This is a genomic window from Pantoea coffeiphila (assembly GCF_016909495.1).
GTDB classification, from domain to species: domain Bacteria; phylum Pseudomonadota; class Gammaproteobacteria; order Enterobacterales; family Enterobacteriaceae; genus Erwinia; species Erwinia coffeiphila.
This window is the reverse complement of sequence record NZ_JAFBFW010000003.1, coordinates 230,687-287,986: the sequence shown is the minus strand read 5'-3', so window position 1 is coordinate 287,986 and position 57,300 is coordinate 230,687. Positions and strand designations below refer to the sequence as shown.

Annotated in this window: 51 protein-coding genes and 1 tRNA gene (1 of these 52 running past the window's edge); 23 read left to right on the top strand and 29 right to left on the bottom strand. The window is 55.7% G+C overall.

Annotation, left to right across the window (positions count from 1 at the left end):
- Positions 1 to 46: 46 nt before the first annotated feature.
- Positions 47 to 391, bottom strand: coding sequence for a DUF4156 domain-containing protein (locus JOE09_RS11040; RefSeq protein WP_105592107.1), 345 nt, complete (start codon positions 389 to 391; stop codon positions 47 to 49).
- Positions 392 to 805: 414 nt separating this feature from the next.
- Here JOE09_RS11040 and JOE09_RS11035 point away from each other — a divergent pair, with 414 nt between their 5' ends.
- The 4 genes from JOE09_RS11035 (at position 806) to JOE09_RS11020 (ending at position 5,512) form a co-directional block, all read left to right on the top strand.
- Positions 806 to 1,456, top strand: a complete 651-nt coding sequence (locus JOE09_RS11035; RefSeq protein ID WP_205065816.1) for a DUF1120 domain-containing protein — start codon at positions 806 to 808, stop codon at positions 1,454 to 1,456.
- A 163-nt stretch (positions 1,457 to 1,619) separates the two neighbouring features.
- The gene (locus JOE09_RS11030) at positions 1,620 to 2,276 is read left to right on the top strand and encodes a DUF1120 domain-containing protein (protein ID WP_205065815.1); all 657 of its coding nucleotides are present in this window, start codon (positions 1,620 to 1,622) and stop codon (positions 2,274 to 2,276) included.
- 63 nt (positions 2,277 to 2,339) lie between these two features.
- Positions 2,340 to 3,041, top strand: coding sequence for a fimbria/pilus chaperone family protein (locus JOE09_RS11025; protein WP_205065814.1), 702 nt, complete (start codon positions 2,340 to 2,342; stop codon positions 3,039 to 3,041).
- An 8-nt stretch (positions 3,042 to 3,049) separates the two neighbouring features.
- Positions 3,050 to 5,512: a fimbria/pilus outer membrane usher protein gene (locus JOE09_RS11020; protein WP_205065813.1), complete on the top strand. Its 2,463-nt coding sequence runs from the start codon at positions 3,050 to 3,052 to the stop codon at positions 5,510 to 5,512.
- A gap of 97 nt (positions 5,513 to 5,609) precedes the next feature.
- Here the strand turns inward: JOE09_RS11020 and groL are convergent, their stop codons facing one another.
- From groL to JOE09_RS11005, 3 genes are all read right to left on the bottom strand, one after another.
- Complete coding sequence (gene groL, locus JOE09_RS11015) at positions 5,610 to 7,256, bottom strand: chaperonin GroEL (RefSeq protein WP_205065812.1); 1,647 nt, start codon at positions 7,254 to 7,256, stop codon at positions 5,610 to 5,612.
- A 47-nt stretch (positions 7,257 to 7,303) separates the two neighbouring features.
- A complete protein-coding gene (locus tag JOE09_RS11010; RefSeq protein ID WP_105592113.1) occupies positions 7,304 to 7,597 on the bottom strand; it encodes a co-chaperone GroES in 294 nt (97 codons plus the stop codon).
- 227 nt (positions 7,598 to 7,824) lie between these two features.
- Positions 7,825 to 8,286 carry an FxsA family protein gene (locus JOE09_RS11005; protein ID WP_105592114.1) on the bottom strand — a complete coding sequence of 154 codons (462 nt, stop codon included), beginning with the start codon at positions 8,284 to 8,286 and terminating at the stop codon, positions 7,825 to 7,827.
- Positions 8,287 to 8,744: 458 nt separating this feature from the next.
- On the opposite strand from JOE09_RS11005, the gene aspA reads away from it, so the two are divergent.
- The 5 genes from aspA (at position 8,745) to JOE09_RS10980 (ending at position 14,476) form a co-directional block, all read left to right on the top strand.
- On the top strand, positions 8,745 to 10,175 hold the full coding sequence (gene aspA / locus JOE09_RS11000) for an aspartate ammonia-lyase (protein WP_105592115.1): 1,431 nt from the start codon (positions 8,745 to 8,747) through the stop codon (positions 10,173 to 10,175).
- A gap of 123 nt (positions 10,176 to 10,298) precedes the next feature.
- Positions 10,299 to 11,600, top strand: a complete 1,302-nt coding sequence (locus JOE09_RS10995; RefSeq protein ID WP_105592116.1) for an anaerobic C4-dicarboxylate transporter — start codon at positions 10,299 to 10,301, stop codon at positions 11,598 to 11,600.
- 178 nt (positions 11,601 to 11,778) lie between these two features.
- Positions 11,779 to 13,647, top strand: a complete 1,869-nt coding sequence (locus tag JOE09_RS10990; protein ID WP_205065811.1) for a protein-disulfide reductase DsbD — start codon at positions 11,779 to 11,781, stop codon at positions 13,645 to 13,647.
- A gap of 64 nt (positions 13,648 to 13,711) precedes the next feature.
- Positions 13,712 to 14,290 (top strand): division control transcriptional repressor DicD, encoded by a 579-nt coding sequence (gene dicD / locus JOE09_RS10985; protein ID WP_205065810.1) that lies wholly within the window; start codon positions 13,712 to 13,714, stop codon positions 14,288 to 14,290.
- Between the two features lie 110 nt (positions 14,291 to 14,400).
- Positions 14,401 to 14,476 (top strand) — tRNA-Phe (locus tag JOE09_RS10980).
- 343 nt (positions 14,477 to 14,819) lie between these two features.
- Here the strand turns inward: JOE09_RS10980 and JOE09_RS10975 are convergent.
- From JOE09_RS10975 to JOE09_RS10950, 6 genes are all read right to left on the bottom strand, one after another.
- Positions 14,820 to 15,635, bottom strand: a complete 816-nt coding sequence (locus tag JOE09_RS10975; protein ID WP_205065809.1) for a TonB family protein — start codon at positions 15,633 to 15,635, stop codon at positions 14,820 to 14,822.
- Between the two features lie 211 nt (positions 15,636 to 15,846).
- Entirely contained in the window at positions 15,847 to 16,755 is a 909-nt protein-coding gene (locus JOE09_RS10970) for a DUF4880 domain-containing protein (RefSeq protein ID WP_205065808.1), read from the bottom strand.
- A 20-nt stretch (positions 16,756 to 16,775) separates the two neighbouring features.
- A complete protein-coding gene (locus tag JOE09_RS10965) occupies positions 16,776 to 17,288 on the bottom strand; it encodes a sigma-70 family RNA polymerase sigma factor (protein ID WP_205065807.1) in 513 nt (170 codons plus the stop codon).
- A gap of 160 nt (positions 17,289 to 17,448) precedes the next feature.
- The gene (locus JOE09_RS10960; protein WP_205065806.1) at positions 17,449 to 19,956 is read right to left on the bottom strand and encodes a TonB-dependent receptor; all 2,508 of its coding nucleotides are present in this window, start codon (positions 19,954 to 19,956) and stop codon (positions 17,449 to 17,451) included.
- 182 nt (positions 19,957 to 20,138) lie between these two features.
- Positions 20,139 to 20,633, bottom strand: coding sequence for a GNAT family N-acetyltransferase (locus JOE09_RS10955; RefSeq protein ID WP_205065805.1), 495 nt, complete (start codon positions 20,631 to 20,633; stop codon positions 20,139 to 20,141).
- The gene (locus JOE09_RS10950; protein WP_105592126.1) at positions 20,630 to 20,923 is read right to left on the bottom strand and encodes a type II toxin-antitoxin system TacA family antitoxin; all 294 of its coding nucleotides are present in this window, start codon (positions 20,921 to 20,923) and stop codon (positions 20,630 to 20,632) included. Before JOE09_RS10950 ends, JOE09_RS10955 begins: the two co-directional genes overlap by 4 nt.
- Before the next feature lie 55 nt (positions 20,924 to 20,978).
- On the opposite strand from JOE09_RS10950, the gene JOE09_RS10945 reads away from it, so the two are divergent.
- The 3 genes from JOE09_RS10945 (at position 20,979) to JOE09_RS10935 (ending at position 23,456) form a co-directional block, all read left to right on the top strand.
- Positions 20,979 to 21,368 carry an EthD domain-containing protein gene (locus JOE09_RS10945; protein WP_205065804.1) on the top strand — a complete coding sequence of 130 codons (390 nt, stop codon included), beginning with the start codon at positions 20,979 to 20,981 and terminating at the stop codon, positions 21,366 to 21,368.
- Between the two features lie 565 nt (positions 21,369 to 21,933).
- Complete coding sequence (locus JOE09_RS10940; RefSeq protein ID WP_205065803.1) at positions 21,934 to 22,644, top strand: flagellar brake protein; 711 nt, start codon at positions 21,934 to 21,936, stop codon at positions 22,642 to 22,644.
- Between the two features lie 98 nt (positions 22,645 to 22,742).
- Positions 22,743 to 23,456: an EAL domain-containing protein gene (locus JOE09_RS10935; RefSeq protein WP_205065802.1), complete on the top strand. Its 714-nt coding sequence runs from the start codon at positions 22,743 to 22,745 to the stop codon at positions 23,454 to 23,456.
- Positions 23,457 to 23,492: 36 nt separating this feature from the next.
- Here the strand turns inward: JOE09_RS10935 and JOE09_RS10930 are convergent, their stop codons facing one another.
- The 8 genes from JOE09_RS10930 to JOE09_RS10895 form a co-directional block, all read right to left on the bottom strand.
- Entirely contained in the window at positions 23,493 to 24,143 is a 651-nt protein-coding gene (locus JOE09_RS10930; RefSeq protein ID WP_239553036.1) for a fimbrial protein, read from the bottom strand.
- A gap of 14 nt (positions 24,144 to 24,157) precedes the next feature.
- Positions 24,158 to 25,153, bottom strand: a complete 996-nt coding sequence (locus tag JOE09_RS10925) for a fimbrial protein (protein ID WP_200560562.1) — start codon at positions 25,151 to 25,153, stop codon at positions 24,158 to 24,160.
- The gene (locus tag JOE09_RS10920; RefSeq protein ID WP_205065801.1) at positions 25,144 to 27,630 is read right to left on the bottom strand and encodes a fimbria/pilus outer membrane usher protein; all 2,487 of its coding nucleotides are present in this window, start codon (positions 27,628 to 27,630) and stop codon (positions 25,144 to 25,146) included. The genes JOE09_RS10925 and JOE09_RS10920 overlap by 10 nt, the downstream gene beginning before the upstream one ends.
- An 11-nt stretch (positions 27,631 to 27,641) precedes the next feature.
- Positions 27,642 to 28,343 carry a fimbrial biogenesis chaperone gene (locus JOE09_RS10915; RefSeq protein WP_205065800.1) on the bottom strand — a complete coding sequence of 234 codons (702 nt, stop codon included), beginning with the start codon at positions 28,341 to 28,343 and terminating at the stop codon, positions 27,642 to 27,644.
- A gap of 92 nt (positions 28,344 to 28,435) precedes the next feature.
- On the bottom strand, positions 28,436 to 29,044 hold the full coding sequence (locus JOE09_RS10910; RefSeq protein WP_205065799.1) for a fimbrial protein: 609 nt from the start codon (positions 29,042 to 29,044) through the stop codon (positions 28,436 to 28,438).
- A gap of 362 nt (positions 29,045 to 29,406) precedes the next feature.
- Positions 29,407 to 29,736: a helix-turn-helix domain-containing protein gene (locus tag JOE09_RS10905; protein ID WP_205065798.1), complete on the bottom strand. Its 330-nt coding sequence runs from the start codon at positions 29,734 to 29,736 to the stop codon at positions 29,407 to 29,409.
- A gap of 74 nt (positions 29,737 to 29,810) precedes the next feature.
- Entirely contained in the window at positions 29,811 to 32,924 is a 3,114-nt protein-coding gene (locus JOE09_RS10900) for an efflux RND transporter permease subunit (RefSeq protein WP_205065797.1), read from the bottom strand.
- A gap of 30 nt (positions 32,925 to 32,954) precedes the next feature.
- Positions 32,955 to 34,085, bottom strand: a complete 1,131-nt coding sequence (locus JOE09_RS10895) for an efflux RND transporter periplasmic adaptor subunit (protein WP_205065796.1) — start codon at positions 34,083 to 34,085, stop codon at positions 32,955 to 32,957.
- Between the two features lie 154 nt (positions 34,086 to 34,239).
- Here JOE09_RS10895 and JOE09_RS10890 point away from each other — a divergent pair, with 154 nt between their 5' ends.
- The gene (locus JOE09_RS10890) at positions 34,240 to 34,944 is read left to right on the top strand and encodes a response regulator (protein WP_205065795.1); all 705 of its coding nucleotides are present in this window, start codon (positions 34,240 to 34,242) and stop codon (positions 34,942 to 34,944) included.
- Between the two features lies 1 nt (position 34,945).
- Complete coding sequence (locus tag JOE09_RS10885; protein ID WP_205065794.1) at positions 34,946 to 35,998, top strand: ATP-binding protein; 1,053 nt, start codon at positions 34,946 to 34,948, stop codon at positions 35,996 to 35,998.
- Between the two features lie 18 nt (positions 35,999 to 36,016).
- On the opposite strand, the gene JOE09_RS10880 is transcribed toward JOE09_RS10885, so the two are convergent.
- Positions 36,017 to 36,625, bottom strand: coding sequence for a TetR/AcrR family transcriptional regulator (locus tag JOE09_RS10880; protein ID WP_205065793.1), 609 nt, complete (start codon positions 36,623 to 36,625; stop codon positions 36,017 to 36,019).
- Positions 36,626 to 36,781: 156 nt separating this feature from the next.
- Here JOE09_RS10880 and JOE09_RS10875 point away from each other — a divergent pair, with 156 nt between their 5' ends.
- A complete protein-coding gene (locus tag JOE09_RS10875; RefSeq protein ID WP_205065792.1) occupies positions 36,782 to 38,308 on the top strand; it encodes an MFS transporter in 1,527 nt (508 codons plus the stop codon).
- A 98-nt stretch (positions 38,309 to 38,406) separates the two neighbouring features.
- Here the strand turns inward: JOE09_RS10875 and JOE09_RS10870 are convergent, their stop codons facing one another.
- A complete protein-coding gene (locus JOE09_RS10870; RefSeq protein WP_205065791.1) occupies positions 38,407 to 39,342 on the bottom strand; it encodes a LysR family transcriptional regulator in 936 nt (311 codons plus the stop codon).
- A gap of 104 nt (positions 39,343 to 39,446) precedes the next feature.
- Here JOE09_RS10870 and JOE09_RS10865 point away from each other — a divergent pair, with 104 nt between their 5' ends.
- On the top strand, positions 39,447 to 40,676 hold the full coding sequence (locus JOE09_RS10865; RefSeq protein WP_205065790.1) for an MFS transporter: 1,230 nt from the start codon (positions 39,447 to 39,449) through the stop codon (positions 40,674 to 40,676).
- Between the two features lie 210 nt (positions 40,677 to 40,886).
- Here JOE09_RS10865 and fsa read toward each other — a convergent pair whose 3' ends face one another.
- Both fsa and JOE09_RS10855 read right to left on the bottom strand, forming a co-directional pair.
- The gene (fsa, locus tag JOE09_RS10860) at positions 40,887 to 41,552 is read right to left on the bottom strand and encodes a fructose-6-phosphate aldolase (RefSeq protein WP_200543267.1); all 666 of its coding nucleotides are present in this window, start codon (positions 41,550 to 41,552) and stop codon (positions 40,887 to 40,889) included.
- A gap of 389 nt (positions 41,553 to 41,941) precedes the next feature.
- A complete protein-coding gene (locus JOE09_RS10855) occupies positions 41,942 to 42,679 on the bottom strand; it encodes a DeoR/GlpR family DNA-binding transcription regulator (protein WP_200543254.1) in 738 nt (245 codons plus the stop codon).
- A gap of 229 nt (positions 42,680 to 42,908) precedes the next feature.
- On the opposite strand from JOE09_RS10855, the gene JOE09_RS10850 reads away from it, so the two are divergent.
- The gene (locus JOE09_RS10850) at positions 42,909 to 43,718 is read left to right on the top strand and encodes a Cof-type HAD-IIB family hydrolase (RefSeq protein WP_205066137.1); all 810 of its coding nucleotides are present in this window, start codon (positions 42,909 to 42,911) and stop codon (positions 43,716 to 43,718) included.
- Here JOE09_RS10850 and hglS read toward each other — a convergent pair.
- Positions 43,715 to 45,046, bottom strand: coding sequence for a 2-oxoadipate dioxygenase/decarboxylase HglS (gene hglS / locus JOE09_RS10845; RefSeq protein ID WP_205065789.1), 1,332 nt, complete (start codon positions 45,044 to 45,046; stop codon positions 43,715 to 43,717). The genes JOE09_RS10850 and hglS overlap by 4 nt on opposite strands.
- A 156-nt stretch (positions 45,047 to 45,202) precedes the next feature.
- Between hglS and JOE09_RS10840 the strand changes: the two genes are divergently transcribed.
- Positions 45,203 to 45,625: a nucleotide triphosphate diphosphatase NUDT15 gene (locus JOE09_RS10840; protein WP_205065788.1), complete on the top strand. Its 423-nt coding sequence runs from the start codon at positions 45,203 to 45,205 to the stop codon at positions 45,623 to 45,625.
- Positions 45,626 to 45,734: 109 nt separating this feature from the next.
- Positions 45,735 to 46,514 carry a HalD/BesD family halogenase gene (locus tag JOE09_RS10835; RefSeq protein WP_205065787.1) on the top strand — a complete coding sequence of 260 codons (780 nt, stop codon included), beginning with the start codon at positions 45,735 to 45,737 and terminating at the stop codon, positions 46,512 to 46,514.
- Positions 46,515 to 46,536: 22 nt separating this feature from the next.
- On the opposite strand, the gene JOE09_RS10830 is transcribed toward JOE09_RS10835, so the two are convergent.
- The 3 genes from JOE09_RS10830 to treF form a co-directional block, all read right to left on the bottom strand.
- The gene (locus tag JOE09_RS10830) at positions 46,537 to 47,637 is read right to left on the bottom strand and encodes a DUF2817 domain-containing protein (RefSeq protein WP_205065786.1); all 1,101 of its coding nucleotides are present in this window, start codon (positions 47,635 to 47,637) and stop codon (positions 46,537 to 46,539) included.
- Positions 47,638 to 47,640: 3 nt separating this feature from the next.
- The gene (locus JOE09_RS10825; RefSeq protein ID WP_205065785.1) at positions 47,641 to 48,420 is read right to left on the bottom strand and encodes an ABC transporter substrate-binding protein; all 780 of its coding nucleotides are present in this window, start codon (positions 48,418 to 48,420) and stop codon (positions 47,641 to 47,643) included.
- Between the two features lie 112 nt (positions 48,421 to 48,532).
- Positions 48,533 to 50,203: an alpha,alpha-trehalase TreF gene (treF, locus tag JOE09_RS10820; RefSeq protein WP_338049333.1), complete on the bottom strand. Its 1,671-nt coding sequence runs from the start codon at positions 50,201 to 50,203 to the stop codon at positions 48,533 to 48,535.
- A 426-nt stretch (positions 50,204 to 50,629) separates the two neighbouring features.
- Between treF and JOE09_RS10815 the strand changes: the two genes are divergently transcribed.
- Entirely contained in the window at positions 50,630 to 52,048 is a 1,419-nt protein-coding gene (locus JOE09_RS10815; RefSeq protein WP_205065783.1) for an MFS transporter, read from the top strand.
- Positions 52,049 to 52,190: 142 nt separating this feature from the next.
- Positions 52,191 to 52,817, top strand: coding sequence for a LysE family translocator (locus JOE09_RS10810; RefSeq protein WP_123331769.1), 627 nt, complete (start codon positions 52,191 to 52,193; stop codon positions 52,815 to 52,817).
- A 48-nt stretch (positions 52,818 to 52,865) separates the two neighbouring features.
- On the opposite strand, the gene JOE09_RS10805 is transcribed toward JOE09_RS10810, so the two are convergent.
- Positions 52,866 to 53,411: a LeuD/DmdB family oxidoreductase small subunit gene (locus JOE09_RS10805; RefSeq protein WP_205065782.1), complete on the bottom strand. Its 546-nt coding sequence runs from the start codon at positions 53,409 to 53,411 to the stop codon at positions 52,866 to 52,868.
- Entirely contained in the window at positions 53,408 to 54,718 is a 1,311-nt protein-coding gene (locus tag JOE09_RS10800) for a 3-isopropylmalate dehydratase large subunit (RefSeq protein ID WP_205065781.1), read from the bottom strand. Before JOE09_RS10800 ends, JOE09_RS10805 begins: the two co-directional genes overlap by 4 nt.
- A 138-nt stretch (positions 54,719 to 54,856) precedes the next feature.
- On the opposite strand from JOE09_RS10800, the gene JOE09_RS10795 reads away from it, so the two are divergent.
- A complete protein-coding gene (locus JOE09_RS10795) occupies positions 54,857 to 55,753 on the top strand; it encodes a LysR family transcriptional regulator (RefSeq protein ID WP_105592157.1) in 897 nt (298 codons plus the stop codon).
- A gap of 162 nt (positions 55,754 to 55,915) precedes the next feature.
- Here the strand turns inward: JOE09_RS10795 and JOE09_RS10790 are convergent, their stop codons facing one another.
- Positions 55,916 to 56,695, bottom strand: coding sequence for an L-threonylcarbamoyladenylate synthase (locus tag JOE09_RS10790; protein WP_200543595.1), 780 nt, complete (start codon positions 56,693 to 56,695; stop codon positions 55,916 to 55,918).
- Between the two features lie 365 nt (positions 56,696 to 57,060).
- Between JOE09_RS10790 and JOE09_RS10785 the strand changes: the two genes are divergently transcribed.
- Positions 57,061 to 57,300, top strand: partial view of an MFS transporter gene (locus tag JOE09_RS10785; protein WP_205065780.1) — the beginning only. The gene runs 1,098 nt beyond the window's last position; only the first 240 of its 1,338 coding nucleotides appear in the window; it begins with the start codon at positions 57,061 to 57,063; its stop codon lies off the right edge, out of view.

The following is a 57,300-nucleotide window of genomic DNA, read 5'->3' as shown; positions in this document are numbered from 1 at the left end:
TCAATGGCCACCCTTTTTCAATGCAGATCGCAATGTATCAATGCGCTTACGGGCACTTGTACACCTGGCCGCTCATCTTGCTGTCGAGAGGTGCGAAGCTTGACCAGATATTCTGCGTTGGGCTGGTTGCACCGTAAATCACGTTACCGCCCATTTCAGCCGCACGGTTGCGCAGGTCGTTTGCCGCACCGCGCAGTGAACTGCCTTCTCCGCCAGAGCCGGAGAACCAGTTACTTTGTGAGCCGGTAACGTTCCCCAGAAGCTGGCAGCTGCTGGCCGGCTGCTGGTCGGTAAAAGTCACACGCTCACCCGCAGAACTCAGAGTATTAGAAGAGCTACAGCCCGCCAGCAGCAGTGCCGCTACGGAGAGTCCCAACAAGTTAATCCGCATTATAATCCCCATTTATTATCATCAGAGTCAGGCAGACGTAAGGTGAGCCTTCGGCATCCTTTACCTGCGAAAACAGCATCATTCAGGCTACGATGTGCGCACCTACTTATACCCTTTTCGCGGGCAAAAAAAAACATCCGTGGCGACTGGAAGACACGGCTGAGGGGTGTCGTTATTCTGGCAGAATTTTCTTATACAAAAGCATCAATCAAATAAATTATAAGCAACATAAAAAAAACATTAAGAATATAATATCGCAAGAACAGAATGTAAAAAAACGAATAACCGATAAAGAACAAATGGAAATAGTAAATTATCACCAACGATGCATATAACGCATATTATGTTTTGACAAATAGATTCAATTTATGATTCCATATGCGAATTAGCTTCAACATATGTAATGGATTACTTATGAATCTCAGGAAATCGATACTATTTTACAGCATAACTATTGCTGTATTTCTATTCAGCGCCTTCAGCAGCGCTTCATCGCGGGCATCGCTTAAAATCACAGGGGAAGTTTTACCCGGAGCTTGCGATTTAGGTATCGATAACGGAGGAGCGTTACAGCTCGGTAAGCCGCACTCTACACCCTCATCTGATGGCGGAAAAAAAACATTACCGAAAAGAAATGTTAATATTATCATTCAATGTCCATCCCCTACATCATTTGGTATTCGGGCTATTGATATCGCATCAAATGCGGGTAACGTTAAAAGCCATGGAGCAGCAACAGATACCGTATTTAGCCTGGGTCAAACATCAAAAGGGGATGCAATTGGTGGATATTTTGCCACTATAGACAAGTCTCATTCATGGGTTGATGGAAAACCTTTAAGTAATTTAATTGTTTCTAAGGATCAAGGGCATAGCTGGCAACCAATGCTGGATAACTTAACCACTAATGGAAAAAATATCTATTCCTGGGGTGATCAGTTACAGCCGCTGAGTGCTCGTTTAGTTAAAATTGGATTAATTATCAGCCCATTTATTTACAAATATAACCACAGTGACACCGTAAAAATAGATGGAATCACTAGTTTCGAACTAGTCTACTTGTGATAGCATTCTCCACTGTCACCGCAGAGGAATTGTTTTTTTAAAAGAAACAACAAATAATCGATAGCTTTATTGATTTAACTTTTCAACACATGGAACATATATCATCTGGAGATGATATAGCTGCGTTCAATTTAATTAATCAAACCAGTAAAGGACTATATAAATGAAAAAGAAATTATTACTTGTCTCGGTATTAAGCGGCCTGGCGATTTCAGGTGCAGCTTCAGCTGCAACATCACAGGTCACGATGAAACTTGAGGGAAGCATCGTTCCTGCAACGTGTAATATCAACATCAATGGCGGCACCTCTTCCACTCTGTCACTGGGAAAAATTAGTGCAGCTCAGTTGAAGCCAGGTCAAATGTTCGAGCTGGAAGATAAAGCAATTAGTCTCAACATCAACTGTCCAAGCCCAACCATGGTTGGTTTCCAGGTCATGGATCTGGGCCAAAAAGCGGGTCAGGTTGACATGAACGGTACCAAAGGTCCAAGCCTGTTCAGCCTGGGTACAACTAAAAGTGGTGCAATCGCTGGTGGATATGTTGTACACCTTGAAAGAGGCACAATCGATGCACAAAATGTTTATAATTTCATTAGCTCAGAAACCGGCGAGACCTGGCAAGTATCAAATGGTACTCTTAACTCCGTTAAGAAAGATATTATCTCCTGGGGTGCAACTTCAACGCTGTCACCGTCTATTGGTCTGTCCCATAAGATTGATATGAGTGTTCATTCTTACATTAACCCGATCGCTGAAAAAGACATCTCAGACAAAATTGATCTGCGTGGCGAAGCGACTTACGATCTTGTCTACCTGTAAGTATTAAATTATTTTAATTTCGTAGGGAGCCTTAACGGGCTCCCATTTTATTATAGAGGTAACATGTTTCTCCGTACTGCCATAAAAAAAACGTTATTGCTGCTATTAAGTATATCAATCACTCCGGCTTTTTCTATTATGAAACCCGAATCATCAATGTTATTCATCAATGAAGAAGACGGCGGTGGAAGCATTAATGTACAGAATGTAGACCCAGAAGAGGCTCTACTATATGTTAAAATAATAGACTTGCCGGACGATCCACAGCCTAAACTGCTAGTCACACAACCCGTTATGCGAGTCGGTGCAGAAAAAACTCAGCGAGTTCGGTTCATCCTTAAAAACGATCGGCCTTTAGAGCATGAGCATTTAAAGAGAGTCACGTTTGAAGGAATCCGGCCTAAAAACAACCAAGAAAGCAATGAGATATCAATTAATATACGCCATAACATCCCAATAATTATCCATCCAAAAGGGCTTCCCATTCTTTCCGAACCATGGAAAGAACTATCCTGGGAGCAAAATGGCAGCGAGATAAAAGTGATTAACCCAGGAAAATATGTCGTCAGACTTTCACAAAACGTTAAGTTACTACCGTCAGGCAGGTCCGCAACATTGGATAAAAGTTACATACTGCCTGGTCAGACCTTAAATATTAAAGCAGACCAAAATAAGACTGGTGAAAAAGTACAAAAAGTAAGTATCCAAACCCTGTCTAAGTATGGTTATGAAACCGGAACTGTAGAGATGCCTGTAGCGCACTGAGGATCACGGTGAAAAGGAATTTTACCGTCTGCAATGACAAAACCAGATTAAAGACACCACGTTTTTTGGCGGGTGGAATAATGCTTCTGGCGACATTCAGCAATGCAAAATCTGCTGAAACTTCACCCCAAAATCCATCATCCGCCATAAATACCTGGGATATGGACGCGCTAAAACGTCGCGGCATCATATCTGAGCAGGTAGAAAATCTGGACAAACTTAGTGAGCTTCCTGAAGGAACTAACTTCGTAGACGTTAATTTAAATGGCGATTTTAAAGGTTCTTACCAGATTCAAGTTAACAATCAGGGTATACCTTGTTTCACATCAGAATTCTTTGATTTTTTAGGCATTGTGCCACCCGCTAAAAATAAAAAAAATGATTGCTATAGCTGGCTGAGTGAACAGCCTGGGACCAGCGTTGCGTGGCAAAGTGAATCACAAATTCTCAGCATTGTTGTTCCAGTTTCTATGCTAAAGCAGGATAACATCGGGGAATATGGCGGTATAGGAGGCCATATAAATTATGATTACTACTCCAGTATCAATAAGACTGAATACCAAAAAGAGCATTATAGCTGGGTATCCCTGAATAACGGAATAAACATTTCAAACTGGATGTTCCGCAGTCAACAGAACATTCAGGATTTTGGTGGTGAAGTTAACACAACGTTTAATTCAGCCTATGTCGAGCGTTTTTTCACTGGAATAAATAAAATTTTCCAGGCGGGTGAAATCAGCACACGTAATACACTATTTGCATTAGGCAGAATACGGGGAGTTCAGTTTTATCCTGATGATGCATTTTCAAGAACCAGCGATAGTGGTGTTGTCATTGATGGCATGGCAAATACCCCACAGGCGCGGGTTGAGGTACGCCAATACGATCAGCTGATTTACAGTACGCTTGTCGCCGCAGGTCCGTTTCACCTGGTTAACATTCCGGTACAAAATTTAAATGCTGAACTGCATGTTAGCGTTGTGGAAACGAGTGGTGAAACGCAGCAATTCATTGTTCCCGTCACGCAACTGATGGGGTCTTACATGCCTGTCAATCGAGGGTTGAGTGTAGCTTTTGGCAAGTTAAAAAATAAATCCAACGATGCGAAGATACCGGCAATACTTACGCTTGATAAAGACTGGCAGCCTGTGGAAGGAATATCGTTACGTACAGGCACACTGTTAAGCGGTAAATATCAGTCTATCGCAGCAGCGATGAGTGGTCGGCTGGCAGCAATGCCCGGCCAGTCATTTTCATTACAGGCTCTGCTGGTGAAAGATCATTTCCAGAATAAAAACAGTGGACAGATCCGGTTCTATAGCAATCACGCTGTGACAAAAAATATCTCTTTCTCTCTGGGCGCAAGTAAAAATTCGCCTGGGTATGCGAACATAGAAGAAGCCAGTTTCCGAGCAAGGCAAAAAAGAAAAAGCAGTGGTGAATATAACACTGATGATTCTGAATTAAGCCTGGGACTTAGCTGGGATGGTGCAGAACTGGGGGCATTTTCATTCACCCATAGCCTGTCTACAAACTACCCCGACAATGAACATTGGCGATATTTTATCCTTAACTGGACTCGACGATTTAATAATGGCGTACAAATTTCGACGAGTGCTTCCCATGCAAAAGGTGGAAATAGAAGCAATAAAAATATCAATATTAACTTTAGCTGGCCGCTGGGCGAGAAGCGCTTCCATCATTACTACCGTTCATATAATAAGCGAAATGTCGTGGGCAGCGATGTTAACATGCCTTTAGGTTCTGGTAGCGATATGCAGCTCGCGGTTGAAGAAACAACCAACGATCATAATCGTTCGATACAAACCTCACTCAGCAATAATTTGCACTACACCAATTTGAATATGAATGTGCAGTGGGATAACCAGCATCAGCGCAACTATTCAATTAGCGGTAATGGTTCCGTGGTGGCCCATAAAAAAGGGATTACCTTCAGCGATAGTCAAATTGGGGATACCTATGGCGTGTTAAGCCTTAGCCAACCAATGGCAGGGGTACCGGTGCTAACACCAGCAGGAACCTCCTGGACAGACTGGAGGGGAATGACGGTTCTTCCATCATTGTCTCCCTGGAGTGAGAACTTTATTGATGTTGACGTTGATAAACTACCTAAAAATATCGATATCACTAATGGGCATCGTACTCTCCGCCCAGCTCGTGGCTCGGTGAAATTCGTGCAAGTGGCAATGTTAAGTGGAAACCGTTTACTGATGACCATTAACCTTGCTGACGGCAAGCCATTGCCTAAGGGAAGCACTCTTTGGGACGGGAAAAAACTTGTTGCAGAAGCGGTTGATGAAGGGTTGGTCTTTATGACTAATGCGGAAACCGAAGGAAGCTTCCGAGTTAAAATCGCTCAATCAACTAATGAATGCGATATTAACTATAAGTTAGACCAGGCTCACGATGAAGATAGCCTGTATCAGCAGCTCACGCTCGTCTGCAAATAACGCACCACGAAGCGTACAAAGTAAAACGCCCGGCAAGGCGAAAACCTTACCGGGCGCGGCTACTTTCCCGCACTCAGGCGGTTAAGTGGCGGAGGAATTACATCATTCCGCCCATACCACCCATGCCGCCCATGCCACCAGCACCGCCTAAATCAGGCGCGTCGCCTTTTGGCAGGTCGGTCACCATGCACTCGGTGGTGATCATCAGACCAGCAACAGATGCCGCGTACTGCAGAGCAGAACGGGTTACTTTGGTTGGGTCCAGGATACCGAAGTCGATCATGTCGCCGTATTCTTCAGTCTGTGCGTTGTAACCGTAGTTACCTTCGCCTGCTTTCACCGCGTTGGTGACAACAGATGGCTCTTCACCGGCGTTGGAAACGATCTGACGCAGTGGAGCTTCCATTGCGCGCAGCGCAACTTTAATACCCACGTTCTGGTCTTCGTTCTGGCCACGCAGTTCCAGCAGCTTAGAAGCCACACGAACCAGCGCCACACCACCACCAGCAACCACGCCTTCTTCAACCGCAGCACGGGTAGCGTGCAGGGCATCTTCAACGCGAGCTTTCTTCTCTTTCATTTCAACTTCAGTTGCTGCGCCCACTTTCAGAACGGCAACGCCGCCTGCCAGTTTCGCTACGCGCTCCTGCAGTTTTTCACGATCGTAGTCTGAAGTCGCTTCTTCGATCTGCTGACGGATCTGAGCAACACGGCCAGAGATCGCCGCTTCGTCACCGGTACCGTCGATGATGGTGCTGGTGTCTTTGTTGATCACAACGCGCTTAGCCTGACCCAGATCTTCCAGGGTAGCTTTTTCCAGCTCCATACCGATCTCTTCAGAGATCACGGTACCGCCGGTCAGCACAGCGATATCCTGCAGCATCGCTTTACGACGGTCGCCGAAGCCAGGTGCTTTAACCGCAGCCACTTTCACGATGCCACGCATGGTGTTAACAACCAGAGTTGCCAGCGCTTCGCCTTCAACATCTTCAGCAACGATCAGCAGTGGTTTACCCGCTTTCGCTACCGCTTCCAGTACTGGCAGCAGTTCACGGATGTTAGAGATTTTTTTGTCAGCCAGCAGGATGAATGGAGATTCCAGCTCGATAGCGCCAGTTTCTGGCTTGTTGATGAAGTAAGGGGACAGGTAGCCACGATCGAACTGCATACCTTCAACCACGTCCAGCTCGTCCTGCAGGCCGGTGCCTTCTTCAACAGTGATAACGCCTTCTTTGCCCACTTTTTCCATCGCCTGAGCAATCAGTTCGCCCACGGTTTCATCGGAGTTAGCAGAGATGGTACCAACCTGAGCGATAGCTTTAGAGTCGGAGCAAGGTACGGACAGTTTTTTCAGCTCTTCAACGGCTGCAACAACGGCTTTATCGATACCGCGCTTCAGATCCATTGGGTTCATGCCAGCGGCAACGGCTTTCAGGCCTTCGTTAACGATAGACTGAGCCAGTACGGTCGCAGTGGTGGTACCGTCGCCCGCTGCATCGTTAGCTTTAGAAGCCACTTCTTTCACCATCTGAGCGCCCATGTTCTCGAACTTGTCTTCCAGTTCGATTTCACGCGCTACGGACACGCCGTCTTTGGTGATGGTCGGTGCACCAAAAGATTTATCCAGAACCACGTTACGGCCTTTCGGGCCCAAGGTAACTTTTACTGCATCTGCCAGTACGTTCACACCGCGCAGCATTTTTACGCGAGCGTCATTACCGAATTTTACGTCTTTAGCTGCCATTTTCTAATTTCCCTTAAATTCGTTAGGTTCAGTGAGTTACGCGTAAATTACGCTTCAACAATCGCCAGGATGTCGTTTTCAGAGATGATCAGAACTTCTTCGTTGTCGATCTTCTCGGTTTTTGCGCCGTAGCCTTCGTTGAAAATCACTACGTCACCAACTTTCACATCCAGCGGCTTCACTTCGCCACTTTCCAGGATACGACCGTTACCTACAGCCAGCACTTCGCCACGGGTGGATTTACCCGCTGCGGAACCGGTCAGCACGATGCCGCCTGCAGATTTAGATTCAACTTCTTTACGCTTAACAATCACACGGTCGTGCAGTGGACGAATTTTCATTGATAGCTCTCCTTTGAGAAGTCCAATCAGTCTTTTGGGATGAATGCCGGGCTTCGCTCGAAGCTGGCCTCGTGACGGAAGAGATAAGGACGGAACAACCCGCTTTCAAGGGCTGGAAATTATTTTTTTTGCTTATGTCGCCGTTCGCGTGGTTTTTGAGCAGTTGACGATAAAAAAAACGGCGCGACCATCAGGTCCACGCCGCCGGGGATGACGATACAACAGGCTTAACGCCGGTCGTCGCGATCGTCATGTTCGATCAGATTATTCTCTTTACGCTCATATTCACCGTCAACGGTAAACCCGCTGCTGCCGTTAGCCCCGCCGCCGCCCCAAACGCGCAGATGCGGCATTAGTTTCAGCGTCAGGTGCTTCTGCACCGGCGGCAGCAGTAACAGCAGCCCCAGGAAGTCAGTGAAAAATCCGGGGATCAGCAGCAGGAAGCCCGCCAGGATCAGCGAAACGCTTTTGACCATTTCAGCAGCCGGGCTTTCACCCGCATTAAGCTTCTGCTGCATTAACATAAAGTTTTTCATCCCCTGGTTTTTGACCAGCGAGATACCGATGCAGGAGGTAAAAATCACCAGCAGCATGGTGAGTAAGACCCCAAGGACGTGGGCAACCTGAATAAAGAGTGAAATCTCAATCCAGACCAGCACGAAGATGACTAAGAACGGTAACCAACGCACCGTATTCTCCTCTGTAAGTGGCCACCCCGCTAAAGGCAGAGCGGCAGAAAATGGCGATCCTGAAGACCGATATTATAGAAGATGGGAGCGGCCCACCCCGTTTTCAACCGTAAATGTGGAAATTCATCCATCCGCATCTTTTGCCGGGACGATCACATATTATTGAAGATGTTTGAAATGGCACACGCTTTAAGTGATCTGGATTCAGTCTTTTAACTGGCAACAGAATATGATCGTGCCTGAGCGGTCACGAACGGATAAAATACGGCTCAGGGCGTTTAACGCCACGATAATCCCCGGTGACCTGATTCCGAGCTGGTTATTGTTGCTGACTTACGTTGTACACGGACCGTACGCAGGATCGATTCCGTGCTGACGAAACGTTCAGTACCTGTTGCCAGAGAAGGCAGGCGCTTAAATTGTGTAGATTTCCCGGCAGTTCTAACAAGAAGGTTCTCATGGCTAATAACATTCGTATCGAAGAAGATCTGTTAGGTATACGTGAAGTTCCGGCGGATGCTTACTACGGTGTTCATACTCTGCGTGCGATTGAAAACTTCTACATCAGTAACAGTAAAATCAGCGATATACCTGAATTTGTTCGCGGCATGGTGATGGTTAAAAAAGCCGCCGCGCTGGCAAATAAAGAGCTGCAAACCATTCCTCGCAACGTCGCCAATGCGATTGTCAGCGCCTGTGATGAAGTGCTGAACAACGGCAAATGCATGGATCAGTTCCCCATCGACGTGTATCAGGGCGGCGCGGGCACCTCGGTGAACATGAACACCAATGAGGTGCTGGCCAACATCGGCCTTGAGCTGATGGGCCACCAGAAAGGTGAGTATCAGTACCTCAATCCAAACGATCACGTTAACAAATGCCAGTCCACCAACGACGCCTATCCAACAGGCTTCCGCATTGCGGTGTACAGCTCAATCCTCAAACTGCTTGATGCGATTGCCCAGCTTAGTGAAGGTTTTCAACGCAAAGCGGTGGAATTCCAAACCATCCTGAAAATGGGCCGTACCCAGCTACAGGATGCGGTGCCAATGACCCTCGGCCAGGAATTCCATGCCTTTAACGTGCTGCTGAATGAAGAGATTAAAAGCATTCTGCGCACCGCCGAACTGCTGCTGGAAGTGAACCTGGGCGCAACGGCGATCGGCACCCGGCTGAATACGCCGGACGGCTATCAGCAGCTGGCGGTGCAAAAACTGGCCGAGGTCAGCGGGCTGCCGTGCGTACCGGCGGAAGATCTGATTGAAGCAACCTCCGACTGCGGTGCCTACGTGATGGTCCACAGCTCGCTGAAGCGCCTGGCAGTGAAGCTGTCGAAAATCTGTAACGACCTGCGCCTGCTCTCTTCCGGACCGCGTGCCGGCCTGAATGAAATCAACCTGCCGGAGCTGCAGGCGGGTTCTTCCATCATGCCAGCCAAGGTTAACCCGGTGGTGCCGGAAGTGGTTAATCAGGTCTGCTTCAAGGTGATTGGCAACGATATTACCGTGACCATGGCGTCCGAAGCGGGCCAGCTGCAGCTGAACGTGATGGAGCCGGTCATTGGTCAGGCACTGTTTGAATCGGTGCATATCCTGACCAACGCCTGTTACAACCTGCTGGAAAAATGCGTCGACGGCATCACCGCCAACAAAGCAGTGTGCGAAGCCTACGTGTTTAACTCCATCGGAATCGTCACCTACCTCAACCCGTATATCGGCCACCACAACGGCGATATCGTCGGTAAGATCTGTGCCGAAACAGGCAAGAGCGTTCGTGAAGTTGTGCTGGAGCGCGGTCTGCTAACCGAAAGCGAACTGGATGATATTTTCTCTACCCAGAACCTGATGTTCCCGGTTTACAAAGCAAAACGCTACACCGATGAAAACTAACAATAAGCGATTTACCCGATAGCCCTTTTAAGGCACGTCAGTTCAGCGAACGACGTGCCTTTTTACTTTCCACGGTCTACAAATCATTAACAATTTATTATCAGTAATTTAAGGAGCACATAGATGTTGCTACCCGAGCTTGTCGTTGTCCTGCTGGCTATCTACCTGGGTGCCCGGCTGGGAGGGATCGGTATTGGTTTTGCCGGTGGTTTAGGCGTACTGGTACTCACCCTGGGGTTTCAGATAAAACCCGGTGCCATCCCCTTTGACGTGATTGAAATTATCATGGGGGTGATTGCCGCTATTGCCGCCATGCAGATCGCCGGAGGGATGGATTACCTGGTCAACCTGGCCGAGCGTCTGCTGCGTAAGCACCCGCGCTACATCACCTTTCTGGCACCGCTGGTCACCTACGGCATGACGCTGCTGGCGGGTACAGGCCACACGGCGTTTTCCACCCTGCCGGTGATTGCCGAGGTAGCGAAAGAGCAGGGTGTGCGCCCTTCCCGTCCGCTGTCGATTGCCGTGGTCGCCTCACAGATCGCCATTACCGCCTCCCCTATTTCCGCCGCCGTGGTGTTTCTGGCCGCGCTGCTGGAGCCGAAAGGCGTCAGCTATCTCGGGCTGCTGGCGGTGGCGATTCCCTCAACGATGGCGGCTATTTTTGTCGCCGCGCTGGTGACCAATTTCCTGGGTAAAGAGCTGAAAGACGATCCGGTTTACCAGGCACGACTGGCGAAGGGCGAAGTCACGCTGCGCGGTGCCAGTCAGTTTGAAGAAAAGCCCGGCGCGAAGCTCTCCGTCCTGCTGTTTTTAGTCGGCATCGTGGCGGTGGTGTTCTACGCCACGGCCATCAGCGACGCCGTTGGCCTGATCCAGAATCCGGTCCTGCCGCGCAACGAAGCTATCGTGGTGTTTATGCTGACCGTTGCCACGCTGATCTGCCTGACCTGCAAGGTCGATACCGGCGAGATCCTCAGCGCCAGCACCTTTAAATCCGGTATGAGCGCCTGCGTCTGCGTCATGGGCGTTGCCTGGCTGGGGGATACGTTTGTTAAAGCGCACATCGGCGAGATCCAGAGCGTTGCCGGTGAGCTGCTGGACAGCTATCCGTGGATGCTGGCTATCGTGCTGTTCTTCGCCTCCACGCTGCTCTACTCCCAGGCGGCCACCACCAAGGCGCTGATGCCCGCTGCGCTGATGCTCGGCGTATCCCCGGTCACTGCGGTCGCCTCCTTCGCGGCGGTATCTGCACTGTTCGTGCTACCGACCTACCCGACGCTGCTTGCCGCCGTTGAGATGGACGATACCGGCTCCACGCGCATTGGCCGCTTTGTCTTCAACCACTCCTTCCTGATCCCCGGGACCCTGGCGATCATCCTCTCCGTGGTCTTCGGCTTCCTGATTGGGCATTTAGTGCTGTAGCCAGACCAGCAGCGGGCCGCACGCCATCGTCTGCGGCCCGCTATCACGCCCTCAACTTCATCCTGAAAAGCCATCCCCGACTTGCCATGCTATTATCTGCGCTTGCCGTACAAGGAATAGCCGACAGCACCGATTTCCGGTCTGTTTCAGCCCCAAATGGAGAGAGCCAACGCCCGTTATGATCCCACGACTTTTGACTTCTTTTTTACTGCTGCTGTGTACCCTGTTCAGCGTCAGTGCCAGTGCATCGCTTTTCGGCCAGGGCAGTAACAGCCAGTTTGTGCCGGTTAACCAGGCTTTTGCTTTTGACTTCAGCCAGCAGGAAAACCAGCTTACTCTCCGCTGGCAGATCAAACCCGGCTACTACCTCTATCGTCAGCAGATGCATATCAGCGTGCAGAACGCCACGCTGGCGCAGTGGAAACTGCCTGCCGGCAAACCACATGAGGATGAGTTCTACGGTAAAACCGAAATCTACCCGGAAAACCTGACGCTGCCGTTCACCATCCAGCAGGCGGGTAGCGGAGCGCAGCTCACCGTCACCTATCAGGGCTGCGCCGCCGTCGGATTCTGCTATCCGCCAGAAACCCGCAGCGTGCCGCTTAGCGCCGTCTTCGGGCAGGAACCCGCGTCCGCACCGGGCGCATCAGTCACAGCGCCACCAGTGGAAGACTCACCTGCCGTAGTCAGCAACCCGCCGCCTGCTGAAGCTTCACCTTTCGCAGCCAGCAACTCGTCCACTGTTGAAGCATCGCCGGTTGCAGCCGATAACCAGTCAGCGGTCGCCGCCAGCAACGCGCCACCTGCCGCCACACCTGCGGAAGAATCATCCTCGCTGCCGTTCTCACCGCTGTGGGCGTTGCTGATTGGCATCGGCGTGGCCTTTACGCCCTGCGTATTGCCGATGTACCCGCTGATTTCCGGCATCATTCTCGGCGGCAATCGTAAATTCAGCCTGGGCCGCCTGTTTATGCTGGCGATGATCTACGTTCAGGGCATGGCGCTGACCTATACGGTGATGGGTATTGTCGTTGCCGCCGCCGGGCTCCGTTTCCAGGCGGCGCTTCAGGCCCCGGCCGTGCTGATTGGCCTGTCTGTGCTGTTTATCGTGCTCGCCCTGTCGATGTTCGGCCTGTTCACACTGCAGCTGCCTTCCGCGCTGCAAACCCGGCTGACTCTGTGGAGCAATCGCCAACAGGGCGGATCGCTACCCGGCGTGTTCCTGATGGGCGCGCTGGCCGGGCTAATCTGTTCCCCCTGCACCACCGCGCCGCTGAGCGCGATCCTGCTGTATATCGCCCAGAGCGGCAATATGCTGGCGGGAGCCGGTACGCTCTACCTCTATGCGCTGGGTATGGGCCTGCCGCTGATCGCCATTACGCTGTTTGGCAACCGCCTGCTGCCGAAGAGTGGCCCGTGGATGCAAACGGTTAAAGAGGGCTTTGGCTTCGTGATCCTTGCCCTGCCGGTGTTCCTGCTGGAACGCGTGATCGGCGACGCCTGGGGACTGCGGCTGTGGAGCCTGCTTGGCGTCGCCTTCTTCGGATGGGCATTTATCAGCAGCCTGAAGAGCAGCCGCGGCTGGCAGCGTGTGATTCAGGTGATCCTGCTGGCGGCGATGCTGATTGCCGCACGCCCGCTGCAGGACTGGGCATTTGGCCAGCAGGCCAGCACGGCGTCCGCAGCACACCTTAACTTCCAGCGCATCAGCAGCGCGGCACAGCTCGACCAGCAGCTACAGGCCAGCGGTGGCAAAGTCACCATGCTCGATCTGTACGCGGACTGGTGCGTGGCGTGCAAAGAGTTTGAGAAATATACCTTTAGCGATAAGCAGGTGCAGTCAGCACTGAGCAACGTGCAGCTGCTGCAGGCCGATGTCACCACGAACAGCAGTACGGACAGCGCGCTACTGCAACATTTGCAGGTGCTGGGACTGCCGACCATCCTGTTCTTCGATGCCAATGGTCACGAGATCCCAGGTTCACGTGTCACCGGCTTTATGAAACCGGATGATTTCCGCCAGCATTTGCAGAAAGTGACACCATAAACAACACTAAGGTCTTATTGCGCATCCGTGGCGATGCCAGACCGGAACAGAAAAGGAGAGCCAATTGCAGCGTGAACAGGTACTCGAGCATGCCCTGAATATCCTCGAGAAATACGGATTGGCGGCAACAACCTCTCTTACCATGCTGGTTGGAGAGCTGGATTGCTCGGAAGAAGAGATCAAACGCTTCTGGCCCGATCGCGAAGCGTTGCTGTATGACGCCTTGCGCTATCACGGCGAGCAGATCGATATCTGGCGGCGCAAGCTGCTGCTGGATGATGAGCTCAGCGCCGGTCAAAAGCTGCTGGCGCGCTATCAGGTGCTGACCGATGCTGTGAATAACCAGCGCTATCCCGGCTGCCTGTTTATTGCCGCCTGTAGCTTCTATCCGCAGGCCGACCATCCGATCCATCAGCTTGCCGAACAGCAAAAGAAAGCCTCCTGGCAGTATACCCACGAGCTGCTCGATACGCTGGGCGCGGATAACCCCACGCTGGTTGCACATCAGATGGAGTTAATTCTGGAAGGCTGCCTGTCGCGCCTGCTGGTGAAACGTCAGGTGCAGGACGTTGAAACCGCCCGCAGACTGGCCGAGGATGTCCTCGCTATTTCGATGTGCCGTAAGAACGGTGCGCTTTCCTGAGCAGCTTTTGCGCCATCAGAGCAAAAAGCAGGCAGTCAGCGGGGATTTAGGTATTTTTTATGACAAAGCCGTTGACGCCGAACGGCCATTACGGTTTAATGCGCCCCGTTGCCCGAATAGCTCAGTCGGTAGAGCAGGGGATTGAAAATCCCCGTGTCCCTGGTTCGATTCCGGGTTCGGGCACCACATTCAAAGAACCCGCCTAACGGCGGGTTTTTGCTTTTCAGCGTTCCGGTAGATTTTCGGTCGTCTTAGCCACATATGCGCTACTCTGCCCTTTCCATCCAGCCTGAGCATTTTTCTCGAGCAGTTACCCGCCTTTCGGGTGGCAGTGACGTTTCCTGCTAAACCTCACATTGCCCATACGCACTATTCCCACCCTATTTCATGGCCTGCCAGGCAACCATTCTGAAAGTACTTTGACGTCTTTCTGCACTTAGAGAAATCGATGAACTCACAGCCAAAAGCGGACGCAGCTACGGTGGAGTGAGTCTGCTGCGCCGACGGGCTACGTCGTCGGCGCTTTAAGTTATTTGCGCGCTTCGCTCAGGTCGAAGCGCACCGGGAGGCTGATGCTGATCTCGGCCATGCCGACGACCATCTCCGGCGGCGGCGGCGGCACCGGCGATGCACGCAGCGGTAGCTCGGTAGTTTCCCGATCCAGCGAGCTGACGCCGCTCGAGCGCAGCAGCTTCACCGCCAGCACCCTGCCCTGGCGATCGAGGGTAATGCTTATCTGCGCTACGCCCTGCCGCTGCTGGCGCAGCGCGATCGCCGGGTAGCGCTTGTAGCGGCTGAGATGCGCCAGCAGTTCCCCGCTCCACGCCGACGCGTTGCGGCTGGGCTGGGCTGCGGCCTGGTTACGCGGGGCAGCAACGATCTTGCCCGCCATCGGCGGCGGCGCGCTGGTATCCGGCGCGGCCGCCGCGCGGGAAGGCGGGTTCGGCAGCGCCTTTTCCACCGGACGCTTCGGGGGTTTCTGCTTCTCGACCAGGGTTTTGTCAGGCTGTGCGGCGGCGGTCGGGCGATGAATAAGGGCGTCGGGCGCCTCCGTCAGCTGCGGGGCGGCCTGCCGGGTTGGCTCGGCCTGCGCGGCGATCGCCTGCACCTGGCGCACGCCGGTCGGCCTTTTCTCGCTGTCCGGCACCGACTCGGCCTGCTCGGCGACCGCCAGCAGCAGCATCGGCTGTGCGGCGGGCAGCGGCGGCGGCGGAGCAGCTCGGTAGCTCAACCACAGCAGCAACGTGCCGTGCAGCGCCAGCGTAAGCAGCCCGGCCGCGGCCCGGCGGCGCTGCCGCTGCGGTGCGGGAAACGGGCTGGAGGGAAGGACGGAGTGAGCGATCATAAGCAGCGGTACCCGGATTGGCCGTAAAAGGTGCCCGATGTGCCTGAAAACAATCGGGGGATTACCCTGAGGTCACCCGAGCGGAGAGAAACGGGCAGAACTGCGATGAATTATGGGGTTATTTATCTTAAATCGTCTTTACTGTAGTTTTATATTCTACTGCGAATATTAACATCACTCTTTTTAAGCGTATTCATCTATTAATAGCCGACTATGAGATGCTGATGAAGTATTTCGATAGTGAGCTGACCTGAACCGGCAGCGTGCCGGGCAGCGAGGCAATAATCCGATCGGTGTCAGCGAGCGGGAAGGCACCCGACAGCCGCAGGCCTGCGACCTGCTGACCGCAGCGGATTACGCCGCGCCGGTAGCGCGCCAGCTCGGCGAGAAAGTCATCCAGTCGCATATTGTCGGCGTACAGCATTCCCTGCTGCCAGCCGGGTTCCCCGCTGACTCTGCCCACTTTGTGGAACCCGCTGAGATTCAACCGACCGCCGTAGCCCGCGTTGAGGGTGGTGCGCTGGCCATCCAGAGGCGTGATGCTGAGCTGGCCGTGATAGACCGCAAGCTCGCTATAGTCGTCATGCAGCCGCAGGCTGAAGCGGCTGTTGTGCGACTGCACGCTGCCCTGCGGCAGCAACAGTTGCAGCGGCATGCCGCTGCGCGGCGCGGCGACCAGCATTTCGCCCTGCAGCAGGCTGAGCTGCGGCAGGCTGACGTTCACCGCGGTCTGCGTGTTCAGCAGCAGATCGGTGCCGTCGCTTAGCGTGACCCGCTGCTGCTCGCCGATTGCCGTGCGGTAGTCCGCCTGCCACGATCGCCAGGGCAGCACCCCTGCGCCGACCGCGCCGATCAGACCAACGCCGGCCGCGCAGCGCAGCAGCCGACGGCGCTGCGGGTTGGCGACCGTCGACAGGCTGCGGTGCGCCGCCTCGCCGTTCAGCTGCGAGAACTGCGAGGAGAAGCGGCTGATATGCTGCCAGGCCCGCACGTTTTCCGGGCTGGCCGCCAGCCAGCGCTGCCAGCCGTCCTTATCCTCGCCGTTCGCCTCTTCCGACATCAGCTGCGTCAGCCACGCCACCGCCTCACGTGCGCTCTTCGGGTCAATCTCTTCGGCCATCGCGCGCCCCTCCGCCATCATTACGCCGACAGCGCAAAGAAGCAGTGCAGGTTGGCACGCTGTAGGTACTGTTTCACCGAGCTGGTTGAGACACGCAAGCGTTCTGCAATGTCGCTGTAGCGCATGCCCTGCAGGTGCGCCAGCAGGAACGCTTCGCGCACGTGCGGCGGCAGCCCGTCCAGCGCCCGGTCAAGCTGCTCCAGCATTTCAATCGCCTGCTGGCGCACTTCCGGCGAGGGGATCGCCTCTTCCGGCAGCTCGGCGAGCGCCTGCAGGTAGTGCTCTTCAATCTTTTTACGGCGGTAGAAGTTGGCGACCAGGCGGCGTGCCACCGTAGCCAGGAACGGGCGCGGCTCGCGGATCGTTAACAGCTGCGGGCTGAGCAGGATACCCAAAAAGGTATCCTGTGCCAGATCTTCCGCATGGGACGCGCAGCTGACCCTGTTGCGCAGCCAGCTGCACAGCCAGCTGTGATGCTCAAGGTAGAGCTGTTCGGCAAAACCGTGGGACGCTGCGCTCTGTTTCCTCGCCATGCAAAACACCCGATAGTAATGATAGTGAAAATAACAATCATTATTATTTAGATAATGTAAATGGCGTGTCAAGTTATTGCTGAATTTTAACGCGCTTTACCGCGTTATGCGGCCACACGTGCGGTGCGGGGGCCACTGCGGCCCCCGCCGGGAGGAAGGATTAGAAACGCTGGCTGACGCTGAACTTGAAGTTGCGCCCGACGCCGGAAACCGACTCGCCAAGGTACGGATAGTAGTTGTGGTTCAGCAGGTTATCGACGGTGACCCGCGCCTCAAGACCGCGCCAGAAGTTTGGCTCCCACGAAGCGAACAGGCCGTACAGCGCGTAACCCGAGGTTTTCGGCAGCGCCCATACCGCCGCCTGAGGATCGCCATCCACCGGCGAGCGATCCTGCTTACGTACGAAGTCGCCGGTTACGCCGAAGGCCAGATTGGCACGCGGCACTTTCAGGCCGAGCATCGCATGCGCGGTCGTCGGCGGGATTTCGGCGATCCATGTTTCATTGCCCCACGGGTCACGCGGTGAGCCATCGCGCTTACCGCGAATCGACGACAGCGACAGGCTGCCGAACACGCTTTCGCTGTCGTAGAACGACTCAACCTCAAACCCTTCAATGGTGTAGCCCGGCAGGTTGCGGTAGTTGGAGAGCGGCTGGCCGCAGCTGCCCTCTTCGCACAGCACGCCGCGGCGGTAGAAGATCTCGTTCTTTCCACGGTTACGGAACAGGGTGGTGCGGATCTGCAGGCTGTCCTTGTCCAGCAGCAGGTCGTTGAAGTCAAGCACCGCGCCCAGCCGGATGCCGGTAATGCGCTCCACCTGCAGATTGCGGCTGGTGCCCGGCACGCTGGAAGCGGCGGACTGCACTTCGTACTGCTCGTCGATCACCGGCGCGCGCCAGGTGCGGCTGACGTCGGCAAACAGCGAGACGTTACGCGTCGCCTTCCAGATGGTGCCGAGGTGCGGCGACCAGCCGGTGTAGGTCACGCTGCTGTAGTCGTGGCCGGCCAGCGGATCGCTGTCGTTATAGCGCGGCGCGAGGTTCGGCCGCCCGGTGTTGGTGACGTGGTCGTAGCGCAGGCCCGGGGTGATCGTCAGGTCGCCGTAGCTCACCGCATCCTGTAGATAGACGCTACGCGTCTCCTGTTTACCCGCCGGCATATAGTAAGGCTGGAAGTAACCGTAGTTGTAGCTGGCGTTGGTCGCGCCGGACGGATAGTACATCAGCGTATCGCGGTCGTGCTTGTGCAGCTGCGTGCCGATCAGCAGCTTGTGCTCCAGCGGCCCACTGCTGAACTCGCTCACGTTGCTGACGTCCAGCTGGCGGTCGGTATAGCTGACCCAGCTCTCGTTGCCCAGCGTGCCGAGATAGCTGGACTGCGAGGCGGAGTCAGGACGCCGGTCGTGCTGCTCGGTTTTCGAATAGGCCAGCGCCACGGTCAGATTGACCAGCGGCTGTGACTCCGGGGCGAGGTTCCACTTCGCCGAGTAGTTGCTGTCCTTCTGATCGCGGTAGACCAGAATGCGGCGCCAGGCCTCCTCATAGCCGTAGCGGTCGATGTTCGCCTGGCTCGGCGCGGCGATGTCATCGCGTTTGGCGGCAAACGGCTGCCAGCCGTCGGATTCGGAACGCATCGCCGAGAGGGTCAGGGTCTGCGAATCGGTCAGATAGAGGTTAGTTTTCAGCAGGTAAGAGGTCTGGTCGTTCTCAGAATAGGCGAAGCGCGTGCCGTCCGGGCGCTTGATATTGCCGCCGTCGCGGCGGCTGGCGTACAGCAGGCCGTCGGCAAATCCCTCCTCGCTGCGGCCGTACAGCGCGCCGCTGTAAGTGCCCTGGCGATCGTTGGTGTGGTAGCTGTATTTCAACATACCGCCGAGATCTTCTCCCGGACGCAGCATATCACCGGCGTCTTTGGTTTCCATCGTGATGGTACCGCCGAAGCCGCCGTTGGCGTTCTGAATATTATGCGGGCCCTTGTCGACGCTCACGCGCTTCAGCAGCTCCGGCTCAATAAAGACCGAACCCTGGCGATACTTTTCGAAGCCCTTCGGCGCGCCGTCCAGTACCACCTTAACGTCTTCCATGTCGCCCATGCCCCAGATATTCAGGCTCTGCCCACCCGGACGCGGCGAACCGGCCATCGACACACCCGGCAGCTTGTCGAGCAGGCTGGCAACGTTGTCGGCCTGGATGCGGTCGATATCCTGTTGGTCAAGCGTGGAGCGCCCGGCGGCGGTACTGTCGGACAGCCCGGCGACCACCGACAGCTCTGGAATAGCAAGAGCCTGTTCTGCCGCGCTATCAACCAGCCGGTAGCCGCTGTCGGTCTGTTCAGCGCGCAGGCCGCTCCCTGCCAGCAGGATATCCAGCGCCTGCTCAACGCCGTAGCTGCCGCGCACGCCGGCGCTACTTTTCCCGCGGGTCTGCTCCGGGGTGAAAATCAGAATGACGCCCGCCTGGCCAGCGGCGCTGCGCAGCGCCCCCGCCAGATCCCCGGCAGGAATCGAGAAGGTCCGCGCTGCTGGCTGCTGCAGCGTAGCGGACTGTGCCAGCGCGCCAGCGGGCACGACGGCGGTGGCGGCCAGCAGGCCGGTGATGGCGATAGCAAGGCGACTACGGGCAGAGGCGGCCCCCGCGCGCGTCGGGCGGACTGTATTTTTTATGGTCATTAAGCGGTTCCCTGAAGGTATTGAATCGAAAGCTCATCAAAGAGGTCACGCGAGGAAAGAAATCGGGCAGAAAAAAAAGAAAATTAGTCGGGGAACGGGCTGCGCTATCTATTCTCTTTCATTCTGAGGAGAGAGATATGCCAAAAAGAGAATCACAATGCGTAAAAATCGGAGCCTGTAATTTAAATCGATAAACTCCCTGTCAAATCACCCAGCGTCACCATCAGCATCATTGGGTCTATTGGTGAAGGCTCAAATCCTAATCTCAGGTAAAATTCCCGCGCGTCATCAGACAGCGCATGTACCATCATTCCTCTGATGCCGATGGTATCTGCTACCTGAATGACCCGTAGCCCGGCATCTCGCACCAATGCCCTGCCAACACCCTGACCGTGTAGTGATTTATCCACCGCCAAACGGCCCAGCACAACGACAGGGATGGGGTCGGGCATATTACAGCGAAAACGTCCGGGAGCGGCATTCGTCATTACGGCACTGGGGGCCAATGAATAATACGCCAGCACGTTTAAGCCATCACAGCTGACGAAAGTACGTGATGCGCCAGTGACCTGATTTTTCATCGCCCGCTGTTTTAGCCAGTTATCCATGGACCCCACGCCACAACAAAATGCAGACAGCAGATGTTCGGCGTGGAGCGGCTCGGGTGCAGATATCATTCTTTCTTTTCCCACGGGGCCAGGGTTTGCATCGTTTTTCGCAGTGCGTCATTCGCCGCAGGAGCCTGATCCAATCGGGTAAGAAAAGCCTGATAAGCGTCTGGATCTGCCATGATGATCCGCCTATCGATTAACGCTTCCTCTGCGGCGGCACGAGCAGCCTCAAGAACAAAATCGGTGCGATTTTTTCCCTTGGCTTTTGCCGCACGATCGATGAGATCCCGCTCGGCGGGCTTGATGCGCAAATTCAATGTTTCGCGTTTGACAGAAGCGCTGTTCGTTAAGGGCATAATGTTATCTCCGCCATACTTACTGGACATTAATCATACAGAAATCGTAACGCAGATGTCATTACGAGCTATCGTAACCACAGGGAGACGGGCGGACTTAACGGCGGAAGAATTCGATCGATACTGGCGTGAAAACCATGCCCGGCTGGTGACTAAACACGCTGAAATTCTTGGGATTCGTCGCTATATCCAGACCGTCCCTTATGCTGATGCCCCCGCACAAGAGGCACTACGGCAAACCCGAAATGCCCCGCAGGTGGATTACGATGGCTGCGCTGAGCTGTGGTGGGACGACATGGAGTCACATCTGGCGGCGCGAAAAACCGAAGAGGGATTACTGGCACTGCGGGAGCTGATTGCCGATGAACGACAGTTTGTCGATTTAACGCAGTCACAGCTCTGGTACGGTGAGGAAAGGACGATCGTTTCTGAATCAGAAAAATAACGTCGCGGCTCGAAACCTTATTTTCAGCTATTCTTCCTGAAGACTGACTTCAGGGGGAAACAGACACCGGGTAATATGTAAAAGAATTGATCTGCAAAATAAAATACATTCTCCACCTGCGGCCTGTAGGTTCGATGTTCGTCATCACGGCTATTTTCAGCCAGAAACCCTCCACCTCAGAATACGATAAACATCACCCGACCCATCTGGCTGAAAATTTTAATTTCAGGTAACCCCCTGCCATCCAGAACTCTCTATTAGTCTAAAATAAAATATAGAATAGCCTTCCCACTCATTCTTCACTGTGACAAACCTGCCACCAAAAGTACGTTTACCATTCGTTTAAAAAACCAGTAAATAACCACATAATAAATAAGCGTTATTTAAATTCACCCTACCCAGGAGAATACTTAGCAAAACTGTCAAGTACCTGTTAATTGTCTTCATCTATTATTTAAACATTAACGATAGACGACCCTCACAATCTCTTGCACTAAGTGGTGATTTTTTCCTATAGGATAAAGACCAAAATGGTACTAAAAAAAATAGCATGAGAGGATATGGAATGTCAGTGGGGATCTTAAAAGAGTCTAAATATGAAATATTGGCAATCTTGAGAGAAGAGTGCAGAGTTAAATCTGAAATAGACATTTATCATAAAGGAGAATTGTGGGCAGCAAATATCAAAAAGGTTGATTTCTCATGTTTTTATATTAATCCTGATGATTCGGATTTTCCATCAATTACTGACAGCGCTGGGTTTTCTTTTGTATTACACAGCCAGTTAGGAAAAATTGAGTTCAGTGCTGCATTAAGCACCGAAAGTGACCGTCAAAACACCGCCAATGCCATTGCTTTTTTTTTGCCTGATAGCATTAACATTTTGCAACGTCGCTTAACACAACGCGTACGCGTTAAAAACGATTCGGGTTTCTTCTGTTCGGGTCGACACAAGAGCGGTGAAAGCTATAGATGTACTATCAATGACCTTTCTGAGGGAGGATGTTCTTTTATATCTGAATCCTTCAAAAAAAAGTTTATGGATAAAGGAATGGCATTAGACAATGTGGAGATTTCACTTGCGGAATACGGTATTATTGTTACCAGTCTGAAAGTGGTTAACGTCACGCCGGTGTATCAGGATCGTTCTCATGAACGAAATGCATTTCGCATCTCCTGTAAATTCAACTATAAAAACCCCGACACTAAGAAATACATCGAGGACACCGTATTAAAGATAACCGTCGATCAGAAACTTAAGTCAAGACGATTTTAGTTCCAAATTATATTTAAATTTGAATAACATATTGTGTATTCTGGTTGTCATTGCCGCCGGTGATGACACATCAAATAAAAACTGACACCTGAAAAATAATGAGCAATACGATGCTTATCGATACGTTATCTCGTGGTGATATAGCCATTCGCTATGTTTATCAGAAAATGTTCTCACCTGAAGGAAAACTGGTTGCCGTTGAATGCCTGAGCCGCTTTGACCGAATCACCGTCTCCCCCGATGTTTTTTTTCGCAATGTAAACAATTCATTACGTGAAGATATTTTTATCGAGCAGCTGGCACAGGCAGAACAGCACAGAGACTGGTTCCTGGATAACGCCGTGTTTCTTACTATCAATATCGACGATCATATCCTCTCGCTTCTGCAACGTCATGATATTGCGGAAAGAATTGAACGGCTGGAACATGTGCATTTTGAGGTGGCTGAATACTCAGTCAGCTTACTGGGCCACGCGCCGGTAAACCGTTTATTGCCGCTGAACGTTTCGCTCTGGCTGGATGACTTTGGTTCTGGTTACGCCGGGATCGGTGCTATTCGTGGCTATCATTTTAATTACGTAAAAATTGACAAGGAATTCTTCTGGCATTTAATAGAAAAAGAACACGGACGCCAGCTCATGCAGGCGTTAATTACATTCCTGTCAAAAAATAACCACCGGGTGATTATCGAAGGTGTTGAGAACGAAGAACATCAACGCTGGCTAAGCGGCATGGAATGGTTTGCAATGCAGGGGTTTTACTGGCAGGAAGTCAGTATTGAACAACTGGTGCAGGAAGAGGTTGTTATTTAATATGCCGGAGCAACCCGGCATCACTCTTTGATATTATTAATTATAAACCAGCTCCAGCGTTGCCAGGCTACTAATCGGCCCGCTGGTCACCTGCTGCGGCGAGGTGGTTACATAGCCTATATAATAGGTTAATACGCCACTGCTTGGCGATTGATCCTGCATCTGAACCTGATTCTGCTGCGGATCGGCCGGAACAATTTTATTTTCCGCCGCCAGCGTGCTGCCGTCATTGGTCGCCAGAGCCAGGTAAATATGGCGTGCACCGTCGGGTAAAATATTGTCCAGGTACTCTGCACTGTCGTTATTCACCGCACTTATACCCACACCACTAATCCAGCGCACGCTGACTACCGGAAGCGGTATTTGCAGATCTTCCGTACCCGGTGAATTTAGCTGACATTTTGACAGCTCCAGCGTGAAAGCCTGGGGATTCATAAACGCCCCCGCCCCACGCTGGTGAACTTCAGTAAGACTGACCGGCGCCAGCCAGATATTACCGCTACCGGCATTATTACTGCCATTTAGCGCCACGCTGCATGACGTATCGCTAACTCGCCCACGAAAATCGATCCGCCCATCATCATAGAAAGGCATCTTCCCCAGGGCTGAAAAGGCGGTTAAACCGCAGCCCAGCAGAATCATCTGAACGATCTTTTTAAGGGTTAAATACGATAACAATTCGCTCATATCCACCTCCCGGGTTAATCGTACGTCAGGTTAAAGACCATATGAGATTCCACTTCACCGGTCGAGGTGGTCGGCAGGTACTGATAGAAACGGGCGCGGTACGGTAAGGTGATATAGCGCGTTTCCTGGCTCTGTAGCGTACCGATGTTGTATTTTTTATTAAACTCGATTGGCGTTCCGTCTTTCAGCACCTGAATACCGATCCCTTTTGCCGCCGAATTGCCGGTTTTTTCGTTAATCAGTGCCCCTTTGGTCGCGGTGGTATTGGTGGCCAGATTCCCCGAGAACGTCGTATTGATGTTAGCAAACCCGGAAGCGCTTAAGCCGCCACTGCACTGCAGCTGAATATTAAAATCTCTTCCGCCCGCAGTCGTACCGACTCCGTTTAAATCGGAACGTTTAATTGCGCCCACATCAACATTCATATTAGTACCACTCAATACCGTACAGGAAGGCGAAACAATGGTGATCGCATTGGCACTCAGATAGGTGTCCAGAATGGGATTATTACCGTTCTCCCAGTCGTAGGTCGTATATTTTCCTGCCGCCAGCGTACCGCTTCCGGTGGTGGTGGCGGTTTTAATAATCTCCAGGGTGAAGCGCGACCCCTCCAGAGAATAGGTCGTGGTTCGGGTTATCGATGAGGAATAGGTATCCGGGTAGATAATATTCACCGTGGCCCCGCCGCGGCTGAAGCGCATGCCGATTCCCGGCACGTTGGTAGAAAACACCTTATTACCCAGATTGGTACTGCCCGCCAGCGCCATCTTCGCCACAAAGCGGTTGGTGCCGGAGGTACAGGTGTAGCTTGCACCGCCCGGCGCATTCATCGTCCAGTTTCGGGTGGCAATCACCGAACCCACCGGCAGATCGGGCGGCACCACCACCCTGCCCACCACCATATCCAGCTGTACCGTTGGCTGAGAGAGTCGGGTACAGGCTGCCCAGGCGGAGGTTGTCCCCATCATCATCAGCCCCATCAAGATAACCAGCTGCTTACTCAGCGACATACCCTTTCCTTATTGTTTTCCTGGCCCAGCTCAACGGAACACTCTCCGCCGCTCCACTTCACCACCGCGCGCCGTGCGCTGGCATCGCTGATAAACAGCATGCTGCCCTGGCCTACGACGCCAATCGCCTTGCCGTCCGCATCGTAAACGGAGGCGGCAAACGGCAGCGGCGCACGGTTTGCCTGGCGAGCCAGCAGTGTGATGTTGTTCTGAATTGACGTATTGAAGGCCACTTTCACCACGCTGTCTTCCCACGGCACCACCTGAGCCACCGTTCGCTCGAACGCGACATCGTCACTGCTGCCTTTCGGGTCAATTTCAACCGCATTGATGCGGTAGGGGCGCAGGTACGGCAGAACCGCATAGCCGTTTTTATCCACGCGCGTCCCCGGTGAACCCGGCAGTTCAGCACCTGCCGCATCTTTCGCTTCGATCAATGCCATGGTCGTGCCGGTCTCCGGCGACAGCACAATGCCGCCACCGTGGGCAATCAGCGTCCCGCTGCCGCCCAGCCCGCTCTGGCGATAGCCCGCGCCCTGGCTGTAGCTGCCGTTCAGCGTGGCCAGCGGCGTACGATAGCTGCCGTTCAGCGCCACATCATGCTCGCCGCCGCTGGAGGTGGTGGTGGAAATGCCGTAATTCAGGTTATTGCTGCTATCCAGCGAGCCGTTCACGCCAATCTGCGAGCTGCCGAAGTGCGAGTTATTAAATGAGGTATTCGAGGTCAGATTTGCGGTACGCCCCTCGCCGAACCACAGCGGATAGCTGAAGTTAAGCGACACGCGGTCGTCGCGGCTGTGGCCGGAGCTGTCCGGGGTATAAACGCGCTGAGCGCCCACCGACCATGACAGGCGGCCAAACATATTGTTGTAGCTGAGCTGATACTGCTTCTCGGTGCCGGAGCGGTTCCAGTAATCGGAGATGCGGCCGCTCAGATAAAAACCACCCCAGCCGTCCGGCAGGCTCTGGTTGACGGTAAAGGTCAGGCCGTTTTTCTGCCGCCACTGGGTGTAATTGCTGTCGTAGTATTTCTCCTGATCGACCGCAAACAGCGCGTCGTTCAGGTTGTAATAACCTTTGGTGGAGTAGCGATACGCCGCCAGCACGATGCTGGTCTGGGTTTCGGTGAACATCCGGTTAAAGGTGGCGCGGTAGCTCTGGCCGTTTTCATTCAGCGTATCGCTTCTCAGCCGTGACTGGGTGATATCGAAGGAGAGCGCACCGAAACCGGTATTCATCCCGGTGCCGAGCAGGAAGGCCTGATAATCATTAAAGCCGGTAGCGCCGACATAGCCGGTAAACAGGTTATTCAGACCGTGCTGCCAGGTCGCCTGATACAGCACGGGCCGGTTTCGCAGCGAACTGTCATCAACCTTACCGGCGGAGAGCGCATAGCGCGTCATCCCCGGACGCAGCAGCTGCGCCACCGAGGCGTAGGGCACATTAAACACTTCTGTGCTGCCATCGGATTCTTTCACCGACACTTCCAAATCGCTGCCGTAGCCGGAAGGATAGACATCTTTTAATACAAACGGCCCCGGCGGCACGGTCGTCTGATAAATCATATTCGCGCCCTGACGGACCGTTACCAGCGCGTTACTCTGCGCCACGCCGCGGATCTCCGGCGCGTAAGAACGCATTCCGTCAGGCAGCATATTGTCGTCGGTCGCCAGATTCACACCACGCACGCCAATGGTGTCGAAGAACTCACCGTTGGTGAAGATTTGCCCCGCGCTGACGATGGAATCGACCTGCGGCAGCGGCCGCTGTACGTAGGTCTGGTTACTGCTCCAGCGCGCCTTGCCCTGCTGCTGCTGCCAGTTCAGATTCCCCACGTGCTTCAGCAGCCAGCCGTCCCAGGAAAATCCCGCATTGATGCCCAGATAGGCACTGCTGTTATCCGAACTTTCACCGGCCGAAGCGTGGCTGGTCCAGGTGTTCGCCATCCAGCCCAGGTTCAGCGCGGTAATGCCTTTATCCCAGAATTCCGGGCTGACGAAGTTTTTAAAGCGCTGATCTTCATAGATTTGCGGTACGGAGATTTCCAGCCGCAGAGAGGACTGAATCAGGTTATCTTTAATCGTGTCTTCGCTGTGCCACTCCGGCAAACGGCCGCAGAAGCCTTCCTGCTGGCTGAGCGTGGGGTTGAGCTTCTCGGCGGCAATACCAAACTGCGCCAGCATGGCCCGGGTGTAACAGATCCCCATTTTCCCGTCTTGATCGCGGGTGACATTGAGATCGTAGCGCCCTTTCCACTCGCCGTTGGTGTACACGTCAAGTGAGTAGGTTCCCTCGGTGATGGCGCTGGTAGAGAATCGTGACAGATCGACTTTTTCACGGCTGCCGACGATAAAACCGTCGTTAAAGGTGTAGGTCGCCCCTGGGTTTTCCTGTCCGCTGGAAACTAACGGCAAGCCGCAGAGCGCAATTGCCATCGCCGTGCGTAAACTTCCCGGGCAGAATAACTTCTGCTTCATTATTTTCACCCTTATTGAACGGCGACTTTCACAGCAACATCGGCACCATAGTCATTGATATTGTTAACAGTCAGCGTCTCGCCTTTGCTCACCGACGCGTTCAGTGCAATCACCTGGCTTGACTGCGGGGCAAGCATCACCGTTTTGCCATTGAGCGGCCTGACGCCGTCGCGCGAAATGCGGCTGACGGTGATATAAAACGGCGTGGGGTTCGATACTGATAAGCGATTACCGCTGGCGGAGAGTGCGAGTTTTTCCGCCGCCGCATCGCGGTTGCCGAGGCCTGCCGGGCGATAAATAAATTTAAACCGTGAGCGAATCGCCAGCTGCAGGACGTTTTGCCCTTCATTTTTGCCGTTAGCGACCACTGGCGGGATTTCCAGCAGGTTCAGCCACCACAGCGTCTCTTTATCTTTGGCTAAGCCGGCATCGCTGCCGAGTTTGATACGCAGCGTCTGGCCGCTTTTGGCATCCACGCGGGAAATTGGCGGAGTAATAATAAACGGCGTGGTGATGGTATCCGGCGTGGCGTCGGGATTACCGTTATCCAGCCAAGTTTGCGCCAGCGCCGGGCGGTCGGCGGTGTTGGAAAGCTGCACCGTTATTTCTTTTTCATTTCCCGGATAAATAAAGCGGGTGCCGTTGACAATAATATTGTTGGCGCTGGCCGCAACACTAAAAATGGAAAAGAAAAAAAGGGCAATCGACTTCATGCTGACCTCAAAATAAAAAATAAGCGGCAGCACGTGCCGCTTTATCACTGTTTAAATCGGCTGATAAAGGCCGTTTTAATTTCAGGCAGTAATTACTGGTAGGTAATTTCGTAAGTCGCGTAGCTGTTCACCACACCGGTGGTGACAGCAGACGGGGTGCCGGTCGCGTAGCCCACGATATACGTGAAGCGTGCACCGTCCTGTACGGCCGCAGCGTCGCCGGTTACTTTCGGCTGGGTGCTGTCGCCAGGGATGATTTTGTTGGTCAGTGCGGTGGCACTGTCTGTTGCCAGAACCAGCTGAATGTTTTTAGCACCGGCGGCTTCGGTGTTCGCCAGGTAGCCCTGCTGTTTGCCGGTAGCGCCAGCCAGCAGGTTACCACCGGTCCAGTTCACGCCCAGCTTGGTCAGATCGTCCTGCGCGGTGCCGTCAGCGGCCTGGCAGTTAGACACGTCGATGGTGAAAGATTTTGGTTTCAGCAGTGTATCAGCCGCTGCGCCTTTCACTTCCGTTAAGGTCACTGGAGACAGATAAACATTGGCATCGCTGCCCTGGCCATTAACGGAAACAGTACAAGAAACATCGGTCACTTTACCGAAGAAATTAACCTGACCACCACCCACATTCTGGTCAGCCGCATTCGCTGCAGACAGGCCTAAAAACGCAGTCGCCATCGCGGCGGAAAGAATTACCTTTTTCATTGCTTATCCTTGTCGGAGAGAGTTATTTATCAATTAGCCAACAGCGGTCCTGCACAAAGTCGTCGACTTTTCGCCATACGTATTTGTGCAATGGTGAATAGAAACTTCAACTGACCGGAAGCCGCAAGATTAAGGCGTCAGATAGCGAGTCTCGTTAAGGAGAGTTCGTTAATACTGTCGGCGTCAAAGAATGCTATTTCGCCGACAAATATACATTTGTTCACATCTGTCTGGAGACTGCTTTAAGAGTGGGTGACTATTAATTTTTAATAAACAATCGCTAAAATTAATAACAAAAGTTATAAATGGACGATTTTTTAGCCAAAAAATAAGCGTATTAATGACTTTTAAGGCGAAAAACGTTAGCGCTGCGTCCGCCGCCATCGGGCGGGCGGCGCCTTAAAGTAGCGGGTGAACAGGCGGGTGAACGATTGTTGGCTTTCAAAACCGTAACGCAGCGCAATATCCAGAACGGTCAGTTCGGTCAGCGCCAAATCCTGCGAGGCATAATACAGTCGGCGATCGCGAATATAACTTCCCAGGGTCTGATTCATTCGCTGACGGAAAAGGCGCTGAAAATACCATTTTGAATAACCCGAGCGGGCGGCAACATCCTGAATGTGCAGCGGCAGTCCGATATGTTCATCAATCCATGGCAGAATGTCGTCGACGGTTTCTTGCTGGATATCCATGCTGTCCTCCTGAGTTAAAATCAGCCTGAACTCAGAGCAGGCAGCGCCCTTAAGCTGCCTGCTGTGTTGTTTTATTACCGATTTGATTTGCTGGTGAGGGCACGCAGTTTATCGGCCGCAGCCATCACGAACAGGAAGAACGCAGGCACAAAGAACACCGCCAGAATTGTCCCGGTAATCATCCCACCGAATACCCCGGTGCCGATGGCGTGCTGAGTCGTAGCGCTCGCCCCGGTTGCCAGCATCAGCGGCACTACGCCGAGGGTAAAGGCCAGCGAGGTCATCAGGATCGGCCGCAGGCGCATACGGGCGGCGCGCAGCGTGGCGCTGACGATATTGCCCTCTTCACGATAGAGCTGGCGGGCAAACTCAACGATTAAAATCGCATTCTTCGCCGACAGACCGATGATGGTGATCATCCCCACCTTGAAGAACACATCGTTGGACATATCGCGCAGCAGCACCGCCCCCACGGTGCCCAACAGCCCCAGCGGCACCACCAGCATCACCGAAAGCGGGATGGTCCAGCTTTCATACAGTGCCGCCAGCACCAGGAATACCACCAGCATCGACAGCATCATCAGCATCGGTGCCTGCGAAGCCGACTGGAGTTCCTGCTGCGACTGCCCGGTCCACTCAACGGCAAACCCTGACGGCAGCTCTCCGGCAAGCCTCTCCATTTCGGCCATCGCATCCCCGCTTGAATAGCCCGGCGCGGCGCTACCGGCCAGACGGAAGGCAGGATAGCCCTGATAGCGAATCAGCTGTAGCGGCGAGGTTTGCCAGTCGGCCTGAACAAACTCGGACAGCGGCACCATACCGCCGCTTTTGTTGCGCACGTAGAGCGAAAGCACGTCCTTCAGATGCATACGGTACGGCGCGTCGGCCTGCACAATCACCTGCTGAATACGCCCACCGTTAGGGAAATCGTTGACGTAAGACGACCCCATCGCACCGGAGAGCGTCTGGCTGATATCGCTAAAAGTCACGCCCATCGCTTCGGCTTTCTGGCGATCGATGCGCAGGTTAATACTGGTGCCATCAGGCAGGCCATCGGGATACACATCCTGCACGACGGCACTGCCAGCCGCCGCGCCAAGCAGCATATGCAGCGCCGCCATCTGCGTTTTGTAATCGTGCCCGGCGCGATCCTCCAGCCGCAGCGTGAAGCCGGTGGAGTTACCCAGCTCGGCAATCGGCGGCGGCAGCAGGCTCATCACCGTGGCGTCAGGAACGGAGGACATCGCCTCCTGCACCCAGGCCGCTTCGCCCTGTGCCGTTGCGCCGGAACGCTCGCCCCAGTCTTTCATCATGGTAAAGGCCAGCGCAGAGTTGGAGCCCGATCCGGCAAAGCTGAAACCGAGGATCGACAGGTTACGATCGACGCCCGGACGTTCGGCGATCAGCGCCTCCAGCTTTTGCACCACGTCGCTGGTGCGCTCGGTGGTCGCATCGGAAGGCAGCTGGAGAGACGTAATAAAGTAGCCCTGATCCTCTTCCGGCAGGAAAGAGGACGGCAGGACTTTAAAGCCGAAGGCCAGCACCGCGCACAGTGCCGCATACAGCAGCATCATGCGGCCGGTTTTTTTCAGCAGGCGGCCCAGCCACGACGCATAGCCGGAAGACAGCCGATCGAAGCCGCGGTTAAAGGCACTGAAAAAACGCCCTTTATGGTGTGATTCCGGGGTAATCGGCTTCAACAGGGTGGCGCAGAGCGCCGGGGTCAACGTTAACGCCAGGAACGCTGAGAACAGGATCGACACCGCCATCGACAGGGTAAACTGCCGGTAGATAATCCCTACCGAACCGCTGGCCAGCCCCATCGGGATAAATACGGCAGTCAGCACCAGCGTAATACCGATTACCGCACCGGTGATTTCACGCATTGCCTTTTCCGTCGCTTCGCGCGGTGACAGCCCCTCTTCCGCCATCAGGCGTTCAACGTTTTCCACCACCACAATCGCATCGTCGACGATAATGCCGATCGCCAGCACCATGCCAAACATCGTCAGCACGTTGATAGAGAAGCCGCTCAGCATCATCACGGTGAAGGTGCCCAGCAGCGCGATGGGCGCAACGATGGCTGGAATAAAGGTATAGCGGACGTTTTGCAGGAACAGAAACATGACCAGGAAGACCAGCACCATCGCCTCGATAAAGGTATGGATCACCTTTTCGATGGAGATTTTAACGAACGGCGCGGTATCAAACGGCACGGAATAGCTCATCCCCTCCGGCATGGTATTGGCCAGTTCGGCCAGCCTTGCCTGCACCGCCGCCGAGGTTTTCACCGCGTTGGCACCGGGCGACAGCTGGATCGCCGCCGCCGTAGACGGCACGCCGTTGTCACGGATGGAGAAAGAGTAAGTTTGTAATCCCAGCTCTACGCGCGCCACGTCGCCCAGCGTCACCCGTGAACCGTCGGTATTGGCCTTCAGCACGATCTGACGGAACTCCTCCGGCGTACCGAGCTGGCCGCTAACGGTCAGCGGATAGGACGAACGCTGACCGTCAACCGACGGCGAATCACCGATACGGCCCGGTGCAATCTGCGCATTTTGCAGGCTGATGGCGTTGGTAATGTCGCTAATCGTCAGGGAATAGGAAATCAGCCGTGCGGGATCGACCCACACCCGCATCGCCTTCTCCGCGCCGAACGCCTGCACTTTCCCCACGCCCTCCACCCGGCGCAGCTCTTCCGTCAGGTTACGGGCAAAATAGTCGCTCAGATCGGCTTCGCTAAAGCGGCCCGGTGCCGAGTTCAGCCCGACGATCATCAGAAAGTTCGAGGACGCCGCCTCAACCGTCAGCCCGTTTTGCCTGACCGTCTGCGGCAGCCGCGGCTCCACCACCTTAATCTGGTTCTGCACGTCGACCTGGGCCAGCTTGATATCGGTGCCCGGCTTAAAGGTCACCGTGATCGTGCCCATTCCCGACGTATCGCTGGAGGATTCGAAGTAAAGCAGATCGTCCACGCCGGACAGTTCCCGTTCAATCAGGGAAATCACCGATTCGTTCATGGTCTGCGGCGTGGCACCGGGGTAGTTTACGGTAATCGACACGCTGGGCGGTGCCACCGACGGATACTGTGCCACCGGCAGCTGCGGAATGGCGATCAGCCCGAACAGTACGATAAACAGGGCAATAACCCAGGCAAAAATCGGGCGATTGATAAAGAATTGCGGCATCAGATTTTCCTGTACTGATTAAAACGCGGATTACGCACGGGGCTTAAGCGGAACAGCCGTTACCCGCATGCCTTCCTGCAGCTTGTCCTGGCCTTCAACAACCAGCCTTGTTCCGGCCTGCAGACCGCTTTTGACGATCTCGCCCTGGCCGCTTTCGCCCGCCAGCTCCACGCCGATTTTCCGCGCCGCGCCATCACCATCGACCGTCCAGACATAGTTGCCGTCATCAAGGCGCTGTATCGCCTGGCCGGGTATCACCAGTCCGTTTTTAGCGATATGTCGGGTAATGCTGACGCGGATATACATTCCCGGCAGCAGGACGCGCGCCGGATTATCCGCCACGATGCGCAGCACCACGTCGCCGGTTTCGTTATTAACGCTCACCCCGGAGAACAGCAGCTTAGCCTGTACGTCATAGGGCTTACCGGCCTCATCCAGCAGACTGACCCGCAGCGCATTGGGGGACGGTTCATCCGCTGTCGGGCTGTCGATAATCTGGCGCAGCTCCGATGCGGGCAGACGGGCATCGACATAGACCTTTTCCGTCTGCTGAACGATAGCCATCGCCTGGGTATCCGCCGCGCTGACCAGCGCACCCTCGGTCACAAACTCCTGATCGATTCGCCCGCTGACCGGGGCTTTTACCGTGGAGTACGCCAGGTCCAGCTTTTTCCGCTGTAGCGAGGCTTTGGCTTCCGCCACGCTGGCCGCCGCCTGCGCACTGTTCGCCAGTGCATCATCAAAATCCTGACGGCTGACAGCACCGCTATGCTGAATCTGGCTCAGGCGGTTGGCCTTCTGCTGTAGCTGGCGGTGAGAGGCTTCCACTCTGGCCAGTGTCGCTTCAGCCATCGCCACTTCCGCACGAAATGGCGCAGGATCGATTTGAAACAGCGGCTGACCCGCTTTGACCTCCGAGCCCTGAGCAAACAGCCGGGCGGTGACAATCCCACCGACCTGCGGCCGGATTTGCGCGGTGCGCAGGGCAACAACGCGCCCCGGCCAGCTGTGGGTCACTGACACCTCTCCCGCTTCCAGCGATGTCACCGTTACTTTGGTGGCGTCAGGCGACTGAACGGCAGTCTTATCCTCATCCTGCCCACAGCCGGCGATCGACAGGACAACAGCGGCCAGTAACAGCACCCGTCCTTTAATTTTCATAGCGGCATAATTTCCGAAAGTTATAAGAATGAAAGGCGGCAGACTAACGCGGTTTTATGCAGAATCAGTGGAGCGAATATGGAGGGAGTGTGGAGATAAAAAATAAAAATTCTGGCCTTAACAACCCCTTGCCGATGCCATATTGTGGGGTCCTATGAACACACAATTCCCAATCCTTGTCGTCGAAGACGAAGTGGAAATCGCTGAGATCGTCCAGGCGTATCTGCAACGCGATGGCTTTGACACACTCTATGCCGCCAACGGCGTCGACGCGCTTGAACTGCATGCGCGTCATAACCCCTGCCTGGTGATTCTGGATATCCGCATGCCCGGTATCAACGGCTGGCAGGTGCTCTCCGAGCTTCGTCGGCGCGGCAATACGCCGGTGCTGATGCTGACGGCCAGCGATGGCGATACCGATAAGCTCGCCGCATTGCGGATCGGTGCCGACGACTACGTGATAAAACCGTTTAATCCCGATGAGGTCGTGGCCCGCACCCACGCTATTCTCCGGCGCACGGCCTGCCAGCCGCGCCCCATCGCGGCCGTCCCGCAGGTGCTGAAAACCGCCCGGCTGGCGCTCTATCCCGAGGAGTTCCGGGTGGTGAATATCAAAACCGAGGAAGAACTGGCTATCGCGCTAACCACCACCGAGTTCCGCCTGCTGGCCCACCTGATGCGTTACCCGAAAAAGGTCTTCAGCCGCCTTGAGCTGCTGGAAAACTGCCTGGCCGAGGGTGAAACCCTGGAGCGCACGGTGGACAGCCACATCAGCAAACTGCGTAAAAAGCTGGAGGAGGCCGGGATTTCGGGCATACCCGAAAGCGTGCGCGGCCTCGGCTACCGGCTGGGGGATTAGCATGAAGGGATCAGGCCTGAGCCGCCATTTAATCGTGCTGATGACGCAGGTCACCTGCTCATCAATTATTATCTCTTTCGGCGTGTATTACGTGTGGTATGGCCTGGCGCTGCTGTTTACCAATATGGAGGCGGTGGACTACGAACCGACCACCGGCGAGTGGATGCAGTTCGGCATTTCAACCGCGCTGTCGCTGGCGGTGGCGATCCTGACCGCCGTCAGATTTGCCCGCAAGGTGCTGTATCCGCTGAACTCTCTGGCCGACAGCGCGCGTAAAATCGCCGGCGGCGAACTCGGTACTCGCGCCGAAGCCGGTGACCGCAGGCTGACGGAAACCGCCGCGCTGGTGGACGACTTTAATACCATGGCCGAGCGGCTGGAAACGGCCTCGGGGGAGATCACCACCTGGAATGCGGCCATCGCCCACGAGCTGAGAACGCCGGTGACCATCCTGCGCGGGCGGCTGCAGGGGCTGGCCGACGGCGTATTCCCCCCCGACCACGCGCTGTTCGTGAATCTGGTAAAGCAGACCGAGGGCCTGGCGCGGCTGATTGAAGATCTGCGCACGCTGAGCCTGGCGGAAAGTGGTCATATGCCGCTGCACTGTGAAGACAGCGAAATCAGCCGGGAGATCGCCGCCGTGGCGGAGCTGATGCGCCCTTCGCTGGCCGAGCGCAAACTGTCGCTGGTGCTGCGGCTGGATGACATCACCCTGCACTGCGATGCTGCGCGACTTCGCCAGGCGCTGCTGGCCCTGCTGGACAATACGCGCCGCTACGCCACGCCGGGTGTCGTCATGGTGTCCTGTTTCCGCAGCCCGGAGGGTGTCACTATCGCGGTAGAGGACGAGGGGCCAGGCATCCCGGCGGAAATCGGCAGCACCCTGTTTAATACCTTCACCCGGGGCGATCAGTCGCGTTCACGGGAAAGCGGCGGCACCGGGCTGGGGCTGGCGGTGGTCCAGGCGATTGCCAAAGCCCACGGCGGAAAAGCAAACTGTGAGACAAGCGAGCTGGGCGGCGCGGCGTTTAAGATGACGTTCCCGGATATTTAGCGATATGCCGGGCGCGGGCTAGCCACGGCCCAGCAAACGTAAAAACTGCTGTGCCAGTTGTGCGCCCAAATCGGTGCGGCTGGCGTCTTCGCCGATCACCAGATTGTCCACCGCGCCGTGCATACCGTGGTACATCAGCATCGCGGTCAGCCGGGGCCGATCCAATTGCCAGGCTCCCAGCGCAACCCCTTCGTTCAGCAGTGCCAGCACCTGATCCAGCACCGCATCGCGATCCTGATTGCCGCGCGTATGGTAGTGGTGATCGTGATACAGCGCATCATGCACCGCCATGCTGTCCAGATACGCCGCCACGCAGCTGTTGCACCAGGCGTGCAGGCGGGCAATCGCATCATCCACCGGGCAGGCATCCATCGCCAGCTGAACCCGATCGATAAACTGGCGGGTAAATCGCTCGCGCAGTGCGGCCAGCACTTCATTTTTTGACGGGAAGTAGTGATAGAACGTGCCCTTCGCCACGCCGGCATCTCGCACGATCTCACTGACCGTAGTGGTCTCAAAACCCTTAGTGATAAACAACCGCTCGGCGGCATCCATCAGCTCGTCCAGTCGAACCTCTGCCGGTTTGGTGCGCGGCTGCGGCGGTCTATTTTCCTGTGGTGAATTCATTTTCGCGTCCCGTATTGCCCGGGTGCCATCGTAACCAATGTCGCTTTTCTTGACCAGAAAACCGCAAAATAGCCGCCATCAATCCATTGACCGACGGTCAGTCATTATCTATATTGAGAATCATTATCAATAAAATAACAGGATCACGGAGACGCTATGCACCGCTTACGCCGGGTTTCGCTGGTGGCAGCCATCTGCCTCGGCACCTTTATGACGTCGCTGGATATCAGCATTGTTAACGTTGCGCTGCCCGCAATGCAGGCGGCACTGAATACCACGCTATCCGGGCTTCAGTGGGTGGTGGATGCCTACGCGCTCTGCCTTTCCGCCTGCATTCTCTCCTCCGGCCCGCTCAGCGCACGTTTCGGTCACAAGCGCGTGTGGCTGTGCGGCATCGCGATTTTTACCGTGGGTTCGGCCCTGTGCGCGCTTGCCGGATCGCTGCCCACTCTGCTGGCGGGGCGGGTGGTTCAGGGCATCGCCGGAGCGGCGATTATTCCGGGGGCGCTGTCGCTGTTAACTCGATCTTTTCCTGATGAATTTCAGCGTATTCGGGTCATTGGCATCTGGTCGGCGGTGAGCGCTCTGTCGCTGGTCGCCGGTCCGCTGCTCGGCGGCATCCTGGTGCATATTACCGGCTGGCAGGTGATCTTCCTGATCAATCTGCCCATCGGGATAATCACTCTGCTGCTGGGCCACTATGGCCTGCGTGAAAGCGCCTCGAAAGAGCGCCTGTCGCTGGACCCGGCCGGGCAGCTGCTGAGCGTGCTCTGGCTGGGAGCACTGACGTTTGGTCTGATAGCCAGCGGCGAGCACGGCTGGCGCAGCCCGCTGAGCGCCGGTTCACTGTTCGCCGCGCTGCTGCTGTTTGCCGCATTTCTGCGGGTGGAAAAATTCGCCGTCCGCCCGCTGCTGCCGCTCGACCTGTTCCGCAAGGCTGACTTTACCCTCTGCAATCTCGCTTCGGCGGTACTCGGCTTTTCCGCCTACAGCAGCGTCTTCTTTGTCTCTCTGTTTCTGCAGCAGGCGCAGGGATGGAACTCGCTGGAAACCGGCTGGCGCATGGCACCGGAATTCATTGCTATGGCGATAGTTGCGATGACCTTTGGCCGTCTTTCGGCCCGTTTTAGTGTGCTGATGATGGCAATGACCGGCTATGCGCTGATGGCTGTGGGTCTGCTGCTGATGCCACTGCTGGACGCCGGTAGTCCGGGGCTTTTCGTGAGCCTGCTGCTGGCGATACTGGGTGCAGGGATGGGGCTGGCGATGCCCGCTACCAGTGCGCTGGTGATGCGCAGTGCGCCGACGGAACGATCCGGGATCGCCTCGGCGGTAATGAATGCGCTACGGCAGGCGGGCATGACGCTGGGCATCGCCCTGCTGGGTACGCTGATGAACCTTCATGCGCAGGCCGTACTCGCCGCCAGCCTGCGGGCGGCCCGCTTCAGCCAGCCGGAGGCGTTGGCCCACGCGGCAATCGTTGAGCATCACTGGCCCGCGAGCGTGGACGGTGAAAGGCTGATGCAGGAAATGGCCCGCGCGATTGCCAGTGGCTTTGGCAGCGCGATGCTGTGGGCGGGGCTGGCCAGCCTGGCGATGGCAATGCTGCTGATACTGCTGCATCCCCGTTTCCGCCAACGATCTGCCGAACCGCCGCTCGTCTCAGATGCCGCGCAGGATTGATTCGTCATCTTCCTGAATATCGCCACAGGCTACGAGGCGAGTGCGCTTGCAGCTCGCATGGCGAGCAGAACGGGCAGTTATCCGCTCGCTCGACCGGGTTAAGCCGGATGCTGGGTGCCGGTCAGCACCGGCATGGTTTCCCGCATCATCGCCAGAAACATACGCAGGCGGGCGGGATAGTAGCGCGCGTGCGGATAGACCAGATACACCGGCAGCGCCGCCGCGTGCCACTGCGGTGCCAGATGCAGCAGTTTTCCCTCGGCAAGATCCTGCTGCACCATCCACGATGAGGCAATGCCGACCCCCATCCCCGCCAGCACCGCATTACGCAGCGCATACAGGCTGTCGGTCAGCAGGCGCGGCTGAATATCAAAACGCTGCACCTCGCGGCTGGCATCGTGAGTCAGCGACACGCTGTGGCGATAAAAAGTACTCAACGCCAGCCAGGGCAGATCCTGAAGCTGCTGCGGCCGTTCCGGCAGCGAACGATCGCCGAGCAGCGTGGGGGAGGCGATGACAATACGCGGGACTTCGGCCACCAGAACCGCCACCACCGACGGTTCGGTAATGGGCCCAACGTGCACAGCGCAGTCAATGCCTTCGGCAATAAAGTCCGGCGTGCGGTCGCTGAGCATCCAGTCCACGGTCATTTTTGGATAGCGCTGCAAATAGGCCTGTAGCGGCGCGATCATCTGATCCTGGCCAAAAGCATGCGGGGCCAGCACGCGCAGCACGCCCTGCGGCTCTTCCGTCACCCCACGCAGATCGTCCTCTATCCCCTGCCAGCTTTCCAGCAGCGAACGCGCATGAGCGTAGCAGCGCTCACCGTCTTCGGTCAGCTTCATCACGTGGGTATTGCGCTGCAAAAGCTTCAGACCCAGCAGCTTTTCCAGCGTTTGCAGGCGGCGGCTGACGGTAGGTTGGGTGGTCGACAGGCGCAGGGCGGCCGCAGACAGGCTGCCTGCTTCAACGATGCGCACAAAAGTCTGCATCAGCTCTATACGGTCAACGCCGGGTAATATGTCTTTGCTCATACGTCCATCGTATAACAGTTCTACCTGGCAGGCGACTACCAACCGTTATCGTAACGGTGAAAAATACCTGCAACTTCTGATGAAACGAACAACGGGTAACAACCATGTCAACGCAAACACAACCATCGCATGACGAACGGCCGCTGGCGGCTTCCACCGTGCTGATGCTGGCGACCGGTGCCGGCTTCAGTGTCGCCTCGATCTACTACAGCCAGCCGATGCTGGAAATTTTATCCGGCCAGCTGCACGCCAGTGTGACCGCCAGCGGCCTGGTGCCGACCCTGACGCAGATTGGCTACGCGCTGGGGATACTGCTGCTGGCCCCGCTGGGCGATCGCCACGATCGTCGCACCATTATCAGCATTAAAGGGCTGCTGCTGACCCTCGCGCTGCTGCTTAGCGCCGCCGCCGGCAATATCACCGTATTGCTGGTTGCCAGCCTGGCGGTGGGAATTGCCGCTACCATGGCGCAGGATATCGTTCCGGCTGCCGCCCATCTGGCACCAGCAGCGCAGCGCGGCAAAACCGTCGGCACGGTGATGACCGGGCTGCTGCTGGGGATCTTGCTTTCGCGCGTAGTGAGTGGTGTGGTGGCACAGTACGCAGGCTGGCGCACAATGTTTATTCTTGCCGCTCTGCTGGTCCTGATGATTACGCTGATCCTCTGGCGTCGCCTGCCACATATCGCCCCGAGCACCGCGATGAGCTACCCGGAGCTGCTGGCGTCAATGCGTCATCTGTGGCTGCGCCACGGGGAACTGCGCCGCGCAGCGCTGGCACAGGGCCTGCTGTCCGTTGGCTTCAGCGCCTTCTGGTCAACGCTGGCGGTGATGCTGCACAGCCATTACGGTCTGGGTAGCGCCACGGCGGGGGCCTTTGGTCTGGCCGGTGCCGCAGGTGCGCTGGCCGCACCGCTGGCGGGAATGCTCGCCGATCGCCACGGCCCGGCCATGGTGACCCGGCTGGCCACGGCGCTGGCGACCGTATCGTTTGCCGCTCTGTTCCTGCTGCCCCTGCTGCCGGTTCCGGCTCAGCTGGCGCTGATTGTTGTCTCTGCTCTCGGCTTTGATTTTGGCGTGCAGGCCACGCTGGTGTCCCACCAGACGCTGATATTCGGTCTGGAGCCTGCGGCACGCAGCCGTCTGAACGCGCTGATGTTCACCGGGGTCTTTATCGGTATGGCAGTCGGTTCTGCGCTGGGTAGCCTGATGCTGGAACGTGCAGGCTGGCCGGGCGTGGTAGCGCTGCTGACCGTGGCCGGTGCCGGTAGTTTTGTGGTGAGAATGTGGGGGCGCAGTGCGCAGGTTCAGGACGCGATAACGGCAGCAAAATAGTCGGGAAGCGGATGACGTATGAACCCGTCATTCAGATCCCAATTACGTCGCTGAAAGCCGCTATAAACTCAAACAGTGCGAACCCTTTTATCGGGTTCGCATTTTTATAAACGCTTAGCCAATCAGCCAATCAGCCAATCAGCCAATCAGCCAATCAGCCAATCAGCCAATCAGCCAATCAGCCAATCAGCCAATCAGCCAATCAGCCAATCAGGAAATTTTCAGCTCGCCGTAGGCCGCCGTCCAGTCCTGATCGAAGCGTTGCAGCGCGCTGTCGACTGCCGGATCGAGCAGGAACAGTTCGGCGACATCCGGATCGACGGTGATCGACTCGCATCCTGCCAGCATGCAGTCCAGCACCTGGCGCGGCGTACGGAAGCTGGCCGCCAGCACTTTGCTCTGCGGGCAGTGGAGCGACAGCAGCCTTTGCAACTCTTTAACCAGCATAATGCCGTCGCCGCCCTGCGCATCCACGCGGTTTACGTAAGGCGCAATGTAGCTGGCCCCGGCCAGTGCAGCATAGAATCCCTGCCCTGCGCCGTACACGGCGGTGCCCAGCGTCGGGATATTCTGCTGGGTCAGCGCCTTGATCGCCGTCAGACCGTTATGCGTTACCGGCACTTTCACCACCAGCGACGGGACGATTTCACGCAGATGCAGCGCTTCATCCACCATCGCGGCGGCATCATGGGCGATAACCTGGGCAAACAGCGTGCTGTCTGCGGGCAAAATCGACACCAGTTCCTGCAGCACGCTGCTTAACGGGCGCTTGCTGCGCGAGACGATGCTTGGGTTTGTCGTGACGCCTTTAATCGGCAGAACGGCCGCCAGACGTTTTACTGCCGCAACGTCAGCGGTATCTAAATAGAATTCCATGGTGACCTCCGGTGCAAAATGCGATTCACAATAAAAAAGTTTCATATGCAATATATTTTCATTTCATTGAAAAATAAATCTGTATCTTTGTATAAAACGCGATCGCTATCACATTGTAGAAACACTGGAAAAACCAAATATAACTCGTTGTATATATTGAAATATAGTCAAATTTAGGGCGAAAATATTTATATATCGCAAGTTGAGTTTTCTATAGCGGAGGGTTTCGAAACAAAGGAAAGAAAATATGAAAGAAAAATGCCCGAATTAGCCGCCGCATAAAAAAGCCCAACGCGCTCGATCCACCGGTCAGGCGGTCAGGCGGTCAGGCGGTCAGGCGGTCAGGCGGTCAGGCGGTCAGGCGGTCAGGCGGTCAGGCGGTCAGGCGGTCAGGCGGTCAGCACCTTAACGCCCTGACCGGTTAAGCTGCCAACAAATTCTGCGGAAAGATGCCGATCGGTGATAATCGTATCAATATCGCCATGCTTCGCCACATTATAAGGGTAAAGTTTGCCAAACTTGGCGGACTCGGCAATCACGAAATTCTGCACCCGCTTTTCAATCGCCAGCCGGATGTTCTCGGCGCGCATCACGTCGCGGCCGGTAAAACCGTGTTCCGGACTGTAGCCATCAATGCCAATAAACACCTTGTTAAAGTTGATGTTGTTAATGCACAGGTGCGTCAGCGGCCCCACCAGGCACTCGCTGCGCTTTTGCAGCACGCCGCCGATTAACACCACTTCCTGATGACAGTTCTTCAGCTCGTTTGCGACATACACACAGGGCGTAATTACCGTCACATCGAGCCCGGAACGGCCAATTTCGCGGGCCAGATGGGCGTTACTGCTGCCCGCTTCAATAAACACCGTGTCGCCCTCGCAGAGCAGCCCCAGAGCGCGCTTCGCCATCGCCTCTTTGGTACTGAAATTACTGCTGACCCGCTCGCTGAGATCGTTGAGCGACACCGCATAGCCGTGGGTCCGGGTCAGGTAATTCAGCTTTTCCAGCTCGACCAGATCCTTGCGAATCGTCACGCCGGATACCGCAAACTGCAGCGCCAGATCCTGAATACTGACTTTCCCCTTTTCTTCCACCCGATCCAGAATCAGCCGATGCCGCTCTTTCATCTCATCCTCACAGTGCCGTACGCCCGACAGCAAAAAACTTTCATTAGTAAATTATTACTTTCATATTATGAAACATGAGGAGCGATAACAATCACCGCTATTCGGCCTGTATCGCAAAAACGAAAGAAAAGCGGCACAAAGGTGCAAAATTCGCCTCTTTTTTTTTGCACCTTTTCCGACGAAAATAGCGGATGTTTTTTCTACTTCAGGGCATGGAACCGTGATTAAAATGATCGCCGTCGATATGGATGGCACCTTTCTTTCAGACCAGAAAACCTATAATAAAGCCCGGTTTTTGGCGCAGTATCAGCAAATCAAACAGCAAAACATCCGTTTTGTGGTGGCCAGCGGCAATCAGTATTACCAGCTGATCAGCTTCTTCCCGGAAATCCGCGGTGAGATCACCTTCGTCGCCGAAAACGGTGCTTACATTATCGATCGCGGGCAGACGCTCTTCTGTGGCGATCTCAGTGCCGACCGCGTGCAGCGCGTACTGACGGTGCTGTCGGCGTTCCCGGACGTTCACGTGGTGCTCTGCGGCCCGCGCAGCGCCTGGATGCTGGGCTCTTCGCCGGATGCGCTGGTGACGCTGATGTCAAAACACTACCACCGCCTTGAACTGCGCGAGAGCTTTGACCATCTGAATGAAAGCGTCTTCAAGTTTTCGCTGAATCTGCCGGACGAAAAGATCCCGGAACTGATGGCACACGTCGGCCATGCGCTGGACGGCATCGTCACCCCGGTATCCAGCGGCTTTGGCTTTGTCGATCTGATTATTCCAGGCGTGCACAAGGCCCACGGACTGGCGCTGTTGCAGCGGCAGTGGGGCATCGCCGATGAGGAAGTGGTTGCCGTCGGCGACAGCGGTAACGATATCGAGATGGTGGCGCATGCGGGCTTCGGCTTTGCGATGGCTAACGCACAGCCTGCGGTCAAACAGGTTGCGCGCTACCACACCGAGAGCAATAACGACGAGGGTGCGCTTAATGTTATCGAGCGCGTGCTGACCGGCAGTGCGCCGTTCGGCGGCTGGGCTTAACTCAGCTCCTCAGTCAGCCGATCGAGCGAATCCTGCTGTAGCTGCTGATACAGCGCAAATTCATCCTGCACCGCGCAGCCCAGCGCCTGCTCAAATGCCGCCTGGCTGGGATTGCCGCTGCTGACGCTGCTGGTGTCGCTGCCCAGATTGGACTGGAAAATCCCCGCCGCGCTGACCGGCAGAAAGTCCTCGTAGATGATCGGCTCGGCAATCACTGCGCCGCTGGCGATCAGCGCCTCCAGATCCTGCCCCGGCTGTGCCACAGCGCCCGGATTGCGCCGGTAGCGGTAAAAGGCCAGCTGCTGCTGACGCAGTTCGGCATCGCTGTCGGGAAACGCGGCAAACACGGCGCCGAGGTGCTGCTGGTGGGCGGCGTTATCGCTGAACTTCTGCGCTGAAGCCTCGCGCAGCAGCCGATCGTACAGCTCGCGGCCTTTACGGGTCAGGGCGACGCCGCGCTGTTCGATCTCACCAAAGCGGGCGGTGTGGGTGCCCTGCTCGCGGTCGGAAAAACGGATCTCTTCATTCAGCGCCTTAAAGCTGGTCTGCCGCAGCAGGATCGGGCAGCGTCGGCGCGGCGGGCCTTCAATCACCTCTTTCGGGCTGATGCCGTACTCCGGCATCAGCTGCTGCACGCGGTCGATATCCAGCGTGCGCGGCGTCAGGTGGTTGATGTGCGGCCCGCGGAAGCAGGCGACATCGGCAATCAGCCGATGCTGGGCCAGCAGCGCATTATAGGTTGGCAGATCCACCGCCGCCTGCTGGTGCCAGCGGAAGGTTTCCAGCGCTTCTCTGACGAATTCCTCCGCTTCACTTTCGCTGAATCCGCCCTGCTGCTGCCACAAAACCAGCAGCTCGCGCAGGCGCGGCGTATAGATATCGCGGCGGGCCAGCACATCGGCCACCCGCTGGCGCAGGGCAGGATCGTCAATCAGCTCCAGCCGCAGCAGCGAGGTAAAAACTCGGAAGGGATTGATCAGCAACGAGGCTTCACTGACCGGGCGAAAAGCGGTGGAATGGACCGGCACGCCCGCCTCCGAGAGATCGTAATAGCCCACCGCCGACATGCCCATCACCGCAAACAGCTGGCGCATGGTGGCCAGCTCGGCCGCGGTTCCCAGACGAATCGCACCGTGGCGCTCCACGCTCAGGCGATTCAGTTCTTCCGGGGATAACGCGCTGCAATCCCGCGTTGATTCCTGCTGATTCACTTCCCGCACCAGCTGAAGCAGCGTGCCGTACTGCGGCACTTCCGCCTGGTACATGGCCGACATGGCTTTAGAAAAGCGGTCGCGTATCCGATCGGCACTGATAAATCTGTCACTCATTGCAGCTCTCCTGAAAAAGCTCAAATTATCCCACTGGCAGCATAGTCACCCCGCCGCGAGTTGAGTACCGTTTGCATCACAGATTATCAATAATGTGAATCAGCCCGCGACTGCGGCTATTATCATGGCGATCGTTTTATTTCAGGGAGAATAAACATGCCTCAACCCCGCATCGGCGTTGGCGTACTGATTTTTCGCGACGGCAAAATCCTGCTCGGCAGGCGGATAGGTAGCCACGGCGAGGGCGACTGGTCGGCCCCCGGCGGCCATCTGGAATTTGGTGAAACCCCGCAGCAGTGTGCTGCCCGCGAAGTGCTGGAAGAAACCGGACTGATCCTCGGTGCCACTACCCTGGGCCCGTTTACCAATGACGTCTTCCACGCCGAGCAGAAACATTACGTCACGCTGTTCGTGCTGGCCCACGCGGCCATCGGCACGCCGCAGCGCTGTGAACCCGAAAAATGCGCGGGCTGGCAGTGGTTCGATCCCGCCTTTCTGCCACAGCCGCTGTTTGCACCGCTGCGTTCGCTGCTGGCACAGGAAGGCAGCCTGGCCGCGCTGGCAAAACCCCCGGTTTAGCGCGGCGCGGCGGCGATCGCAAAAGCGTAAAATACCTGCAAAAACAGATAGTCAGCGGCAGGGGGAAGCCGTAGAGTGAAGTTCACACTCCGCCGCTGACGAGAACCCGATGAACGCACTGACTTCTCTCCTGAATCTGCCCGCTCACCCGATCGATGATGCCGCTTACACCGAACGCTGTCGCCTTCAGCTGGCGGACTCCGGCGCGCTGGTACTGCGCGGTTTTCTGACCCCTGCCGCGCTGGGGATCATCAAAAAAGAGGGCGAAGAGAATCAGCATCTGGCCTTCTACGCCAAAAGTCAGCACAACGTTTATCTGCAAAAAACCGATGAAACCCTGCCCGCCAATCATCCGCGCAACCGCCAGGTGGTGTCGTCAAAAGGCTGTATTACCGACGAAGAGATCCCGGCAGATTCGCCTCTGCGTAAGCTGTACGATTCTGTGGAATTCAAAGCCTTCCTCTGCGGCGTGCTGGACGAACAGCAGCTGTATCCCTACGCCGACAGCCTGTCATCAATCAATCTGCACTATGCGCATACCGGCCAGGAGCTGGGCTGGCATTTTGACAACTCGTCCTTCGCCATCACCCTGCTGATCCAGAAACCGGAAGCGGGCGGCGTGTTTGAATACGTCAGCCATCTGCGCGATGCAGAGGCAGGGGAGATGAATTATGACGGCGTGGGTAAGGTGCTGAATGGCGAGCAGGAAGTACAAAAACTGGAGATTGAACCGGGGGATCTGGTGCTGTTTCGCGGGCGCAACGCGCTGCACCGGGTGACGCCAACCGAAGGCGATATCACCCGTATGCTGGTGGTGCTGGCCTATAATGCACAGCCGGATATTGCGCTGTCGGAAAGCGCCCGTATGACCTTCTACGGGCGCCTCTAGTACTTAACGGACGCCTCAGATCTTAACGGGCGGCGAGCAGCGCCGCCCAGCCGCGCTGGAAGATCTGCCGGGTACGGAACGCCACCAGCGCCTGCCAGTCGGCATCCTGCGGGTTGAAGCCCTCAAACAGCTGCCATTTCAGCTGCCGCCCCTGCTCGCTCGCCGGTTCGCCGTACAGATGAAGCCAGTGGTCGTCGCGCACCCGGCGATGCATTTCATCCCCGGCATAGGTCCCGCACTCCACCACCAGCTGGATCAGCTCCGTATCCGGCAGATTATCGAGCAGGAACTGTGACAGATAGCCGGTGGCCGTGGCGGTGACGCCGGTTTCGCTGTCGCGGCCCGCGCCGGTGATCAGCACCGTCAGCCACTCGCCGAAAATCTGCCGCGCCTCGTCCAGCGCCGGGTAAGGCCGCTCGGCGATCGCCAGCAGCATCGGATGCCCCCAGGCTCCCGCGCCGGTGTGCAGATCGAAGCTGATAATGCGCTCCGCATGCTGGAGGTGGTTGGCGATAATCTGCTTCAGCGTCAGATACGACCAGCTGGCGCGGCTGCCACCGAAGAAGATGCCGTCGGCAAACTGATACTGCCCGGCTTCAACGATCTGCTTCACCCCGCTCCAGCCGCGTATGGCACACTGCTCTGCCAGCATGGCATCGGCGGCGGCACGTTCAGGGCCGTTAACGTCGCGGCAGGTGTAGATCGCGTGCAGTTCGCGGTAAGTCGCATTTTCCGGCGCACCGGCGGCGAAGTCGATAAAGTTGCGGTTGAGGTCGGCGTTATCTTCATTCACCCGCCGCAGGTGCGCGGTGCCCCACGGATTCAGCAGGTGAACCAGCACCACCGCCACGTCATCCGGCAGCGCCTGGCCCTCCAGCGCGTCCAGCCAGGCAATCTGGCTGTCGGAACCGTAGTAGCCCTCTACGCCGTGCGTGCCGGAAATAATCAGCATCACGCGCGGTGCATCGGCGCGGCCCAGCACCGCGACATCGGTTGAAAGCGCTTCACCGGCGGGGCCGGTTAACGGATGGTCGTAGCGGGTTACGGTGCCGCCGTTGCGCGCTACTGCTGCCAGAAAGCGCGCCCGCTGCGCGGTGAAATCAGGAAGAACAGTCGTAGTCATCGCTTATTCCGGTAGCTTGTAGACGTCAAAGCTGAAGTACTTCTTCGCTAACTTATCGTAGGTGCCGTTTTTATGCAGTTCGGCCAGCGCCTGATTAATCTTTTCGACCCGCGCCGTATCGTCCTTGCGCAGGCCGATGCCGATGCCCTCACCGAAGTATTTCTGGTCATACATCGGCTCACCGGCGATATGATAGCCCGCGCCCTGCGGGGTTTTCAGGAAGCCGGTTTCAGCCGCTGCGGCATTAATAAAGGTGGCATCCAGGCGGCCCGAGGCCAGATCCGGATAAATTTCCGCTTCGTTCTGATAGCTCACCACCTGCACACCCTGCGTTTCCCATACGCTTTTAGCGAAGGCTTCCTGGGTGGTGCCCTGCGCCACGCCGACGGTTTTCCCCTTCAGCACTGCCGCATCCGGCAGCAGCTTGCTGGCTTTAGACGTCAGCAGCGCGCTCGGCACGTTGTAGATCATATCGGTGAACAGCACCTGCTGGCGGCGTTTTTCGGTCATTGCCATCGCTGAGAGGATTGCATCGAATTTACGCGCCTGCAGAGCCGGAATAATCCCGTCGTACGCGGTCTGCACCCAGACGCATTTCACCTGCATCTGCTGGCAAACGGCATTGCCCAGATCGATATCAAACCCCTGTAGCGATCCGTCCGCCGCCTTGCTTTCAAACGGGGTAAAGGTCGGATCGACGCCAAAGCGCAGTTCTTCGGCAGCCTGCGAGGAGGCGCTAAAGGCGGCCAGCAGCGCCAGCGCGGTAAGGGTGAGTTTTTTCATGGTAGATCTCCGGATTAATCAGGCGTTTACTTCCAAGTAATACCATGATTAATCGCGGAGAAATAAGGTTATTAGCTTATAAAACAGGAAGAATAATTAGCAGGAGTGATAGCTATCCCTCCGGGTACATCTCCAGCAGGCGGCGGGTGACGCCGTTGGTCCAGCCAAATCCGTCCTGAAGCGGGTATTCCCCCCCGGCCCCCAGCAGCGCGGCATCACCGCTGACGTTGTACTTCTCCACCATTTTATGGTGCTGCTGATAGGTTGATGAGACGGTTCTCAGCCAGCGGCTGGCGATTTCATGTGCCAGATTCTCGTCGCCGTAAATGCTGAAGCCCTTCACCGCCATCCACTGTAGCGGTGCCCAGCCGTTGGGGCTGTCCCACTGCTCACCGGTCTGCTCCATGCTGGAGAGCAGGCCGCCCGGTGCCAGAAGATAGTCGCGCACCGCTTTGGCCGTACGGTTGGCCTGATCCAGGCTCGCCATGCCGACGTAAACCGGGGTGACGGCGGCGGCGGAGAACGTTGCCTGCTCGCCGTCGCGCCAGTTGTAGTCGCGGTACAGGCCGGTGTCGTTATCCCACAGATAGTGGTTCACCGCCTCCTGCCGACGGTACGCCAGCTGCTGATAACGTTCGGCGGTGGCCTCGTCTCCCCTGGCTGCCGACAGTCGGGCAATCGCCATCTCCAGCTTGTAGAGGAACGCGTTCAGGTCGATGGGGATAATGCTGGTGGTCTGAATGCTGGCCAGACGCCCCGGCTCGCTCAGCCAGCGCGAGGTATAGTCCCAGCCCGACGCCGCACCGGCACGCAGGTCGCGATACACTTCGCTGGACGGGCGCGATGAGTCACGTGCGGTTTCCACATCCTCAATATATGACTCGTCGCGCGGGGTATCGCGATCGTCCCAGTAGCGGTTCAGCACCGCGCCATCCGGCAGCATCACCACGTGGCGATACGCCTGATTCGGCTCCAGGCTTTCCTGCCCATCCATCCAGAAGGCGTATTCGCTTTTCAGATGGCGAAGATAGCGCTGCGCCTCGTTGACGCCGTTCTTCTCAAACAGCTCCACCATCATCGCGAAGACCGGCGGCTGCGAACGGCTGAGATAGTAGGTGCGGTTGCCGTTGGGGATATGGCCGTAGCGATCGATCATCCAGGCAAAGTTGTCCGCCATATTGCGCAGCAGATCGCAGCGCCCGGCGGCGGCAAAGCCCAGCATGCTGAAATAAGAATCCCAGTAGTAGGTTTCACCAAAGCGTCCGCCGGGCACCACATAGGGCTTCGGCAGCGGCAGCAGAGAGGAATATTCGCAGTGCTGTTTAGGGTGGCGGGTTAATACCGGCCACAGCGCGTCAATATGTTCCGCCATGGTTTTTTCCGGGTCGGAAACATAATGACTTTCATTAACCTGCGGCAGGTCGAAATTCTCCAGCACGAAATTATGCAGATTAAAATCATCGCGTTCGCGCGCCAGATAATAACGAAACATAATCCGTTCCGGATCTATTTTTGGTGCACAGTCAGCAAAGGTTTTACTGTCGCTAAAGATGCGCGACGTCTGCACCGCGACGAACAGTTCCTGATAACGGTCCGACGGCGTCAGAATATCGGAGACCGGCAGGCCGCGAATGTGCTCCGGCTGCGGCTCCATCACCGCTTCGGGACCGGCTTCGTAGTCGAGATACCAGTTCTCAAATTCGCCGGGAATGTTGGTCATCGTCTCAGTGTGATTGAAAGTGATAAAAGCCTCCTGCTGCCGGTAATAATCGGCAGAATTCACATGATGAATTTATCGTACTGCTAATAAGTATAGTACCGGTGTCTCTTCACGCAACCCGATGTTTCTATTAATCTTAATGACATATTATTTCAAAAAATAAATGAAACGTTAAATACAGTTTTTTTATAAAAAAAAGAAAATATCAGGGCGAATGAATAAACATAAACTGACAAATTAACTATCCAGTCGATTTGATTAAAAATAGCCGCCGAATAACAGTCGCTTAGTGTGATCCGGCTCACTGTTTTGCGATCGGTGAATTTCTCAGCTTTTTTCGCGGCAAACTTCAGTGCGAACAGCAGATTAGTACGTTTTTCCCAACGCTGACGCGCCCCGCTGGGCGCAATGAACGGCAGCTGTTATGTTACGTGTTTGTAAATTTTAAGCGGCCGCATTTTTTTCACTCACCGGCCTCACGGAGCCATTATGCAATCTGGCACGCCCGCCACCTCGCCCACTGCACCGATACCACGAACCTGGTGGATCGCCCTGCTGGTCGCCGTCACCTTCTTTATGGAAAACCTGGATGCCACGGTAATCGCGACGGCCATGCCGCAGATGGCACGTGATTTCTCGGTCAGCGCGGTGGATATGAACGTCGGCATAACCGCCTTTCTGCTGGCGGTGGCAGTATTTATTCCGCTGAGCGGCTGGCTGGCCGACCGCTTTGGCGAACGGCGTATTTTTGCCAGCGCCATCGTGCTGTTTACCCTCGCCTCACTGCTCTGCGGCCTGAGTACCTCGCTGCCGATGTTTACCTTCAGTCGCGTGCTGCAGGGGATCGGCGGTGCGCTGATGGTGCCGGTGGGCAGACTGCTGGTGCTGCGGGTAACGGAAAAACAGGATCTGGTGCGAACGATCGCGCTGATCACCTGGCCCGGCCTGATCGCTCCGGTGCTTGGCCCGCCTCTCGGTGGGCTAATCGTCACCGTCGGCCACTGGCCGTGGATTTTCTGGCTGAATATCCCGCTGGGCATTGCAGCACTCATCTGTACCTTCTGGCTGATCCCCAAAGGCGAACGCGGCCAGCCGCGCCCTTTCGATTTAGCAGGCTTTCTGCTGACCGCCATCGCCTGCGCCGCGCTGATCGCCGGGCTGGAGTCGCTGGGCCAGAGCCATCTGCTTGCGGGCACGGCGCTGCTGCTGCTGGGCAGCCTCAGCGCATGGCTGGCGTGGCGACATGCGCGCCGCGCAACAGCCCCGATGCTGCCGCTGGATGCACTCAGCATCAGCTCGTTTCGCAGCACCCTACAGGGCGGATCGCTGTTTCGTGCCGCCATCAACGCCATTCCGTTCCTGCTGCCGCTGATGTTCCAGGTCAGCTTTGGTCTGTCGGCGATGGAGGCGGGTATTCTGGTGCTGTGGGTGTTTGCCGGTAATCTGGCGATGAAGCCGTTCACCACCGCAGTGATGCGCCGCTGGGGCTTCCGGCAGGTGCTGCTGATCAACGGCGTTATCAGCACGGCGGCGATTGCCGTCTGCGCCTTTATTACCCCGGCGCTGCCGTACCCGCTGCTGGCACTGGTGCTGTTTATCGGCGGGCTGTCGCGTTCAATGCAGTTCACCTGCTATAACTCTCTGGGCTTTGCCGACGTGCCGCGCCCGCAGATGAGCGCCGCCTCCACGCTGTTCAGCATGTTCTTCCAGTTCAGCATGAGTGCCGGTATCGCCTTTGCCGCGCTGGCGCTGCGCGCCTCGATGTCTTTACAGACGCATTCGCAGCCGCTGCCAGTGGATTTTTCCTGGGCGTTTATCGCCGTCAGCCTGCTGTCGCTGCTGGCATTACTGGACAATCTGCGACTGAAGGCGGGAACCGGCGAGCACGTTTTACAGCGCCAGCCGTAGCGATAATGGAAAATCTTGCGCATGTGATTTACTTCTCACTGCCGAGAAAATAAACTATCGCTCCTTCGTATTTCAACGAAATCCATTTATCGCTTATCGCTAAAAACCCTCAGGCAGAGGGTTTTCAATGAAAGGACCCTGTATGACGCTCCACCTCTGGTTGGCCTATACCGGCGTGATTGCCGCACTGATTGCCATTCCCGGCCCGTCGGCTTTAATCAGCATGACCCACGGCCTGCGCTTCGGCCGCAAACATGCGCTGGCAACGGTTGTCGGCGGCGTGCTGGCAGCCATGGTGCTGATGACCGCCTCCGCGCTGGGTCTGGGTGCTATTCTGGCCGCCTCCACTACCGCCTTTACCATTCTGAAGGTGGTCGGTGCCGCCTATCTGGTCTGGCTGGGTATTTCCGCATGGCGCGATAACAGCCATGAAACGCCGGTGGCCACCCCAGAAATGGAAGATGCGCCGAGCGCGCTGCGCCTGTTCCGTAAGGGCTTTATGGTCGGCATCAGCAACCCGAAAGATCTGCTGTTCTTCGCCGCGCTGTTCCCGAACTTTATTGATGCCAGCCAGCCACACGCGCTGCAGTTTGCCACCCTGGCGATCACCTGGGCCGCGCTGGATTTCAGCATTATGTTCAGCTACGCCTGCGCCGGTCGTCGCCTGTCCGGGCTGTTCTCTAACCCGAAACGGCTGCGGATGCTCAACCGCTCAACCGGCAGCCTGTTTGTCTTTGCCGGTGGCGCGCTGGCTATCTCAGCCAAGTAATCCCTCAGGGCCGCCTCACCGCGGCCCTGCTGCTTTATAGCGGGGAATTTATGCGCTTTTGATTCTGCCGCTGGCGCGGGCATAGGCAAATAGCCCACCCGCCGCGACGATGTTCGCCAGCTCGCCCGCCGGATCGATGGCCGCCGTTTCACCGCAGTCCAGCAGCGTGACGGTCTGCGCGTCGTTGTCGATTTCCACCCGGTCGCCGGTACGCAGGCGATCGCTCAGCCGCGTGGCCGAAGCCAGCGGCAGCACTTCGCCGGTCGCCACGCAGTTGCGGAAGAAAATGCGGGCATAGGACTGCGCCAGCACCGCCTGCACGCCCGCCGCGCCCAGCGCAATCACCGCATGCTCGCGTGAAGATCCGCAGCCAAAGTTTTTGCCGGCAACGATAATCGGATGCGCCGCCCGCTGGCCGGAGGCATCCAGAAACGGCAGCGCCCCTTCCGGCAAACCACACATCGCCAGCCCCGCCAACTGCGCGTAGCCCTCCGGGGTCGAGGGATTCACCTTCAAATATTCGGCGGTCAGGATCTGGTCAGTATCAATGTTGTCGCCCAGTACGTAGGCCGTTCCGCTGATGATATTTTTCATGATGGCACTCCTAACAGCTCAACAGGATTGGTTATGGTGCCGCGCACCGCAGCGGCGGCTACCGCATAAGGAGAGGCCAGATAGATGTTGGCGCGCTTGTGCCCCATACGGCCCACGAAATTACGGTTGGTGGTGGAAATCACCGAAATCGGCTGATTAATCCGGCCGAAGGTATCGGCAGGCCCGCCGCAGCAGGCCGCACAGCCGGGCTCGGATGATAGATTCACCCCCGCAGCGGTCAGGATTTCATAGATTGACTGGTTCGCAATGCGGGTGACGATCAGCTGATGAAACACCTCTTTGGTGGCCGGAACGGCAAAGGTCGGGATCGCCACTTTGCGGCCCTGCAATATCCGAGCGGCGGCAAAAAAATCCGCCAGCTTGCCGCCGGTGCAGGAGCCAATATAGGCCTGTGAGATTTCCACCTGCTGTAAAGTATCGATCGATACCACATTGTCCGGCGAGTGGGGTTTCGCCACCAGCGGCTGCATAGTGCTGACATCAATGTCGACAACGCGGCTGTAAACCGCATCGGCATCGGCCTCCACCACATTAAAAGGCACCGTGGTGCGCGCCGCCAGGTAGTCGAGGGTGGCCTGATTCGGCACCATAATGCCGTTCTTAGCCCCGCACTCCACCACCATATTGCACATGGTCATGCGCTCTTCTACCGACATGGCGTCAATCACCGGACCGGCAAACTCAATCGCCTCGTAGGTGGCCCCCTCCACCGTCAGTTCACGCAGCAGGGCGAGGATCAGGTCTTTCGCCTGCACCTGCTGTGGCTGCTCACCGTGATAGTTCACCCGAATGGTGGTCGGCACCTTCAGCGGGATCTCACCGGTGCCCAGCGCATAGGCCGCATCGGTGATCCCCAGTCCGATCGCGAAGCAGCCAAACGCCCCGGCGGTCACCGTATGGGAGTCGGTGCCCAGCAGCACTTCCCCCGGGCGCGTATGGCCCCCCTCAGCCAGGCCAATATGGCAGACGCCCTTATAGGCGGGTGTGCCCACATCATAGAAATACGTAACGCCCTGCTCGCGGGCAAATTCACGCATCACGCGAATATTCTGATTCGCCTGCGGGTCGGCAGAATAAACAAAGTGGTCAGGAATAAGAATAAAACGTTCCGTGCTCCATATTTTCGCCTGTTCGCCAAATTCTTTTTTAAATACGCTGGCCACACCCGGCATACAGGGATCGTGCGACATTAATACATCCACCTTCGCCCAAACTATTTCTCCAGGCGTCACGCTTTCGCACCCGCTTGCTCGGGCGAGTATTTTCTGGCTGATTGTCTGACCCATGTTAATTATCTCTCTGCGCTATTATTTTCCGACTGCTTACATTTATTTGTAATTACCCTATCTCTTTTCTGTTCGTCGGAAACGTGAAATATGCTAGTATTCTTTATTGTTTCTCCTTAAGAACAATCCGGGATAATAATGAGCGATTTTGAAAACCTGCACGGGATGATTATTTTTGCCAAAGTGGTGGAAACGCTGAGCTACACCGAAGCGGCAAAGGTGCTCGGGCTGGCAAAATCCTCGGTCAGCAAGGAAATTTCGGCGCTGGAAGTGCGTCTGGGGGCGAAGCTGCTAACCCGCACGACGCGGCGGATTCAGGTGACTGAAGTCGGCATGACCTATTATCACTACTGCTACCGTATCCTGCACGAAGTGAAAAGCGCCGACCTGTTTATCCGCCAGTTCCACGAAGAGCCCACCGGCAGCCTGCGCGTGGTGGCCCCGGTCACCTTTGGCTGCCAGTGCATCGTGCCGGTGCTGAATCGCTTTGTCGCCAGCAATATCCACGTCAGCGTCGATCTTGACCTCACCGACCGTCCGGTCAGCCTTGAGGACGATAATTTCGATCTGGCGGTGGTGATTAAGCGCGAGCTTCCCGGCCACCGAAACTATCGCCCGCTGATGGATATCACCTGGGGGATTTACGCCGCGCCGGATTACCTGCGGCAACACGCTGAGATTACCAGCCCGGACGATCTCACCCGCCATGACTTTATTCTTTTTCGCGGCCCGGCCCACACGATCTCGCTGCCTTTCAGAAAAGAAAAACAGAAAAAAGATATTGAAGTCCGCAGCAGATTTCGTGCCAACAACAGTATTGCGCTGGTGAATTCAGCTATAGCCCAGACCGGCATCGCATATTTACCCAGCTATATTGCGCAGGAAGCCGTCGATGAAGGTAAATTAGTTCAGGTACTGCCGGACTGGGAAATGGATATTTATAAATCCTACGTTCTGATGAAAACGGACAGCTATATTTCCCCACGCGTGAGGTTATTTGTTGAGGCACTGCAAAAAGCGCTGAGTGGTAATTAACATTTCGGGTTCAGGCCGGGAGATGGCAGTAATTTACGATCCGAATTCACGCCGGGAGATGACAATAAAAAACGCCCGCATTAGCGGGCGCTGATTGATTTTCGCGTTATTCGCGCCTGAAGAGAGCAGCATCTGCCGTCGTCTCAGGCGCAGAGGCGATAATCAGTAGTAGTTACCGTGACGGTAATCCCAGGTGGTGAAGATGTCAGACAGCATTGACATGATCTTATCCACATCCAGACCTTTACGGATCAGTACCGGGCATGGCGTGATGTTGCGCTCGCCTTTCTGCTCTGGAACCAGCTTACCGTTTTCGTCCACCATCGCGACCATCACACCCTGCTCGTAACGGGTCTTTTCAGATTCGTTAGGCTGGATAGATTTCACGTAGTCGTTTGCCGCAATGATCAGGTCAGCGTGCTGTTCGATACGCTCGCCGATACCTTCTACCAGGCCACGGTTACCTTTACCTGACGGGTTAGCCGAGCTGGCGAAAGAGAACTTGCCGTGGTTTTCCCACAGTTCTTTTGCCAGGTTCTCACCAGGCACACCGAACTTGATCACGAAGCAGCTGGTCTGGCGGCGGTCCATCATCAGGTCTTTAGAACCGTCTTCCGGAATGCGCGCGACGGCTTCTTCTTTCCACGGCAGGATGCAGCCCAGCAGAACGTCTTTGTCCCAGTGCTGCTGATACAGCTCTTCGATTTCCGGGTTCAGCTGAGCCAGCTCTTTCAGCTGCTCCAGCGAGCCGCACAGCACCACGCCTGGCTTGTTACGGTTACGCTGCTTGGCGTCGAATTTACGCTCCAGGCCTTTCGCATCAGAGGTCATGATGATGTAGCCTACTTTGGTAGGGCAAACGATCATGCCGCCTTCAGCAGACAGGATTTCAACGGCTTCCGGCTGTAAGCCACCATTCCAGTTAACGACTTTATTGCTCATCATGACACCTTCGGATTCGGTTTAAATTAGGAGGGTAATCACCCGTTGAAACCATCCTGCCACAACCAGTTTTTCCTGCAACAATAAACGCGATCTTGGCCATATTGTTTCCATACAGAAACAATCGTTGCACTACGGAAAGGGTGAAACCGACGATTTGGCGAAAATAATATTCCACCGATAAATCTGATGGTGACATTTAACTGACTAACTCATTAAAAATCAGGCGGTTTATTCATTCCATTTTTCCTGTTTCAATGTTGAGCTGGCTCGCAGTTTACTAAATTAACCGCCTCTCCCACCGTTGATGCTTTTACAGCCATTAAGCTTAACGGGTCAGGTGAATCACTCGCCGGGGGAAAATCATGGACACACATCACGCTCAAAGTCGCACACATGTTTATCGCAAAAACATGCGCTATCTGCTGCCGCTGCTGGTGGTCTGCTATCTGTTTGCCTTTATCGACCGAACGATCGTGGGTTTTGCCTGGCTGGAAATGGAGGCCGATGTGGGTCTGAGTGCCGCGGCGTTTGGCCTCGGCGCCGGGCTGTTTTTTATCTCTTATGCCTTCTGCGAAGTCCCCAGCAATCTGCTGATGCTGAAA

What these genes read in the sequence shown, in the direction of transcription:
- JOE09_RS10795 (WP_105592157.1), top strand. Translation starts at nt 54,857, where the DNA reads ATGAGCGATTTTGAAAACCTGCACGGGATGATTATTTTTGCCAAAGTG.
- JOE09_RS10890 (WP_205065795.1), top strand. Translation starts at nt 34,240, where the DNA reads ATGAACACACAATTCCCAATCCTTGTCGTCGAAGACGAAGTGGAAATC.
- fsa (WP_200543267.1), bottom strand. Translation starts at nt 41,552, where the DNA reads ATGGAATTCTATTTAGATACCGCTGACGTTGCGGCAGTAAAACGTCTG.
- aspA (WP_105592115.1), top strand. Translation starts at nt 8,745, where the DNA reads ATGGCTAATAACATTCGTATCGAAGAAGATCTGTTAGGTATACGTGAA.
- JOE09_RS10885 (WP_205065794.1), top strand. Translation starts at nt 34,946, where the DNA reads ATGAAGGGATCAGGCCTGAGCCGCCATTTAATCGTGCTGATGACGCAG.
- JOE09_RS10995 (WP_105592116.1), top strand. Translation starts at nt 10,299, where the DNA reads ATGTTGCTACCCGAGCTTGTCGTTGTCCTGCTGGCTATCTACCTGGGT.
- JOE09_RS10805 (WP_205065782.1), bottom strand. Translation starts at nt 53,411, where the DNA reads ATGAAAAATATCATCAGCGGAACGGCCTACGTACTGGGCGACAACATT.
- JOE09_RS10855 (WP_200543254.1), bottom strand. Translation starts at nt 42,679, where the DNA reads ATGAAAGAGCGGCATCGGCTGATTCTGGATCGGGTGGAAGAAAAGGGG.
- JOE09_RS10975 (WP_205065809.1), bottom strand. Translation starts at nt 15,635, where the DNA reads ATGATCGCTCACTCCGTCCTTCCCTCCAGCCCGTTTCCCGCACCGCAG.
- JOE09_RS10950 (WP_105592126.1), bottom strand. Translation starts at nt 20,923, where the DNA reads ATGCCCTTAACGAACAGCGCTTCTGTCAAACGCGAAACATTGAATTTG.
- JOE09_RS10920 (WP_205065801.1), bottom strand. Translation starts at nt 27,630, where the DNA reads ATGAAGCAGAAGTTATTCTGCCCGGGAAGTTTACGCACGGCGATGGCA.
- JOE09_RS10910 (WP_205065799.1), bottom strand. Translation starts at nt 29,044, where the DNA reads ATGAAAAAGGTAATTCTTTCCGCCGCGATGGCGACTGCGTTTTTAGGC.
- JOE09_RS10905 (WP_205065798.1), bottom strand. Translation starts at nt 29,736, where the DNA reads ATGGATATCCAGCAAGAAACCGTCGACGACATTCTGCCATGGATTGAT.
- JOE09_RS10865 (WP_205065790.1), top strand. Translation starts at nt 39,447, where the DNA reads ATGTCAACGCAAACACAACCATCGCATGACGAACGGCCGCTGGCGGCT.
- JOE09_RS10945 (WP_205065804.1), top strand. Translation starts at nt 20,979, where the DNA reads ATGTCATTACGAGCTATCGTAACCACAGGGAGACGGGCGGACTTAACG.
- JOE09_RS10895 (WP_205065796.1), bottom strand. Translation starts at nt 34,085, where the DNA reads ATGAAAATTAAAGGACGGGTGCTGTTACTGGCCGCTGTTGTCCTGTCG.
- groL (WP_205065812.1), bottom strand. Translation starts at nt 7,256, where the DNA reads ATGGCAGCTAAAGACGTAAAATTCGGTAATGACGCTCGCGTAAAAATG.
- JOE09_RS11040 (WP_105592107.1), bottom strand. Translation starts at nt 391, where the DNA reads ATGCGGATTAACTTGTTGGGACTCTCCGTAGCGGCACTGCTGCTGGCG.
- JOE09_RS10930 (WP_239553036.1), bottom strand. Translation starts at nt 24,143, where the DNA reads ATGAGCGAATTGTTATCGTATTTAACCCTTAAAAAGATCGTTCAGATG.
- JOE09_RS10870 (WP_205065791.1), bottom strand. Translation starts at nt 39,342, where the DNA reads ATGAGCAAAGACATATTACCCGGCGTTGACCGTATAGAGCTGATGCAG.
- JOE09_RS10915 (WP_205065800.1), bottom strand. Translation starts at nt 28,343, where the DNA reads ATGAAGTCGATTGCCCTTTTTTTCTTTTCCATTTTTAGTGTTGCGGCC.
- JOE09_RS10935 (WP_205065802.1), top strand. Translation starts at nt 22,743, where the DNA reads ATGAGCAATACGATGCTTATCGATACGTTATCTCGTGGTGATATAGCC.
- JOE09_RS10815 (WP_205065783.1), top strand. Translation starts at nt 50,630, where the DNA reads ATGCAATCTGGCACGCCCGCCACCTCGCCCACTGCACCGATACCACGA.
- JOE09_RS10955 (WP_205065805.1), bottom strand. Translation starts at nt 20,633, where the DNA reads ATGATATCTGCACCCGAGCCGCTCCACGCCGAACATCTGCTGTCTGCA.
- JOE09_RS11035 (WP_205065816.1), top strand. Translation starts at nt 806, where the DNA reads ATGAATCTCAGGAAATCGATACTATTTTACAGCATAACTATTGCTGTA.
- JOE09_RS10960 (WP_205065806.1), bottom strand. Translation starts at nt 19,956, where the DNA reads ATGACCATAAAAAATACAGTCCGCCCGACGCGCGCGGGGGCCGCCTCT.
- JOE09_RS10840 (WP_205065788.1), top strand. Translation starts at nt 45,203, where the DNA reads ATGCCTCAACCCCGCATCGGCGTTGGCGTACTGATTTTTCGCGACGGC.
- JOE09_RS10790 (WP_200543595.1), bottom strand. Translation starts at nt 56,695, where the DNA reads ATGAGCAATAAAGTCGTTAACTGGAATGGTGGCTTACAGCCGGAAGCC.
- JOE09_RS10965 (WP_205065807.1), bottom strand. Translation starts at nt 17,288, where the DNA reads ATGGCGAGGAAACAGAGCGCAGCGTCCCACGGTTTTGCCGAACAGCTC.
- JOE09_RS10800 (WP_205065781.1), bottom strand. Translation starts at nt 54,718, where the DNA reads ATGGGTCAGACAATCAGCCAGAAAATACTCGCCCGAGCAAGCGGGTGC.
- JOE09_RS10835 (WP_205065787.1), top strand. Translation starts at nt 45,735, where the DNA reads ATGAACGCACTGACTTCTCTCCTGAATCTGCCCGCTCACCCGATCGAT.
- JOE09_RS10825 (WP_205065785.1), bottom strand. Translation starts at nt 48,420, where the DNA reads ATGAAAAAACTCACCCTTACCGCGCTGGCGCTGCTGGCCGCCTTTAGC.
- JOE09_RS10850 (WP_205066137.1), top strand. Translation starts at nt 42,909, where the DNA reads ATGATCGCCGTCGATATGGATGGCACCTTTCTTTCAGACCAGAAAACC.
- JOE09_RS11030 (WP_205065815.1), top strand. Translation starts at nt 1,620, where the DNA reads ATGAAAAAGAAATTATTACTTGTCTCGGTATTAAGCGGCCTGGCGATT.
- JOE09_RS10925 (WP_200560562.1), bottom strand. Translation starts at nt 25,153, where the DNA reads ATGTCGCTGAGTAAGCAGCTGGTTATCTTGATGGGGCTGATGATGATG.
- JOE09_RS11025 (WP_205065814.1), top strand. Translation starts at nt 2,340, where the DNA reads ATGTTTCTCCGTACTGCCATAAAAAAAACGTTATTGCTGCTATTAAGT.
- JOE09_RS10880 (WP_205065793.1), bottom strand. Translation starts at nt 36,625, where the DNA reads ATGAATTCACCACAGGAAAATAGACCGCCGCAGCCGCGCACCAAACCG.
- hglS (WP_205065789.1), bottom strand. Translation starts at nt 45,046, where the DNA reads ATGAGTGACAGATTTATCAGTGCCGATCGGATACGCGACCGCTTTTCT.
- JOE09_RS10940 (WP_205065803.1), top strand. Translation starts at nt 21,934, where the DNA reads ATGTCAGTGGGGATCTTAAAAGAGTCTAAATATGAAATATTGGCAATC.
- JOE09_RS11010 (WP_105592113.1), bottom strand. Translation starts at nt 7,597, where the DNA reads ATGAAAATTCGTCCACTGCACGACCGTGTGATTGTTAAGCGTAAAGAA.
- JOE09_RS10900 (WP_205065797.1), bottom strand. Translation starts at nt 32,924, where the DNA reads ATGCCGCAATTCTTTATCAATCGCCCGATTTTTGCCTGGGTTATTGCC.
- JOE09_RS10970 (WP_205065808.1), bottom strand. Translation starts at nt 16,755, where the DNA reads ATGGCCGAAGAGATTGACCCGAAGAGCGCACGTGAGGCGGTGGCGTGG.
- JOE09_RS10875 (WP_205065792.1), top strand. Translation starts at nt 36,782, where the DNA reads ATGCACCGCTTACGCCGGGTTTCGCTGGTGGCAGCCATCTGCCTCGGC.
- JOE09_RS10990 (WP_205065811.1), top strand. Translation starts at nt 11,779, where the DNA reads ATGATCCCACGACTTTTGACTTCTTTTTTACTGCTGCTGTGTACCCTG.
- JOE09_RS10830 (WP_205065786.1), bottom strand. Translation starts at nt 47,637, where the DNA reads ATGACTACGACTGTTCTTCCTGATTTCACCGCGCAGCGGGCGCGCTTT.
- JOE09_RS10810 (WP_123331769.1), top strand. Translation starts at nt 52,191, where the DNA reads ATGACGCTCCACCTCTGGTTGGCCTATACCGGCGTGATTGCCGCACTG.